The organism is Lutimaribacter marinistellae (assembly GCF_042648365.1).
Lineage (GTDB): Bacteria > Pseudomonadota > Alphaproteobacteria > Rhodobacterales > Rhodobacteraceae > Lutimaribacter_A > Lutimaribacter_A marinistellae.
Genome location: NZ_JBHRXI010000016.1, coordinates 167,215 through 224,885, shown reverse-complemented (window position 1 = coordinate 224,885; position 57,671 = coordinate 167,215). Strand labels below are relative to the sequence as shown.

Below are 57,671 nucleotides of genomic sequence, written 5' to 3'. Positions count from 1 at the left end.
AACGCCGGGTCGAGATAGTCGCAACGGTTCATGAATACGGTGCCTGTTTCCAGACGCGCGCCGATGGCATCCGCCGCCGCGACATCGCGTGTATAGATTGCTGCCGTCAGCCCAAACCGGCAATCGTTCATCAAGGTGATGGCTTCTTCGTCGTCACGTACTGGCATGATGCCGACAACCGGACCGAATGTTTCCTCGCGCATCACTTCCATGTCGTGCGTGACGTTGGTGAGGATCTGCGGTGTCAGATAGGCGCCGCCATCATCTTCGGAAAACCTTTCGATGTGGGCGGTTGCTCCTTTGGCGATTGCATCTTCGATCTGGTCGCGCGCCACCTGCGCAAACCGGACGTGGGCCATCGGGCCGATCGTCGTTTCCGGGTCGAGCGGATTACCCAGCCTGTAGCTTTTGACGAGTGCGACCGCTTTTTCGACAAACTCATTGTAAAGCGAACCGTGCACATAAATGCGCTCGATCCCGCAGCAACACTGGCCCGAGTTGAACATGGCACCGTCAAGTAGACCCGCCACCGCGTCGTCGAGGTCGGCATCTGCACGCACATAGCCTGGGTCCTTTCCCCCAAGTTCGGTGGAAACAGGGATAAACGTTCCCGCAGCTGCGCGCTCCATCGCCTGCCCACCGCGCACGGAGCCCGTGAAGTTGACGAAGTCTACGTGCCGCCCGGAGATCAGTTCGCCAGTTGTATCATGGTCAAGTACGAGATTCTGGAACACGTCATCCGGTACGCCTGCGGCGTGGAAGGCTTCCGCCAGTCTTTCGCCAACTTGCAGTGTTTGCGCGGCGTGTTTCAGCAACACCGTGTTGCCTGCTATTAAGGCGGGCGCAACGGTGTTAATCGCCGTCATGTAGGGATAATTCCAAGGCGCCACGACCAGCACCACACCATGAGGCTCGCGCGTGATCTTGCGCACAAACGCATTGCTGTCTTCGATCACCAGCGGGGCAAGCGCCTGCTCGGCAATCCCGGCCATGTAGCTGGCCCGCTCTTCAAAGCCGCCGAATTCACCGCCATAGCGGATCGGGCGGCCCATCTGATGTGCCAGCTCCTCTGCCATGCGATCCGTGGTCTTGCCCACCTCGGCTACGGCCGCCCGCACCAGTTCGACCCGCTCGGCCAAGGGGCGTGCTGCCCAGACCGCCTGAGCCTGCGCGGCGCGATTGGCGGCATCCACGGACTCATCACGAGAGAGGACAGGGCGTTCCAGGTAAACCGATCCATCGATCGGAGAGATACATTTGACTGTCTGAGCCATCGTTTTCCTTTTTTGGCGCCGTCGCGCCATTTGTCTTGCCGGCAGTCTCGAGTTGCGGCGACCGCACCCGCGAGGGGGATCGCTTATCGCGGTTTCACGCCTTTTCGAACCCGCGTGCGACCTCCCAATCGGTCACGATGCGGTCGAATTCCTCCTGCTCCCATTCTGCGCACCGGGTGTAGTGATCGATTACCCAATCGCCCATGGCATCCCGCAGCATGGCGGAGCTACGCAGCGTCTCCACGGCGTCGCGCAATGTGCGCGGGATCTCTCCGGCGTCAGCATTTTCGTAAAGATCGCCTTTGGTTGGGGGCGCAAGCTCAAGTTTCTGTTCAATCCCCTTGAGGCCCGCTGCCAACAGAGCGGCCTGCGCGAGATAAGGATTCAGGTCCGACCCGCCGATGCGGCATTCCATGCGCACGGACTTGGTGTTTTCGCCGCACAGGCGGAAGCCCGCCGTGCGATTGTCAACGGACCATACCGTTTTCGTGGGGGCGAAGGTGCCCTTCATGAAACGTTTGTAGCTGTTCACATAGGGCGCGAGAAAGGCGGTGTATTCGGGCGCGTAGGCGATCATGCCAGCGCAGAACTGACGACCCAACTGGCTCAGACCGTGCGCGGCGTCGGGATCGTGAAATGCCGCCTCGTCCCCACGCCAGAGCGACAAGTGCACATGGCTTGCAGAGCCGACTCGGTCGTGGCGCCATTTCGGCAAGAACGAAGCCGCGTGGCCCTGCATGTGAGCGATTTCCTTGACCGCGTGTTTCGCGATGGTGTGGTGATCAGCGCAGGCCAGCGCGTCGGCATAGCGGATGTTGAGCTCTTCTTGACCGGCTTCGGCCTCGCCCTTGGTGTTTTCGACGGGGATGCCGGCGGCGTAGAGGTGATTGCGCACGGGGCGCATCACGTGCTCTTCCTTGCTGGTCTGCAGGATATGGTAATCCTCGTTATAACCAGAGATCGGCGTCAGGTCGCGAAAACCGTTCGCCCGAATCTCGTCAAAGGTGCCTTGGAAGAGGAAGAACTCCAACTCGGTCGCCATCATCGGTGTCAGACCCATCGCCTCCGCCCGCTGGATCTGGTGCTTGAGCACCTCGCGCGGCGAGTGTGGCACGGGCGCGTGCGTATGATGGTCAAGCACGTCGCAAAGCACCATCACAGTCCCCTCGAGCCAAGGCAGGGGGCGCAGCGTCGAAAGATCGGGCTGCATGACGTAATCGCCATATCCCGATTCCCAGCTGGTGGCCTGGTAGCCATCGGGCGTGGCCATTTCGAGATCGGTGGCCAGCAGGTAATTGCAGCAATGGGTTTCCCGCCACGCGGTGTCGACGAAATTCTGCGCGTGGTAACGTTTGCCCATCAGCCGGCCCTGCATATCGACAAGGCAGACCAGGACGGTGTCGACTTTGCCCTCGGCCACCTGGGCCTTTAGCGTCTCGAATGTCAGCATTTAGCGACCTTTGGGTTGAGGCCGGCCCGCCCGATGCGGACCGGCTGTTGTCGGTATCAGGAGTAACGGTAGGGCCTGCCGGCCTTTTCCATGTCCTCGTTATACTGCTTGAAGATCTGCACGACCTTTGCCTTGACCTCTGACTCGGCAGCGATCTCGTCCCAGAAGACGCGGGCCGCCTTTTCGACCTCGGCCCATTCCGCGTCGGGGATCGAGGTCAGCTGCATCTTGTCGCCATTGACACGCAGCGACGCCTCGCCACCCCAATACCACCACTGACGATAGTAGTGAGACTGATCGCAGCAGACGCGGAACAGTGTCTGCAGGTCTTCCGGCAGCTCGTTCCAGCGATCCATGTTGGCAAAGAACGATCCGGCCCATGCGCCCGAGATGTTGTTGGTCAGGAAATAGTTGGTCACGTCCGCCCAGCCCACGGTGTAGTCCTCGGTGATGCCCGACCATGCGATGCCGTCCAGTTCGCCGGTCTGAACCGCAACTTCGATATCCTCCCAGGGCAGGGTGACGGGAACCACGCCAAACTGCGTCAGGAAACGACCTGCCGTCGGGAAGGTGAAGACCCTTTTGCCCTGAAGGTCGGCCAGCGACCGGATCGGATCCTTGGTGGCGAAATGGCATGGATCCCAGGCGCCGGCCGAGATGTGTTTCACGCCGACCTTCGAATACTCCGCATCCCAGATCTCGTTTAGCCCGTACTGATTGAACAACACCGGCACGTCGAGAGAGTATCGCGACGCGAAGGGGAAGTAGCCGCCAAAGACAGTAACCTCGGTCGGCGAGGCCATGGAATCGTCGTCGGACTGCACCGCGTCAATGGTGCCGCGTTGCATCGCACGGAACAACTCGCCAGTAGGCACCAGCTGATCGGCATAGAAAAGCTCGATCTGCATGCGGTCGCCGGCAATCTTGTTGAACATCTCGATCGCAGGGTCGATGACATGCGCTGCCAATGCGGGGCCTGCATAGGTCTGCATCCGCCAGCGGATGGTGGATTGCGCCAAAGCGGGTGCCGCGAGTGCGGCGGCCGGTGCGCCGAGCGCAGTGGTCTTGAGGAAATTGCGTCTGGTCGTCATGTCGTCTCTCCTTGTTGAACGGTTTTGTCTCTGCTCATTTCTTGTTTTTGTACTCTACGTGGGCAGAACTCTTTCGTGACCCGGGCAAGCCGAGCAGGTGGCGTAGCGGGTCGGTATCCTCTGTCCCGCTGGTGGTGAAACACTGACACCCGCAGAGCGCGCGAAGGCATAGGTTGCTGTCGCCCACGCCACACTTCGACAAAAGTGTCGAGCAGATTCCCGGATACGGTCGAGGATTTCCATTTCAGTTTCCATAGACGGCTCCGGGCAGCCAAAGCGCGATCTGCGGAAAGGCCATGATCGTTGCCAAGGCGACCACCATCACGATCACGAAGGGCAGGATCGATCCATAGATGTCACGCAGGGTAATCTCGGGCGGGGCCATGGCGCGCATCAGAAACAGGTTATAGCCGAAAGGCGGGGTCATGTAGGCGATCTGGGTCGTGATTGTATAGAGCACACCATACCAGATGAGATCGAACCCCAGCGCGCCCACGAGCGGCACGTAAAGCGGCGCGACGATCACCAGCATCGCCGTGTCGTCCAGAAAGGTGCCCATGAGGATAAAGCTGAGCTGCATGAGGATCAGGATCATCCAAGGATTGAGGCCCAAGCGTTCGGTGAAGAGGTCCTCGATCGCGCGCACGGCGCCCAACCCGTCGAACACTGCGCCGAACGCCAGCGCAGCCAGGATGATCCACATGAACATGCAGGTGATGCCCAGCGTCGACCGAACTGATGTCTCGAACACCGCCCGCGTCATGCGGCCCTTCAGTACCGCTGCAAGAAAAGCTGTTAGCGCACCAATCGCCGAACTTTCCACCAGCGAAGTCCAACCGTTGACGAATGGCACCATCATCGCGGCGAAAATGCCCAGCGGCAGAAGCCCCGCGCGCAAAAGGCGCAGCTTCTCTGCTCTCGGCACGTCCCGTTCCTCAGGTGGCAGCGCGCGGCCGAGGTCCGGGTTCAGCCGGCAACGGATCGCGATATAGGCAATGAACATCGCCGCCATCATCAGCCCCGGAACCACGCCTGCGAGCCAAAGCTGCCCTACCGGCTGACGCGCGATCATAGCGTAAAGGACAAGCACGACCGATGGCGGTACGAGGATGCCGAGCGACGATCCCGCCTGGATCACCCCGGTAACCATCCGCTTGTCATATCCGCGCTTGAGCAATTCGGGCAGGGCAATGGTCGCGCCGATGGCCATGCCCGCCACGGAGAGACCGTTCATTGCCGAGATCAGGACCATCAGCCCGATGGTCCCGATGGCAAGTCCGCCATTGAGCCCGCCCATCCAGACGTGGAACATCCGGTAAAGATCGTCTGCGATCTTGGACTCGGACAGCACGTAGCCCATGAAGATGAACATCGGCAGAGTGAGAAGCGGATACCATTTCATCAGTTTCATCGCGGCCGAGAAACCCAGGTCATATCCGCCGCGATCCCCCCAGAGGAGCAGGGCTGCAACGACGGCGACGAACCCGATGGCACCAAAGACGCGTTGCCCGGTCAGCAGCATCAGCATCATGGTCGAGAACATGAGGATCGCGATCAGTTCGTAGGACATCAATTCGCCTCTCGGGGGTAGTCATGACCCTTGAGCCGCAGGATGTCCTTGGCCAGTTCGCTGAGCGCCTGAAGCAGCATCAGGAAGATACCCAGCATCATGATTGACTTGATCGGCCAAAGATAAGGCCGCCACGCCGTCGGGCTGCGCTCTCCGTATTGCAGTGAGTAGCTGAGACTGTCGTAGCCACCATAGAGAAGTACGCCCAGGTAGAAGATCAGGAACAGCACGGTGACCGCGTCGGTCCGCGCCTTCTTGCGATCCGACCATTCTCCATAGAGCAGGTCCATCCGCACATTCGACCCCATCTGGATCGAATAAGGCCCGCCCAGAATGTAATAGGAGACCATGGCGAACTGCGCCATTTCCAGGGTCCAGAGTGAGGGCAGGAAGAACGTCTTGGAGATTGATGACCATAGAAGAATGGCCATCATGACAAAAATGCCATACATCACCACGCGACCGATCCATCGGTTCATCCGGTCGATGACTCGTACATAGCTTTGCAGAAAGGTCATGGTGTTGTCCTCATCTGCCGTCTGCGTCGTCGTCGGGGACAAGGTCGCGCATGATGCGCAGGAGCATCGGGGTCAGCAACCCGGCCATTCGATTGACCCCTTGGGCATCTGCCAGCAGATCGTTGCGAATCTCGACCATCACGTTCGGCAGTCCGCGTGGGATGGCATGCTCACGTAATGTATGTGTAACGCCATCTGCAGCCGAGTAAGGCTCGTTGAGCGCGCAATGGAGGCCAGAGCCTTCTGCCGCGGACAGTAGGGCCCGGGCAGCACGGTCGTCAGTATCGTGAAGGATGCCAAGTTCAACTTCGCGCGCCTGACCCAGATAGACGGGCGTGAAACTGTGAATCGTGATAACTAGCGGTGCTGCAAGGCGGGCGTTCAGTGTGTCGGACAAAAGCTCACGAAACGGCAGGTAGACGGCTGCCTCGCGAAGATCGCGGTCGGCTTCAGTCAATCGAACGTTCCCGGGTACGGCGAAGACCTCGCTTTTGACCGGTATCGCATCGGGCGCTTCTGGTGGGCGATTGCAATCATAAACCAGCCTGCTTGCGCGGGAGTACACCAACGGCGCGTCTAGTGCCCCGCATAATTCCACGGCCAGTTCAAAAGCGCCAATATCCCATGCGGCATGGGATCGTGCAGCTGTCTGTGACAGGCCAAGGCCATCAAGTTTCGCCGGGATAAACCTGCTCGCATGTTCACAGATCAGAACGGCTCTGGCCCGGCCGCCCGCGTTCAACACACGCGCGGCGGGCCCCTCGGTCGGGCCCAACAGGAATGACTCGGGTTCCATGCTCATGTGAAGCATTGGTTACAGCGGGCGCGGGGATGTCAACAAAATTTCTGTACAGAGCGTTACAAATGGTCATACCTTGTAAGAAATGCTCCAAAGCGAGGATCGCGGCGTGGTTCCGACCACCAAACTCGTCAAGCAGATGATCCATGACCGGATGGACGGGCTCACCCGGTCCGAGCGGCAATTGGCTTCGGTCCTGCTGCAGGATTACCCCATGGGGGGGCTGCAATCGATCACCAAGCTCGCAGGCGCGGCCGGCGTGTCCACGCCCACCGTGATTCGCATGGCGCGCAAGCTGGGCTTTGACGGTTTTCCCGATTTGCAGGATGCGTTGCGCGAAGAAGTTGCGGCACAGATCAAGAAGCCGATCTCGAAACGCGATGCCTGGATGGTGGACGAAGGGGCCGAGCATCCTCTCATGCGCTTTGCGCAGGTCGTATGGACCAACATGCGCCACACGTTGGAACGAATCGACACCAAGATGTTCGACAAGGTTGCGCGGCTTTTGGCCGATACGTCGCGTCCGCTCTACGTCGTGGGGGGGCGCATCACACGCTCGAATGCGGATTACCTGTTCAACCACATGCAGATTATCCGGCCCCATGTCACCATGCTCGGCAACTCCGCGAATGTTTGGCCACAATACCTGCTCGACATGGATGAACGGTCCGTATTGGTGGTGTTCGACATCCGCCGCTATGAAACGCATTTGGAGAAGCTCGCACAGATTGCCAGCGAACGCGGCGCCACGGTGGTTCTCTTCACGGATCAGTGGGGCTCTCCGATCGGGCGGTGTGCAGACTCCACGTTCAACGGGCTCGTTGAGGCACCTTCCAGCTGGGATTCGACCATTGCGCTTCAACTGATTGTCGAGGCGCTGATTGCAGAGGTTCAGGAGGCTCGATGGGAAGAAAGCAAGGAGCGGATCGAAGAACTCGAAGCCATGTTCTCCTCGACCCGCCTGTTTCGGAACCAAGGCTGAACACAAAGAGTCTCGACGCACGCAAAGCGGGTGCTATTGTCAAGGTGTCGCGACGTAAGGCGACTGATTTTCAAAGGGACTTTAACCATGAATATCAAGATCTCCGCTTGCACCTTCGCTCTTGCCGCAGGACTGGCCACGACGGGCTTCGCTCAGACCTTCGTGCAGTTCGGCTCTGCCGGCGGCTGGACCGTGTTCACGAACACCGATGACAAAACATGCGTTGCAGAGCGTTCCGATGGTGACCTTCTGGTCCAGATGGGTGCCCTGGCCTCCAAGGACGTGGGCTACATCGGTGTCTTTACCCGTGAAACGCCCGAGGGATTGCAGCAGGGCGCTGACCTGATCGTCACGTTCGACAACGGCAACAATTACACGGCCACAGAAGAGGACATTCTGGAAAACAAGCAGGGCTATTCCGGTGCCTTTATCGAGGCCAACAACCCTGCCTTCATCGCCGATGTCGCGAATGCGCAGACCATGAAGGTCGTCGACACCGACCGCTCTTTCGAGCTTGACCTGACCGGTACCAAGGCCGCGATGGAGATGGCCTTTGAATGCGCAATCGCTGCTAACAGTTAAAGCCATGCAGTTTGTCGGCGGCCGGTTCGCCAGCCGCCGACCATTGCCGCAAAGAGCGGATGCTGGGTTTCGCGAACTGCGGCGGCCCCTGTCCCAAAGGCCATCAAAAAATTCCTCCCATCATGGCCTCTTGGTCCATAGCCCGTCGTAGGACAGTAATTGAACACCTCGAGACGTGGCTGTTCGTCGAAAATCGTCGACTACTCCGCCAAACAGGTCACGGCTCAACACGAAGTTTTTTGCGAAGCCACCAAAAAATCGGAAGAGGCCGCTTGACGTGCTTCGGCACTGGCCATAATACACCGCAACGTTCTGCAGCCGACCAGCATCGGCGGGAACGGGCAGCGGGCGGTTGTAGCTCAGTTGGTTAGAGTACCGGCCTGTCACGCCGGGGGTCGCGGGTTCGAGCCCCGTCAACCGCGCCATCGCTGCCAGCCCCGAGGATCCGGGCAAATGGTTCCTAGATCGAGACAGACCCGGCACCGGGTCATGCGCGGTTGTAGCTCAGTTGGTTAGAGTACCGGCCTGTCACGCCGGGGGTCGCGGGTTCGAGCCCCGTCAACCGCGCCACAGTCTCGATGAATTCGCAGATAGACGCATCTGTGCGACAGGCGCCCGGTTACGAGTGTGGCTTGCTTGACTGATATCCTGCGTGTGGCAAAAGTCCGCGAACAGAGTGGCAAGGGCCGGGGCAACCGGTCGGGGCGGGCAACATGCAGCAGGACAAGGTCGCAATTCTGACAACCGTGCGTGACGACGATTTCTTTCTCAAGAAATGGGTCGATTACTATGGCGGGATGTTCGGGAAAGAGGCGCTCTACGTCATAAACCATGGCAACCAAGCGGCGGTTCGCAACATTGCGGCAGGGTGCAACCTGTTCCCGATTCCCGATGGGGATCGTCGCAAGTTCAACGTGCTCAACTGGCGGACCAAGAACCACCTGATGCAGGCGCTCTTGCGTTGGTATCATGTCGTGATCGTCTGCGACGTGGATGAATTCGTGGTGATTGATCCGGCAACCGGACATGATCTGCGTTCTTGGCTCGACGCGAATACCGGGCGCACCGTACGGACAGCCATGGGGCTTGAGGTTACGCATCTGCCATCAGAGGAACCGGAGCCGGTAAATGGATCCATCCTGGGTCCCCGGCGCTGGGCGCAGATGAATTGTTTCTACGCAAAACCCTGCATCATTTCGCGGAAGACGAAGCTCAGCAGGGGGGGGCACTACGCCGAACACGACACGCTGGACATGCCCGACTGCCTGTACATGTTCCACATGAAGTATTGCGACTACGATCTTTACGTCGACACACTGAACCGACGCCGCGCGATCATTGACGGGATGAATATCGAAAGCACAAAGGACACGACGACCAACATCCAGTGGTTCGCACAGAACCGGGACGATGATGGCACCTTTCGTGCCTTTGAGGAGCGTCCGCGCGACAGATCGTGGGATTTCTCGCCGTACCGCAAGCAATTTCACGACAGCTGGGGGCCGCGCGGTCACAATCTCTATCACTTCAAGCGCGCCAACCCGAAGGAGCTGTTCCAGATCCCGGAACGCTTTGGCGGCATTTGTTGAGAGGGCAGGCCGCGCTGCCCTCTGCATTTTTTCGGCTTTCCCGGTTTACATCGTTGTGAGCCGGGCAGCCTTCACCTTGTAAGAGCGTCGAGGATTCGGGCCCAAGAACGCATGCCCTTGTGAAAGCTTTCCACGTCGTATTTCTCGTTGGGTGAATGGATTGCGTCGTCTTCGTTTGCGAAGCCGACGAGCATCGAATCCAGGCCAAGCACCGAACGGAAGAAGCCAACAACCGGGATGGATCCTCCCATGCCGGTAAACACGGCTTCGCGATTCCATTCGTCCGACAAGGCGCCGCGCGCCGCCTCGAACTCGGATCGGGCGATGTTCATGACCGAAGCACGAGACCCTTCAAGGTCATTGTCCCAGCGCACACCGGCATCAGGTGACAACTGTGCCTCGACATGCGCTCGGATCGCATCGCGCAGCTTGTCGGGGTCTTGGTCGCCGACAAGCCGGCAGGTGATCTTGCAATGAGCCTCTGCCGGAATCACGGTCTTGGAACCCGCGCCACTGTAACCGCCCCAAAGGCCATTGACCTCAAGCGTCGGGCGCGCCCATTGCTGTTCCAGCGCGGAGTAACCCTTTTCTCCGTGCGGCTTGGAATACCCGACGGAGCTCAGGTAATCCTTCTCATCGAAGCCGCAGGTCTGCCATTGGCGCAGTTGATCCTCGGGGACTTCGTGAACGCCCTCGTAAAAGCCGCCCACCGCAACACGGCCAGTTTCCTCGTCATAAAACGATGTGACGATGCGGGCCAGTTCTCGCAGCGGGTTCAGGCCGGGGCCACCGTAATGCCCCGAATGCAGGTCGATCCTTGGACCGGTAATGGTGAACTCGTCCTTGAGCATGCCGCGCAGTTGCGATGCGATCGAAGGCACGCCCCTTGCGACCATCGATGTATCGCACACCAGCGCAAGATCGGCCTTCAGCTCATCTTTGTTGGCTTCAAGGAAGGGGACGAGCGATGGAGAGCCCGATTCTTCTTCGCCCTCGAAGAAGAAGGTGATGCGACAGGGCAGGGAGCCGTTGACCGCCTTCCACGCGCGGCAAGCCTCGACGAAGGTCATCAGCTGGCCCTTGTCATCCGAGGCTCCGCGCCCGCGGATCACCCGGCCTTTCTCGGTGTTTTCTATGGCCGGGTCGAAAGGGTCGCGGGTCCACAGGTTCAGGGGGTCGACGGGTTGTACGTCGTAGTGACCGTAGAAGAGAACATGAGGGGTGTCGGTATCTTCTCCCACGTGCCCGACGACCATAGGATGGCCGCTGGTCGGGCGCTTTTCGGCATCAATCCCGATGGCACGCAAGTCCTCGACAAGCCAGTCGGCGGCGCGGTCCACATCGGCCTTGTAAGCCGGGTCGGTCGAGATCGATGGAATTCGCAGGAACTCCATCAACCGGTCGGTTGCGGCGTCGAGATCGCTGTCGATGCGCGACAATACGGCGTCGAGGGACATGAGGATACTCCGTGTCATTTTGATTGTGGCGGAGCCTAACAGCCCACACGGTGAGGTCCAGTGGTGGCGCCAGGCGCCCTATAGGAAACAAGTTTGCGACAAATGCGGCATCCTGCGTCGATTCCCCGCGTATCGTCTGGTCCAGCCGCGCTTGAGGCTGCCACGCCAGACTTATATTTGATGTAAATCAATGCTACCGCCCCCTTGGGAACGGTAGGCGGTTGAACGGCACTACGAAAAGATATAGTCATTCACGAACGTGAATTTATGCGTATGTGGAGACAGGGAATGCCCCCAAGACGTCGGGTCAGGGGCTGAACGACCAAGGAGACCTCGGTGGATTACAACGCCCAGCTCGAGACTGCCATCGCCAGGCTGCATGACGAAGGACGCTACCGGACCTTCATCGACATCGAACGTCGCAACGGACACTTTCCGCATGCTGTCTGGACAAAACCCGATGGCTCGGAGCAGGACATCACCGTTTGGTGCGGCAATGACTACCTGGGAATGGGGCAGCACCCGGTCGTTCTGGAGGCAATGCACGAGGCGATCGACGCAGCAGGCGCGGGATCGGGCGGCACCCGCAACATCTCGGGCACCACGGTTTACCACAAGCGTCTTGAGAGCGAACTGGCCGATTTGCACGGTAAAGAGGCCGCGCTGCTGTTCACCTCTGCCTACATTGCGAATGACGCCACGCTTTCGACGCTGCCCAAGCTGTTTCCGGGCCTAATCATCTATTCCGACGCGCTCAACCATGCCTCAATGATCGAGGGCGTGCGCCGCAACGGGGGCGCAAAGCGTGTTTTCAGGCACAATGATGTGGATCACTTGCGCGAGCTGATGGCTGCGGATGATCCTGCCGCGCCGAAACTCATCGCGTTCGAGTCGGTCTATTCGATGGACGGCGATTTCGGTCCCATCGAGGAAATCTGCGATCTGGCGGACGAATTCGGCGCGTTGACCTATATCGACGAGGTTCACGCTGTTGGAATGTACGGTCCGCGCGGTGGCGGTGTAACAGAACGTGATCGTCTTGCTCATCGCATCGACATCATCAACGGTACCTTGGCAAAGGCCTATGGTGTGATGGGGGGCTATATCGCCGCCTCTCACAAGATGTGCGATGCGATCCGCTCCTATGCGCCGGGGTTCATTTTCACCACGTCGCTGCCACCAGCGGTGGCTGCTGGTGCCGCAGCTTCGGTCGCGCATCTAAAGCGTTCGCCCGAACTTCGCGAACAGCATCAGACACAAGCCAAGATCTTGAAAACAAGGCTGAAAGCGATGGGTTTGCCCATCATCGACCACGGCAGTCATATTGTTCCGGTGATCGTTGGCGATCCGGTCCACACAAAGCAGCTTTCAGACATGCTGCTCGATGGCTACGGCATTTACGTTCAGCCGATCAACTTCCCGACCGTCCCAAGGGGTACCGAGCGTCTGCGCTTTACCCCTTCGCCAGTGCATGGCCCGAACGAGATGAACAAGCTCATCCGGGCGATGGATGAGCTGTGGTCGCACTGTGCGCTGAATCGCGCCGAACTGGCCGGATGACTTCACGGCCCTGTGTCCAAACTCCGGCCTCCATGTTAAAGTTGCAGGAACAATAAGCGCTGACGAATCGTTAACGGATGATTCATGGCGTTGCGGTTAACTCGCGGCAGGAGCATGGGGCGGCAGGAATGATTGGGCGCAGGTCTCAGCGCATTGCAGAGGAGCACGAGGTCGAAAAACCGCGCGGTTTCGACGACTTCGAACTGCGCCTTGGCGACATCATGCGCGGCGAACGCGCAACGATGGGCAAATCCCTTCTGGACGTTCAACGTGAGTTGCGGATCAAGGCGAACTACATCGCCGCGATCGAAAATACGGACCCGGGTGCATTCGATACACCCGGCTTCATTGCTGGCTATGTCAGGTCTTACGCCCGCTATCTTGGCATGGATGCCGAAAAGGCATTCGCGGCGTTCTGCGAAGAAAGCGGATTCGAGGTTGCACATGGAATGTCTGCGCAGGCTTCCGTGGTCAAGAAACCTTCTGCCGAAATGGCCACGAAAAAGCCGGTCGTTCGTGACCCGTTTACTGCCCCTAACACACCCTTCGTGCCCGGCCGCGAGTCGGTTTTCGCCCAGATCGAGCCACGCGCAATTGGCTCCTCACTTGTGCTTCTCGCACTGATCGCTGGCATCGGGTACGGTGGCTGGTCCGTTTTGAAAGAAGTGCAGCAGGTCCAGGTCGCGCCTGTCGATCAGGCGCCGGTAGTCTTGTCGGATCTCGACCCTTTGCAAGCCGCGCAGACGGTGCCGGGCGACGACGAGCAAGGGCAGGGCGGCATGGTGTCGCCCAAGGCCGAAGCGTTGGATCGCCTTTACCGGCCGCAAGCGCTGGATGTTCCGGTGCTTGTCTCGCGCGATGCGCCCATTTCCACACTTGATCCGCGCACGATGGGAAGTTTCCGGGCGCCTGACCTGCCCGAGATACAGGTTACAAGTGATCAGTCCCGTCCGGGTCACTTCCTGGGCGAGGGCGTTGCCGATAGTGTCGCGAGGGATGTTGCTCTGGCGTTGGGCGGATCGGCAGAACCAGCGCGACCGCAGGTTCTGGAGGATGCTGCCCCCTCACTCACTATGGTCGCGGTTCGCCCCTCTTGGGTTCGAGTAACAGCCGCCGATGGCAGCAGCATTTACGAAAAGATCATGGAGCCGGGTGAAACCTATGAGGTTCCACTGACCGAGGAACCGCCGCGCCTGCGGACCGGCGACAGCGGTGCCATATACTTTGTGGTAAACGGCGAGAATTATGGCCCGGTCGGCGGTCGCGGTGAAGTGACCGGCAACGTGGCACTGTCCATTGCCGAGGTCGAAGGTGCCTATCAGGTCGCCGATCTTGAGCAGGACGGCGACCTCGCCCGTGTCGTTGCAGAGTTGCAGGCCCCGGCTTCTCCTGATCAGGCCCCTGCAGCCGACTAGCACGGTTGCCCGTACCCTGCATTGCGCCTATGTAGCTCAACATATACCGGAGCTGACACGGGACCCTTTCTGATATGTCTCTGAACCACGTGCGCCCTTGGCGGAACATCTACCGTCGAAAAAGTCGACGCATCATGGTGGGTGATGTCCCGGTCGGTGGCGAGGCTCCAATCAGTGTCCAGACCATGACTAATACGTTGACGACGGACGTTGCTGCGACAGTTGCGCAGGTGCAGGCGGCCGCCGAGGCCGGAGCGGATATCGTTCGTGTTTCGGTCCCTGACGAAGCTTCGTCACGCGCGTTGAAGGAAATCGTGCGCGAAAGCCCTGTGCCTATCGTCGCGGATATCCACTTCCATTATCGCCGCGGTATCGAAGCGGCCGAAGCGGGCGCGGCATGTCTGCGGATCAATCCAGGGAATATTGGCTCGCCGGAGCGGGTTCGAGAGGTGATCTCGGCCGCTCGCGATCACGGGTGTTCGATCCGGATCGGCGTCAACGCCGGGAGTCTTGAAAAGCACCTGCTCGAAAAATACGGTGAGCCATGCCCGGACGCGATGGTCGAATCCGGGTTGGATCATATCCGCATCTTGCAGGATCACGATTTTCACGAATTCAAGATCAGCGTGAAGGCGTCGGACGTCTTCATGGCGGCGGCAGCTTATCAACAGCTGGCCGAGCAAACTGATGCCCCCATACATCTCGGGATTACCGAGGCGGGTGGGCTGATGTCGGGGACGATCAAGTCGGCCATCGGTCTGGGCAACCTGCTGTGGATGGGTATCGGCGATACCATCCGTGTAAGCCTGTCCGCTGACCCGGTTGAAGAGGTGAAGGTCGGCTACGAGATCTTGAAATCTCTTGGCTTGCGTCACCGCGGGGTGAATATCATCTCCTGCCCGTCCTGTGCACGGCAGGGGTTCGACGTGATCAAGACGGTCGAAGCCCTCGAAAAGCGGCTGGAGCACATAAAGACGCCGATGAGCTTGTCCATCATTGGCTGCGTGGTCAACGGCCCCGGAGAGGCGCTGATGACCGATGTGGGCTTCACCGGCGGCGGTGCGGGCTCCGGGATGGTCTACCTGGCTGGCAAGGCAAGTCACAAAATGACCAACGACCAGATGATCGACCACATCGTCGAGCAGGTTGAACGGCGCGCCGAGGAACTGGAAGCAGCGCCTGACGCAGCCGAGTAAGCGCCGCGCAATAGTGCGCGGCGTGTCTTTGGTGTTTTACTGGCCGATTGTCGCGATCACTCGCGCTCCGCTCGGATCGCCTCGACAATGTCGAGCATCTGGTCGGCCGTCATGTAGCCGCGCATCAACTGATCGCCCATGACAAAGCTGGGCGTGCCCGAGATCTGCAGTCTTTGGGCCAGCGCATGGGTCTGGGCAATCTCCTCAGTGACCTCGTCGCTATCCATCCGTGCGAGGATCGGCTCGGGGTCGAGTCCCAAACCTTCGGCCAATCGGCGCAGGGCGACGTCGCCGATTTCGCCGCCGAATTCCATCAGGGCATCGTGGACCTGTTTGTATGCCGCGTCTCCCGCAACCTGTTTCGTCGCAACGGCAAAGCGCGAGGACATCATCGATGCGTCGCCAAGGATCGGGAATTCCTTGATCACGAAGCGGATATTGTCGTCCATCTCCAGCAGCTGCGCAACTTCGGGCACTGCACGGCGGCAGTATCCGCAGCGGTAATCCATGAACTCGACCACGGTCACGTCACCTTCGGGGTTTCCACCGACCCATGAGAAACCGTCATCAAAGATCTCGTCCGCGTTGGCCGCAACCAGTTGTTGATCGGCCATCGCTTCGGCTTCGGCCTGGCGCTGTTCCAGTATCTGGAACGCCTCGAGAAGGACTTCGGGGTTTTCCAGCAGGTAGCTGCGCACCTGCTCGCCGAAAGCTGCCCGTTCGGTATCGTTCAGCGCGTCAAGATCGAGCGCCGCGACGGGAGCGGCAGTCAAGGTCAGCCCTAGCAGGGCCGGGGTCGCAAATCGGAGCATCATCGTTTCCTTTTCTCTGCTCGTTCGGATGCCAGAAGAATATCCTGCGCGCGCTGCCAGCCCGGGGATCCTTCGGGCAGGCGGCCGATCGCTCGTCTGGCGTGAATACCCGCATCCGCCAGATCGCCGATAAGCGCATAGCGTTCTGCGGTCGTGACGGAGGCCATTCCAGCATCGCCGGTTTGGGCGTAGGCCAGTGCAAGGTCATGCATGAGCCGCGCGTTGCGCCAGTCGCGGGCGCGTGCCATTTCAAGAACCTCAAGTGCCGCGCGCGGTTGTTCCGCCAAAAGAAGCGCACGACCATACCCGGCACCGATCAGCGCATCGCGTGGGGCGAGCTCCTGGGCACGCGCATAGGCCTCGCGTGCGGATCCGATCCTGCGATTCTCCAGCAGGATCTGACCTTTGAGTTCATAGTAGAATGCGTCCTCGGGGCGTATCGCCAGCGCTCCATCGATGGCTGCCAGTGCGCGTCCGAGGTCTCGATTTCGGTGGTGTGCAATAGCTTCGCGCATCAGTCGGATGTCGCGATGGCTTTCTTCTGCTGCCCGCAACAGGGTCCATTTCGGAGACCGGGTGAAGGCGCTGGTCTTTCCCTTGATCCGCGCAAACCAGTATTCGGCGCTTGCGTTCGGTAGGGCCGGATCACCGTATGCATCAAGAAAATCCTGTGCCGCGCGCATCCTGTCCCGTGACAGCGGGTGGCTGCGCATGTATGGGTCTTGATTGACGGGTGACAGCAGTTCCTGCCCCGCGAATTCCTCGTGAATATCGACCAAACCCTGAACGGTAATCCCGGACCGGTGCAGGTAGCTGGCCGCAGAGCGGTCTGCCGATGCTTCCTCGGCCCGCGTGTGGCTGAGGAAACCGCGCATTGCCGAGCTTTGTGCCCCGAGCGCGATGCCGCCTGCGGCCTCACCAGCGCCTGCCGCCGCTGCAAGAAGTGCGAGCGCGGTGCCCAGCGAGGCCATGCGGCCGGCGGCCTCGAGGTTGGCCATGCGCCGCTGGATGTGACCGTTGGAGATATGTGCTGCCTCATGCGCGATCACCGCCTGCAGCATCTCGGGGCTTTTGACCTTGAGAATGAGGCCGTAGTTCAAAAAAATCGCGTTATGGTCGATCACAAACGCATTGAAGCGGTCGTTGTCCACCAGCAGGATCTGGACACGGCGTGTGTTCAGCCCAGCTGCGCGTAGGATGGGAAAGGCAAGTTCCCGCAGCCCGTTTTCGATATCGGGGTCCCGCAAAAGACCGATCGCGGCGGAAGAACCCGCCGTCACCAGCCACAGGACGAACGTCATCAACAGCGCCGGGATTGACGTCAGCCGGAGAAGGCGTGCACACACCATGCGCGCAACATGAGAGAAGGCCATGCGAAACTCAAGCCGATCCAGGGTCGATCCCTTCATTGTGATGGATGTAATGGAGGCCGCGCGACGCGCCGAGGAGGAAGGCCGCCGTGTCATTCATATGGAGGTTGGCCAGCCGGGCACCGGCGCACCCAAGGGGGCCCTGGCAGCCTTGGAAAAAGCGATGCAAGACGGGCCTTTGGGGTACACAGTTGCGTTGGGCCTGCCTGCATTGCGCGCGCGGATCGCACGAATGTATGCAGAGTGGTACGGCGTCGATCTGAACCCCGATCGCGTGATCATCACGCCCGGCTCTTCGGGCGGATTTCTGCTTGCCTTTACTTCGCTCTTCGACGGCGGTGACCGGGTGGGGATAGGGGCACCGGGGTATCCGTCCTATCGCCAGATCCTTCGAGCGCTTGGGATGGTGCCGGTTGATCTCCCGACCGCGGCGCAGAACCGCTATCAACCCGTTCCCGAAGACTTCGACCAGATGGATCTCGCCGGGTTGATGGTGGCATCGCCTGCCAATCCCACCGGTACGATGCTGGATCATGCCGCTATGCGCGCATTGATCGAAGCATCGCATGAGCAGCGGGCAAGCTTTATCAGCGACGAGATCTATCACGGGCTGGAGTATGAGAAAAAGGCGGTCACCGCACTGGAGATCACGGACCAGTGCTATGTCATCAATTCTTTCTCCAAGTATTTCTCGATGACCGGCTGGCGGGTCGGCTGGATGGTGGTACCCGAGGACCATGTGCGCACTGTCGAAAGGATCGCGCAGAACATGTTCATCTGCGCGCCGCATGCAAGCCAGATAGCGGCGCTCGCAGCGATGGATTGCGAAGACGAGTTGCAGGCCAACATGGATGTGTATCGTCGCAACCGTGACCTGATGCTCGAAGGTTTGCCGAAAGCCGGGTTCGATCGCATCGCGCCGCCCGATGGGGCGTTCTACGTCTATGCGGACGTCTCTCATCTGACCGATGACAGCCGCGCATTCGCGGCGGAAATCCTCGATCAAGCCGGGGTCGCGGTGACGCCGGGCCTCGATTTCGACCCCGAACGGGGGGGAGGCACATTGCGTTTCTCCTACGCGCGTGCGACGGCGGATCTGGAAGAGGGGCTGGAGCGGCTGTCTCGGTTCATGGCCGCGCGCGTCTAATCTTCGCAGATGGGCTTGCCTGCGCTATGCTGCGGGGCGAACGGATGACAAAAGGCCGGTGGGAATGAGCAGGATCCTTTGGGCGGTGGCGCTATTCTTGGCGCTTTGCGGTGCAGGCTGGACGCAAGGCTTCAGCGGTTTGGCGCGAATAGACCCGGAAACCAGCCGCGTGAGCGATGCTGGGCGTTCTGGCGTGACAGTTGAGCTGGGCTTGAGCCAAGGTGTGCCTTATCGCTTGTTCACCTTGGCGGAACCGCCGCGGCTGGTCCTGGATTTTCAAGAAGTCGACTGGACCGGGCTGTCGAACGACACCCTGCTGCAAACCGATAGAGTAGGTGAGGCGGCGTTCGGGGGCTATGTTCCGGGCTGGTCACGCATGGTACTGGTTCTGGCCGAACCGCTGGCTGTTGAAACCGCCGAATTGAGCATTGACGATGTTACCGGTGCTGCCCGCCTGTCACTCGCCTTGGGCCCAGTGTCAGCAACCCAATTCGCCCAAACGGCTGGCGCGCCGCGTGATGCGCGCTGGGATTTGCCCGATCCCGCCCCTATCGCGCCCTTGCCACGAAAAGCTCGGGATGCTGCACTCCGGGTGATGCTCGACCCGGGACATGGGGGCATCGACCCGGGGGCCGAGGCGGGTGCGGTCAACGAAAAGGGCCTGATGTTGACTTTCGCACGCGAGTTGCGGGACGTGCTGCTACGTTCGGGTGGGTTCGAAGTTATCATGACCCGCGATGATGATCGTTTCGTCTCGCTGGAACAACGCGTGGCCATGGCACATCGCGCCGAGGTTGACGTTTTCCTGTCCCTGCATGCCGATTCCCTTTCCGAAGGGCTTGCGCATGGCGCAACCGTTTATCTTCTGGCCGAGGAGGCCTCGGACGTGGCAAGCGCCAAGTTGGCTGAACGACATGATCGTGCCGAGTTGTTGTCGGGGCTCGATCTGACAGCGACCGACGATCAGGTGACAGACATTTTGCTTGACCTTGCACGCGCCGAAACCGCCCCCCGTGCCGAGGCCCTGGCCAATTCGCTGGTCGACGGAATGGCCCAACAAGGCGGGCCGATGAACCGCCGACCGCTTCGGCAGGCCGCGTTCTCGGTGCTCAAGGCGGCCGACATTCCGTCCGCATTGATCGAACTGGGTTTCATGTCCAGTCCTCGTGACCTGCGCAATCTGCAGGATGCGGAGTGGCGCTCGGGTATGGCGGTGGGAATACGCAACGCGCTTCGCAAGTGGCGTGAAGAGGATCAGGCGCGCAAGGCATTGGTGCGGCAATAGCCATGGCCCCGCGCGACGTTGCGCTCATACATGCCGAAAATGGTCCATGGGTTTTGACCCGTAACTGTGGCATCCTTATATAGGCGGCACCGCGGTAAAAGGGCAGTTCAGTGTTCCGGTTCATCTTCTCCTTCCTTGGGGCTATCTTCAGCCTCGCGACGCTTGGTGTTTTCATGGTGGCGCTGACGATCGGCGGCGTGTTCTGGATGTACGGTCGCGATCTGCCCAGCCACGAGTCGCTGGCTCAGTACCAACCGCCCACGATCAGCCGTATCTATTCCGGCGAAGGCAACCTGATCGACGAGTTCGCGCAGGAGCGCCGCCTGTTCACGCCGTCCGAGGACATCCCAGACCTGGTGAAGCAGGCCTTCATTTCGGCTGAAGACAAGAATTTCTATACCCATCAGGGGTATGATCTGCGCGGCATCGCGGCCGCCGGTTTCGAGGCGGTGCAGACCCGGGGTGAGACAGTACGGGGTGCGTCGACGATCACCCAGCAGGTGATGAAGAACTTCCTGCTGTCGGGCGACCGTCGCGCCGAGCGCAAGATCAAGGAGATCATTCTTGCCGCACGGCTGGAACAGACGCTGGACAAGGAACAGATCCTCGAACTCTACCTGAATGAAATCTACCTCGGCCAGAACTCTTATGGCGTGACGGCGGCTGCGCAGACGTTCTTCAACAAGACGCTAAGCGAACTGGCCCCGCACGAGGCCGCAATGCTCGCCTCGCTCCCCAAAGCGCCCTCGGATTACCATCCTGTGCGCAACAAGGAGCGCCTGTTGGCCCGACGCAATTTCGTGCTGAAGGAGATGTACGAAAACGGCTACATCACTCTCGCGACCTACGAAAGCGAAGTCGAAATGCCCTTGCGGTCCGTCCAGAACGGCGATTTCGAAAGCTTCCGCACGGCATTGCCGCCTCGGGATTATTTCACTGACGAGATCCGCCGGCAGTTGAGCGAGGATTTTGGCGAAGGCGAATTCTTTACCGGTGGGTTCACGGTGCGTGCTTCGATTGATGAGGAAATGCAGGTCGAAGCTGCTTCTGCGCTGCGCGAGGCTCTTGAGAAATACGACCGGTCGCGCGGCATCTGGCGTGGAACCAAAAAGACGGTTCCAGTTGAGATGCTCGATGATGAAGCGTCATGGCGCGACGCGCTTTCTGATGTGGACGTGGCGCGCGACATCGTGCTGCCGACGCGCTGGTATCCTGCGGTCGTGCTCAACGTGGCCGAGCAGAGCCTGACTGTCGGGATCGAAGATGGCCCCGCTGCGGGTACGGTTCCACGTTCCGACATCAAGTGGATGCGTGGAAACTTCTTCGACAACTTCAAGCGTGGCGATGTGGTTCTGGTCCGGGAGACCAGCGATGGCTGGTCGTTGCGGCAGGTGCCCGGCGTTCAGGGCGGTTTTGTTGCTATGGACGTGAATACCGGTCGCGTTCTGGCGATGCAGGGCGGGTTCAGTTACCAGCACTCGGTGTTCAACCGTGCGACACAGGCGCAGCGCCAGCCTGGGTCGTCTTTTAAACCGTTCGTATATGCAGCTGCTCTTGATAGCGGGTACAGCCCCGCGACGATCGTCGTTGATGCGCCCATCGAGGTGAACACGCCGCAGGGACTGTGGCGGCCCAAGAATGCCTCGAACAAGTATTATGGCCCAACGCCGCTTCGTACCGGGATCGAACGGTCGCGGAACCTGATGACCATTCGACTTGCGCAGGAAGTCTCGATGCAGGTTGTGGCAAGCTATGCCGAGCGCTTCGGCGTTTATGATGACATGGGCGCATATCTTGCAAATGCGCTGGGCTCGGAAGAAACGACGCTCTACCGCATGGTTGCCGCTTATGCGATGTTTGCCAACGGCGGCGAACGTGTCGATCCTACACTGGTCGACCGGATTCAGGATCGCTACGGTCGCACCATTTATCGCCATGACCGCCGGGACTGCGTCGATTGCAACAGTGATCGCGTCGGTCGGAACGCGGCACCCCGTATCGTGACCAACCGCGAACAGGTGATGGATCCCATCACGGCCTACCAGTTGACTTCGATGATGAAAGGCGTGGTTGACCGTGGCACGGCCAGCAGCACGGTGAAGCTGCCGGTGCCAACGGCCGGAAAGACCGGTACGACCAACGACGCCAAGGATGTATGGTTCATCGGATTTACGTCGAACATCGTCGCGGGATGTTACATCGGTTACGACCGGCCCCGGCCTTTGGGCCGCGGCGCCTCTGGCGGGGGTATGTGCGGTCCCGTTTTCCAAAGCTTCATGGAGAAGGCGGTGGCCAAGTATGGCGGCGGACCGTTCGATGTTCCGTCGGGCGGGCACTTCATCAAGATCGACCGTTTCAGCGGCGCGCGCCTTCCTGACGATGCGAACGGTGATTATGTCGTTGCCGAGTATTTCCGCGATGGTGAAGAGCCGATCTTTGGCCTTACCTATGACGGCGGTTTCGCCATGGGCTCGAACTTGCCGCTGGTGGAGGAAATGCAGCAAGCCGGTCGCCAGGTCACCACATCTACCGGGCAGAAAGCGACGGTCGGGCCGAAGGCAAACTTCGGCACCATCAGCTCCGGTGGTCTTTACTGACAACGAAATCCGACAGTTTGGTCGCGATCTTGGTGGGGCTCAGTTCCTGCAAGTCGAAAACGAGTTCCGCCGCTCTCTGAACGGCTCGCGTCTTGTGATGGACAACAGCTCTTGTTATCAGGCGGTTCTGATATCTCAACGTGGAAAGTGCACCCATGCGCGCCGAAATCCAGAACATCGTGGCCGACATCAGGAATTCGTTGGAGCTTTTGGCTCAACGTCTTGATTATGAAACGGCACCGCATCGGCTGGAGGAGTTCAACGCACGCGTTGAGGACCCCAACCTCTGGAACGACCCGGAAGCCGCGCAGAAGCTGATGCGCGAGCGCCAGTCGCTCGTCGATGCGATCGGAACGTATGAAGGTCTCAAGAGCGATCTCGAAGACAATGTCGAGTTGATCGAGTTGGGTGAGATGGAAGAGGATGACGAGGTCGTCACCGAAGCCGAGAATTCGATCCGGGCACTCAAGGAAACGGCTGCCCAGAAAGAACTCGAGGCGCTGCTGGACGGTGAGGCGGACTCCAATGATACGTTCCTGGAGATCAATGCCGGGGCAGGCGGGACAGAGGCTTGCGACTGGGCGCAGATGTTGCAGCGCATGTATGTCCGCTGGGCGGAAAAGCGCGGCTACAAGGTCGAACTCCAGTCCGAAGAAGCAGGCACAGAGGCCGGGATCAAGTCCTGCGCTTACAAGATCTCGGGTCACAACGCCTATGGCTGGTTGAAATCCGAATCCGGCGTGCACCGCCTGGTGCGCATTTCGCCCTTCGGCAAAGGCACGCGCGAAACGTCTTTTGCGTCGGTCTGGGTCTATCCGGTTGTCGACGACAACATCGAAATCGAGGTGAACCCGGCTGATATTCGTATTGATACATTCCGGTCTTCGGGTGCAGGTGGGCAGCACGTGAATACCACGGACTCTGCCGTGCGGATTACGCACGCACCCACTGGGATCGTGGTCACATCTTCCGAAAAGTCGCAGCATCAGAACCGCGACATCGCCATGAAAGCGCTGAAATCGCGTCTGTATCAGATGGAACTGGACCGTCGAAATGCCGAGATCAACGCGGCGCATGAGGCCAAAGGTGATGCGGGTTGGGGTAACCAGATCCGCTCCTATGTCCTTCAGCCGTACCAGATGGTCAAGGATCTGCGTACCAACCATGAAACCTCGGACACCAAGGGTGTTCTCGATGGTGATCTTGACGATTTCATGGCGGCGACCCTCGCGATGAACGTTGCTGGCAAGAGCAGGGCCGACGCCCAGGGCGAGTGACGCGGCTTCCCTCGTTTTTCCAGGTTCAAAAGCAAACCTCCGCTCGCTAGTCTTGATCTGCAAGACTGCGGGAGGGACATGGATGGAGCCGGACAAACTGGCCGGGTGTGAAGCCGTTGAACTGACGGCCGCGCTTCGAGCGGGCAAATTGAGCGCGTCGGACGTGATGCGGGCGACGCTGGACCGCATCGCAACTGTAAATCCCGAGGTAAATGCAATCGTCGCATTGCGCGATGAAGACTCGTTGATGGACGAAGCGCAGCGTGCGGATAAGGCCGAGTCCCGCGGGCCGCTTCACGGGCTGCCAATCGCCGTCAAGGATCTGGTCAATGTACGCGGTATCGCCTCGACGCAGGGATCGCCGCTGTTTGCGGATACGGTGCCGACCGAGGATGACATCCTGGCCGCGCGTTTGCGATCGGCGGGCGCCATATTGATCGGCAAAACGAATACGCCTGAGTTCGGTCTTGGGTCGCATACGTTCAACCCGCTCTACGGTGCCACGCGCAACCCCTATGGTGCTGGCCGGTCCTGCGGCGGCTCATCGGGCGGTGCGGCCGTTGCTTTGGCCACCGGTATGCTTGCGTTGGCGGACGGCTCGGACATGATGGGCAGTTTGCGCAACCCGGCCGGTTGGAACAATGTTTACGGCTTTCGTCCCAGTTGGGGACTGGTACCTACCGAGCCTCACGGAGATACGTTCCTGCATCAGCTTGCGACCCTCGGCCCAATGGCCCGAAGCCCGGCTGACCTGGGTCTGCTGCTTGACGTCATTTCGGGACCGGATCCGCGTCAGCCGCACGGCATGATCACGAAGCCGGTGAGCCCTGTTTCGCCTGCTGACCTGGAAGGGCTTCATATCGGTTGGCTTGGAGACTGGGGCGGTGCCTTTCCGATGGAGGACAACATTCTTTCGCTGTCGGAGGGCGCCTTGGCAGAGTTCGAGTCGCTTGGAGCCCGGGTCGAAACGCTTGCCCCGCCATTCGACGCCCACGCGATGTGGGACAGTTGGACAACGCTACGTTCATGGTCGGTTGCAACGGGCCTTGCACCGCTGGCCGAACACCGAGAACTGCTGAAGGACAGCGCTCAATGGGAGCTGGATCGGGGGCTTGCCTTCTCGGCGATGGATATCCACCGGGCCAGTGTCATCCGGTCGGATTGGTTCAAGACCGCGGCGAAGCTTTTTGAACGCTTCGATGCGTTGGTGCTGCCCTCAGCGCAAGTCTGGCCTTTCGATGTGGATCGTCACTGGCCCACCGAGATCGCCGGGCAAGGGATGGATACGTATCACCGCTGGATGCAGGTGGTTGTACCGGTCAGCCTGATCGGTCTGCCGTGTCTTGCCATTCCTGCCGGGTTCGGACCGCAAGGATTGCCGTTGGGCCTTCAATTGTTCGGGCGGCGCGGCAGCGACGCGCAGCTTCTAGGCATTGGGGCGGCGTACCATGCGCGCACGGGCTGGCCGCAAAAGCGGCCGGCGCTGCGCGAGATGGAGGCGACAGATGGCTAAACCTTTTGGTGTCCCCGCGCTCAGGCCAGCGCAAATGGAAATGCTTTGGATCGCCTTGCGCCGCGGGTGGAGCGATCTGCTGGCCGCGCCTTTGTACGCGATCTTGTTCTCGGCTGTTTACGTCCTCGGTGGCTGGTTGATTGCATGGGTTACCGTTGAAACCGAAACGACGTTCTGGCTGGTACTTGCAGCGATCGGCTTTCCTCTCTTGGGCCCCTTTGCCGCGGTCGGGCTGTACGAGGTGTCTAACCGGCTGGAAACGGGCGAACCGCTCAGGCCGGGAGAGATTTTTGGCGTTGTCCTTCAGCAGGGCAGCCGGCAACTCCCCTCTATCTGTGCCGTCATCGTTGTTGTCTTTCTATTTTGGTTCTTCTTGGGGCACATGATCTTTGCGCTGTTTCTGGGCCTGTCCACGATGACCAATATTTCAACCTCGTTCGAGGTGTTCCTGACCCTTGACGGCCTTGCGATGTTGGCGGTCGGAACGGTTGTCGGTGCGCTGTTCGCACTTCTGCTCTTCATGATCACGGTCTTGTCCATTCCGCTGCTTCTTGATCGGGAACTGGATTTCGTGACTGCGATGATCTCGAGCTATGCCTATGTCTCGACCAATTTCGCGGTAATGATCACTTGGGCTGTGATCCTTGCGCTGATGACCTTTGCCGCGTTGATACCTGGTTTTCTGGGTTTGTTAATCGTGTTGCCATGGCTGGGACATGCCAGCTGGCACCTCTATCGTCAGATCGCGGTGCCTGACGACGACACCGCGGTGCAGGGCGATGCCCAACCTGCCTGAGTTTCAAGGTTCCTCCCTGCCCATCCTTACGAGGCGGGCCCGCAGGGAGCCAGCCTCGGCCAGCCCTGCATCAAGCGCGTAAACATACGCGTGGGTGAGATAAAATCCAGCGGCTTCCTCGCTCAAGGCGCAATCGGCAGCCTCGGTGTACAGCCTGCTAAGACAACGCAGGTCTTTCGTACTATGTGCAGCAAGCAGCCGCTGGTCGAGGCACGTCATTCAGCAGCCATTGCCGAACGATGGTCTGCGATCTTTCCGGCCACCCATGCGTGAAACAGGTGCGTTGGACCATCCATCGCGGGCGAGAACCGTCCGCCGTCGAAGCCCGGGGCCGCCCGTCCGCGCTGCATTCCTTCGACCACAAAGATATCTTCTTCGAAGACCTGTTTCCAAAGGCGCGCATTGTTCACGCGCAAGGCAGGGTCAGTGTCGGGTGCCGTATAAAACAGGTGTACATGCTCCTGTGTCCGGTTCTGCGCCACCGGCGTCAGGATGATGGCAAAGCTATGATCCCTGTGAACACCCAGTAGAACGTTCGGGAAGACCGAGATGTATTCCGCGGCCGTGTCCCATTTGTCGCTCAATCCCTGATAATCGGGAAATGCTTCACCCGCCTCACCCTTCAACTGTCGATAGACCAGCGTCCCTTGTCCCGAGAATCTCCCGGGCTCTTCGATGTGATAGTGATCCTCCAATCGGGAGTAGCTGTTGAGGCCGGGGTGCACCCAAGGCAGGTGATAGCTTTCGCAATAGTTCTCGACAGCCAGTTTCCAGTTGCAGTTGACGTCGAGAACGAACCGGCTCTCGGTGCCGCCGTGATACTGGGGTTGATCGAATTCGGACCAGCGTTCGATCAGTTCGGCGTGAACTTCGGCAAAGTCAGGCGCAGTTCCCGAAATGTTGATCCAGACCACGTCACGCCAGATATGGCTGCGGACCTCGATCAAGCCCAGTTCACTGCGTTTGATGCCTTGGTGGGTATTCTGCCCGGGTCCACCAACATGAGGTGTAGAGACCAGCTTGCCCTGCGTAGAGTAGCACCACGAGTGATAGGGGCAGCGGATGGCGCCTTCGATCTTGCGGGGCTCTTCCACAAGGATCATGCCCCGGTGACGGCAGATGTTCTGGAAAACGCGGACTTGTCCTTCACGGTCTCGGATCAGAAGAAGGGGAATGCCCAGGAACTCCATCGGCGCGGCATCGCCCGGTTCCGGAACGTCTGCCGTAACCGCCAGACCCGACCAGCTTTCCATGAGGAGAGCATGGCTTTCTTCGGCGTGCACTGCGGGGTCGATGTAATGCGCATTGGGAAGCCCATGCGCGTTTTCGATGGGCTGGCGGACATCCTGAAGCGACGTAATGCTTGCTGACATGGCTGAGTCTCCCGTTTGCAACAGCAAAGCATCTTGACGACATCACGTCCGAACTGACTGCGACGGCAGGCGTTCTTGCAGCGACATCGTGATTTGAACTCAGCGAAACGGTTCTTCCGGTTTCAACAGACGCCGGTGGAACGGTAGAAGGCCAGCCTCATCGCTGAAGCCGGTGGTGCGGGCCGCGTCGAGGATTCTTGCCATGTCGTTTCCGAGGAATTCGTAAACCATCCGGGTGGCGCGACCTCCCATGGCGTGCTCACGGGTTGTTCTCGACACGTAACCAACCCAGAAATTGTTGTCGAACGAAGTGACCCGAGAAAGATAGTTGAAGGAACAGGTCAGGCCGTTGCGCCGGGAAACGACAAAGGCAACACCGTCATCCTGCCGTGTCACAAAGCCACGAAACTCTCGTGTTTTTGCCGAGGTGGGCAAACCCTGTTGACGCATAGCGTCCTTGACTTCGAACCCCCTGATGAACGTGGCGCCATCTTTCCGAAACACGCGGACGATCCCGATCACGTACTGATCGGAACGCAGGAAGCTTTTCCTGCTGAAACGGAACAGTCCGCTGGGGAAAGTCTTTTCGTCCAACTCCCGAAGTGCGGGTCCAAAGAACTCCTGCAGGACCGGCCCGGTGAGAAGATCGTCGTCGTTGCCGATCTCGTCTACCGGATCGAGCAGAATGCGCGCATCGACATCGAAGAACCGACAGATCTTGTCCAAGACGTCCGGTCGGGGAAAGCTCTCTCCTGACAAGTAGCGATTGTACTGGGTTCGGTTCACACCAAGTTGCCGGGACAGTTCGGATATAGAGCGATAGCGCCTCGAGAGCCGTCTCAGGTTCTCTCCGAACATGCTACGTAGCTCTGCGGGTGTACGTGTTCTGTTCCGCTGGGACGTGGCCATGTTGTTCTGGAAGGTTCTTTCAGTCAGTAAAAGCAAAAAGGGAACCCATGCCGGCAACCCTGAGGTGTATCAAAAAACAAACACTTGCCACTGAAGCGCTTCGAAACCGTCTCGAAAGCGCGTCGAGAGGCTACCTTTTGGTTCACGGATTGCAATAGCGTAGCAGCCAAAAGGGCACGTTTTCGGGACTTGCAATGTTCCCGACACGGACGGAATAGAGGCTTGGGGCAGGAATGAACGGAATTGTCTTATGGTGCGGCACCGATAACCGACATGCCGTAATCTGGTGTGAAGATCACGGTGATTTGGCATATTTTCGCGGTGACTGTGCAACCGCAATGGAAAGCTTGGAAGCGGGCGATTGGGTTCGTTTCGATGTGACGGTCGCAGGGCAAATGCGAATTGCCACTGAAGTCGAGGTCATGGACCTGGCCAAGGTTTCTGGCTTGCCGGCAACGCTCAATGACGCCGCTGACATGGCAATGCCTTGTGCGCCTTGGCCGATCGATCCTACCGGGGCCGACATTGTCCCGTTCCGTACAACGAGACACTCACAGACCCCCGAGATTAAAGGCGATCAAGCCAATTCTGCCTGAGGATACGGCTCAGGCGCGATCTCAATCCCCGCGCAGGAGAGCGGCGACGCCCGTTCTTGCGATTTCGATCAGTCCTAGCGGGCGCATGAGATCAGCGAAGGCGTCGATCTTCTCGGGCGCGCCGGTGATCTCGAACACGAAAGAGTTCAGGGTGCTGTCGACGACGTTGGCGCGAAAGATATCGGCGAGGCGCAAAGCCTCGACGCGCTTGTCTCCTTCGCCCACCACCTTGAGCATGGCCAATTCGCGTTCGACCGATGGACCTTCGACCGTCAGGTCGTGAACCTCATGCACTGGAACAATCCGCCCCAGCTGCGCCTTGATCTGCTCGATCACCTGCGGCGTACCAGTCGTGACGATGGTGATGCGCGAGAGATGGCCGGTATGATCTACCTCGGCGACGGTCAGGCTTTCGATGTTATAGCCGCGACCCGAGAACAGGCCGATAACGCGTGCCAGCACGCCCGGTTCGTTCTCAACCAGCAGGGCGATCGTGTGACGCTCCTGCACATCGGAGAATGTGGGGCGTAGGTTATAGGCGGAGTGGCTCGAGGAGCCTTTCTTGATGTGTAGGGCAGACATGCGCGTCCCTCTCAGAATGGATGTCACGGGCCGCCGCGTCGAACGGCCACGATGTTACTGAATGGCGTCAGACCAGAACCGCACCGCCAGCCTGGATGACGCCTTGGGTTTCAGCTTCTCCCAGCAGCATCTCGTTGTGCGCCTTGCCCGATGGGATCATGGGGAAGCAGTTTTCGTGCTTTTCAACCAGACAGTCAAAGATGACCGGGCCGTCATATTCGATCATTTCCATGATCGCGTCGTCGAGATCCTTGGGGTCCTTGCAAATGATCCCCTTGGCTCCGAAAGCCTCGGCGAGCTTGACGAAATCGGGCAAAGCTTCGGACCAGCTATGGCTGTAACGCTCTCCATGAAGCAATTCCTGCCACTGACGAACCATGCCGAGGCGCTCATTGTTGAGGATGAACTGCTTGACCGGCAGGCGGTACTGCACCGCTGTCCCCATTTCCTGCATGTTCATGAGCCACGACGCTTCGCCAGCGACGTTTATCACCAGTGCGTCAGGATGTGCGATCTGAACGCCGATGGAAGCGGGGGTTCCGTAGCCCATCGTGCCGAGGCCGCCGCTCGTCATCCAGCGGTTGGGGTCTTCGAAGCCAAGGAACTGCGCGGCCCACATCTGGTGCTGACCCACTTCGGTCGTGACATAGCGATTGCGACCTTTGGTAAGCGCTTCGAGGCGCTCGAGGGCGTATTGCGGTTTGATAGCGGTCTCGCTGTTCGTGTAGGCAAGGCAGTTGACCTTGCGCCATTCACCAATCTGGTCTTGCCACTTCTTGACGCTGGCCGCGTCGGTTTTTCGCCCGCGCGATTTCCAGATCTTGAGGATATCCTCCAGCACGTGGGCGACATCGCCGACGATGGGAATATCCGCCTTGATAACCTTGTTGATCGAGGAGGGATCGATGTCGACATGGGCCTTGATCGAATCCGGGCTGAACGCGTCGATACGACCGGTGATGCGGTCATCGAACCGGGCGCCGATATTGATCATCAGGTCGCAGTCATGCATCGCCATGTTGGCCTCGTAGAGACCATGCATGCCGAGCATACCAAGCCAGTTCTTGCCGCTTGCCGGATAGGCACCGAGTCCCATCAAGGTCGAGGTTATCGGGAAGCCGGTGGCATCCACCAGTTCGCGCAAAAGCTGGCTTGCCGCGGGTCCCGAGTTGATGACGCCGCCACCGGTATAGAAGATCGGCCTTTTGGCTGTCTCCATCGCGGCGACCAACTCAGTGATCTCTTCAAGATCCCCTTTGAGCCGCGGCTGGTAGTGCGACGCCGACGGTTTGGGGCCTTGATACTCACCGGTTGCAAACTGCACATCCTTGGGGATGTCGATCAGCACCGGGCCAGGGCGGCCGGAGGTTGCGACGTGGAACGCTTCATGAATCGTCGACGCCAGCTTGTCGGTTTCCTTGACCAGCCAGTTGTGCTTGGTGCAGGGGCGGGTGATGCCGACAGTGTCGGCTTCCTGAAAGGCGTCGGAACCGATCATGAAAGTTGGGACCTGCCCGGTCAGAACGATGATCGGTATCGAGTCCATCAACGCGTCTGTCAGACCTGTCACCGCGTTGGTCGCGCCGGGCCCGGAAGTCACGAGCGCGACACCAGGCTTGCCCGTCGAGCGTGCGTACCCCTCGGCGGCATGCACTGCGCCCTGTTCGTGCCGCACAAGGATGTGGCGGATGTCGTTTTGCAGAAACACCTCGTCATAGATCGGTAGAACGGCGCCGCCAGGATACCCGAATACCGTGTCCACGCCCTGATCCTTGAGGGCTTGGACAACCATCTTTGCGCCGGTCATTTCACGTGTCATCTGTCTTGCTCCATCCAGGACATCGTCTCTTCGCTTGCATCGCACGTTTGACATAAAAAAGCCCCCGGTGAGACGGGGGCGCATGGGTAGGGGTATGGTTTACCGTCACCGGCCCATGCGCATGTATCCTACAAGTACGATTAGAGTGGTCATAGGTCTTGGCCCTTCATGTCTGAAGCGGACATTATGAGTGGTGCGAGGGGGCGTCAACAGCGAAAGGTACGAGGTTTTGTGAAAATCTGTCCCTCAGGCCGTCCGTTGCGACATTTTGTTGCGCAAATGCTCCGAACTTCGCCGGTCTAGCTTGCGTAGAGCCGAGCGCGGCGTCTACGCACTCGTTCCCAGAATTACGATGTAAGCCGAGTAGGTCACGAGCGCACCGGCCCCAATAAGCCGTCCTATCGCGCCGCTTCGCCACAAGACGAACGCCAACGCGACTGCTGCCGCAAGCGCAACGGGGACGTCCGTTGCGGCGAACCGGGGGGCCGCGGGAATCGGGGCAATCAACGCGGTGATCCCAAGGATGCCGAGAATGTTGAACAGGTTCGATCCGACGACGTTGCCAAGCGCGATATCCGCGTTCCGACGCCACGCGGCAACGATCGAAGTCGCCAGTTCCGGCAAAGAGGTGCCGACGGCCACCACTGTGAGGCCGATCACCGCCTCGGACAGGCCAGCGGCCCGGGCCAGTTCCGAGGCGCCCTGAACCAGCCATTGCGCCCCGAGCGCAAGCGCGACAAGACCTGTGCCGACCATCAAGATCGCCTTCCAGGCGGATTGCGCCGGTTCCGGTTCCAGTATGGGTGCAGAAGGGGCAGGGGCCTGTCGGCTAAGGCCGTTCCAGAGGAAGCCGGCAAGAGCGGCCAGCAGGATCGCCGCATCGATGCGCGATACAGCGCCGTCCAGAAGGATCAGCCACAATCCCAGTGTTGCCAATAGTACGAGTACGAGATCAAGCCGCAGCAGTTCGAATCGCGTCCGAAGCGGTGAGATTACAGCCGCCGCGCCAAGGATGAGCAGGATGTTCGCAATGTTTGACCCTACGACGTTGCCGATCGCGATGCCGGGCGCCCCATCAAGAGCGGCCCGAAGCGAAACCAGCAATTCGGGCAGGGATGTTCCGAACCCCACGATGGTCATGCCGATCACCAGAGGGGACAATCCCGCCCGGCGGGCGAGTGCGACGGCACCACGCACAAGCAGTTCGCCCCCGAGGACGAGACCGGCAAGGCCGGCGAGGATCAGGATGTAGGGCATGGCGATTCCGCAAAGGTCAGAAACGGTAAATCGTGTCTGCCGCGTCCTATTCAAGGGGGGATGACGACGGGATCAGAACCCCACACCGGTTCCCTGCAACACCCCGTGTTCCAGCGCATAGCGGGTAAGCCCGGCGGTCGAGGAAATCCCAAGTTTTCGCTTTATGTTCTTGCGATGCGTCTCGACCGTACGCACCGATATGTCGAGCGCGATTGCGACTTCCTTGTTCGATTTACCCTGCGCGAGTTGCAGCAGGATCGTCTGCTCGCGCCCGGTCAGCGCCTCACGCGCGTTTTCGCCTTTCGGCGCCAGCGAGCCGCGCGCACCGGTACAAAGATACCTCTCGCCGGCCATAACCGAGTCAATTGCCTGCTTGATTTCGTCGGTGGGCACATCCTTGAGGACATATCCACTGGCTCCATGACTGAGGGCGGTCGAGATGTATTCCGGGCTGTCGTGCATAGTCAGGATCAGGATACGTGTCTGCGGGCGGCGCTCCAGGATCATCTCGGTCGCCGAGAGGCCGCCAAGGCCGGGCATGTTCAGGTCCATCAGGATCACGTCCGGGGCGAGCCCGTCCACCTGTTCCACGGCTTCCCGGCCAGTCCCGAGCGTACCGACAACTTCCACATCGTCATAGCTTTCCATGATCGACTGGATTCCCTCGGCCACCATGGGATGATCGTCTACGATGAGAACGCGGGTCGGTGCGGGGTTCATTGCGCGGCCTTTCGTTTCGGTGTGGCGTCTTCCTCCGGCGGAAGAAGATGGCTGAGCGGCAAGGAAACCTCGATCACCGTGCCGCTTTGCGCGCCGCGTGATGACAGGATGCGCAAGGTGCCGTCAAGCTGTTCGATGCGTTCCTGCATGTTGCGCAGGCCAAGTCCCGCTCCTGATTGTTCATTGCGTGAGGGAAGGCCGCGACCATTGTCGGCTATACGCATGGTGGCACCCTTCGTATGGCCGCGAAGGTCGATACTGACGTTGGTGGCGAACGAATGCCGCTCGATATTTGTCAAGGCCTCCTGCGCTATTCGGTAGAGCGCGATCTTGGAGTCGTGGTCGAGCCGGTTGCGGAAGGGCACGGTCGCGAACTCGGTCGCGATGCCGGTGCGCTCGCTGAAATCGTCGGTCAGTGCCTTGAGCGCGGGTCCGAGGCCAAGATCATCAAGGACACCGGGGCGCAAGTCGCGACTGATACGGCGGACTTCGGTGATCGCCGTGCCGAGATGCTCGATCCCTTTGTCTAGCGGGGCCTGCGCTGCCGCGTGATCGCCCCGGGCCAGCCTTCGACGCGCATTGTCCAGCGCATATCGGACGCCGACGAGCATCTGGCTGATCCCGTCATGCAATTCGCGCGCCACCCTGCCGCGTTCTTCTTCCTGCGCATCGAAAACCCGCTGCGTCAGATCCTTCAACTTGGCATCGGCAAGGCGGCGTTCGCGAATGTTCAAGAGCATGCCTGAAACGAAGACGATGAACAAAGCCGCCATGACGATGACGCCAATGTAAAGGAAGGTGCGCTGGACACGGCCCTCGACCTCGGCCCGCGCATTGGCAACGGTCGCAAGGATGTCATCGATAAAGACGCCGGTGCCGACGGCCCACTGCCAGTCCTGCAGGCCGACGACATAGGCTATCATCATCGCCTCTTCGCCGGTCGAGGGTTTTTGCCACATGAAACTGTGCCATCCGCCGCCACGGCGGGCGAGACGGATGAACTCGTCGACCACGGGTGTTCCGCTGCTGTCGGTCAAACCTTCCCAGTTTCGATTGATGAACTCGGTCTGCCTGGGGCTGACGAGGTTTGTGCCGTCATAGTCATAGACGAAAAAGAACCCGTCCTTGCCGTAGATCATCGCCGCAAGAATCTGCGCGACCTGCGCTTTGGCGACGTCGTCGTCATGTGGCGCGCGACCGTAGATATGCGCAAAGCCATTGCGCGCTTGGGTCACGTAGTTGCGCAGTTCCGCGCGCTTGGCCTCGATCAGGCGCGCTTCGAGCGCCGCAATCTCGCGTTCAGCCGTGGCGCGTGCCTCGTAAGTCACGAAGACAGCGATTGCCGCCACGGCAACAACCAGTGGGATGGCCGCAATCAGCGACAGCTTCTGGGCATAGCTCAGGCGTAAAGAGCGGGCGATAGGCATGATGCGAATCGTTACGCAATACGCGGCCGAAAGCAAAGAGCAGCGCGTGATTCGCTCCCGAGTGTCCTTTTGGCGGGGTCGTGCCGACCAGACCTTTCGCGCATCGAGTGGAACGAAACGCTGTAACTGCCTCGAAGATCGGCCTTCGTTCAGGGGCAAAGTCAGATTTTTGGGCATTCTACGTAGTTGTCGGTATTCACAGCCAAGTGCGGATCGTTAGTGTGTGCCCACTCGAAACGATCCGCCCGTGGCGAGAGCGCGGGCATGACCAATATGGGGAGGACCATTTATGGATCGTCGTTCTTTTCTGAAAACCTCGGCACTGGGCGGTTCGGCCGCGGCAGCCACTGCGCTTGCGGCACCGGCTTACGCGCAGGGCAACCGCACGCTGACCATGGTGACCACGTGGGGGCGTGGCCTCGCGGGCGTGCATGATTCGGCACAGCGTGTCGCCGACAACATCACCGCCATGACCGATGGCGCGCTGACCGTTGATCTGAAGGCCGCCGGTGAGCTCGTTGGCGCGTTCGAAGTTTTCGACGCCGTGACCTCGGGTCAGGCCGACATGTATCACGGTGCAGACTACTACTTCGTCGGTCAGCACCCGGCTTATGCATTTTTCACCGCCGTGCCCTTTGGCATGACGGCGCAGGAACTGACCAACTGGTACTACCACGATGGCGGTCAGGAGCTGCATGATGAACTGGGCCAGATCTTTGGCCTGAAGTCGTTCCTGGGCGGTAACACCGGTGCGCAGGCAGGCGGCTGGTTCTCGAAAGAGATCAACAGCCCTGACGATTTCAACGGCCTGAAGTTCCGTATGCCCGGCCTTGGCGGCAAGGCACTCGGCAAGCTTGGCGCATCTGTTCAGAATATCCCCGGTTCCGAAGTTTACCAGGCCCTGTCCTCGGGCGCGATCGACGGGACAGAGTGGATCGGTCCCTGGGCTGACGAAAAGGCGGGCTTCCAGGAAATCACCAAGACCTACTACACCGCAGGCTTCCACGAGCCGGGAGCAGGTCTGTCCGTGGCTACCAACCGGGAAGTGTTCGAGAGCCTGTCACCCGCGCACCAGAAGGTCATCGAGATCGCTGCAGCCGAGTGCCACCAGTGGAACCTCGCACAATTCCTCACCAACAACGGTGCCGCACTCCAGCGCCTGCAGTCCGGCGGCGTGAAGATCATGGAATTCCCCGACTCTGTCTGGGATGCGTTCGGCAAGGCCAGCCAGGAAGTGCATGAAGAGAACCTGGGCGACGACCTCTACAAGAAGGTCTACGACAGCGCGATGGCGTCGATGAAGGCGTCTTCGGCGTGGCTCGCCACCTCGTCCGGCACCTATGTCGCACAGCGCGACCGCGTTCTGGGCTAAGACCCGCAGGGTATCGACCGGATCTCCCGCTTTCGGGCGGGGGATTCTTTCCGTTTCGGGACTCGCGACCTGACAGGACCGACGACCCGTGACATGCTGCAAGTGGGGGACCCATGCAGGAAGAGAGCAGCGTCTCTGTCCTCGGAGCTTTGTGGAATGGACTGATCTGGGTCCTGTCGAACATCGCCGAGGCGTTCTATAATTTCGGCTATGCCGTCACAAATCCATCGCTCTGGCTCGACTGGTCGGACAAGGAAGCGGTCATGCGCTTCGTCTACTACGGCGGATCGGTGGAGTTCTTCTTCGTCGTGTTCACGGCGTTTCTCGTGCTGACGGCCGTCGGGCTCTGGTCGCATCGTTTCATGTGGGGTGTGGTGCGCGGTCTCGAAGGTTTCGCCAATACAACCGGTCGGTTCTTTGCCTGGGCGGGCCTTCTGATGGTGATCCAGCAGATCGTCATCGTGTTCATGCAACGTGTCTTTGCCCGGCCCGACATGTCTTTCGGCCTCGGTATCCCGTTCCAGATGGATATCAGCTGGTTCGCCGAAGAACTGAAGCTTTACAATGCCATGGTCGTTTGCCTCTGCTGTACATACACGTTCGTGCAGGGCGGGCATGTCCGGGTCGATCTGGTCTATTCCGGTATTTCACACCGTGCCAAGCGCGTGATCGACATGCTCGGGTCTCTTCTGTTCATGATGCCCGCTGCCGTCATTACCTGGATGTATGGCTGGTATTTCATGTGGCGTCACCTGATCGTACCAAAGCCTTCGGCCAGCGACACGCTTGACAGGCTGGTGATGAAATCGCGCGCGATGCGTTGGAACGTGGAAACCATCGGGTTCAGCCCGAATGGGTTCAATGCCTACTTCCTGTTCAAGATTCTGCTGGTGATCTTTGCTGGAATGGTCTTCGTCCATGCGATCGCCTTTTTCTACCGCTCCTACCTGGAATTCGTCGAGGGCGAGGGGAGCGCGGGCAAGTATCTGGACCGCGACAGCCTCGGCGAGGGTGAAGAAGCCTATGAAGGCGCACATTAAGTTTAGGGACTACGACTATGCTCTTCGGTCTTGATGGCGTCGAAATCGGCCTCATTATCGTGTTCATCTGCCTTTTCGGAGGCATTCTTTCCGGCTTTCCGGTGGCCTTCGCCATCGGCGGCGCCGGTGTCATTTCATTCGGGATCATCGCCGCACTCGACAGCGCGGGACTGCTGATTCATCAGGCGATCGACAGTTCCTCGGCCATGTATCGCGACCTCGTCAATTCGGGCGTTCGGCCGGACTCGATCTCGATATTCCGATACCCGGAACTTCCGCGCATCGGCGAGCCTGTCTTCCCGCAAGGGTGGGAGACAGCGTTGGATCGGAACATTTCGTTCATCGTTAACCGCATGAACGAGCGCGTGCTGGCGGGCCAGTCCATCGAGACGCTGCTGGCGGTCCTGATGTTCGTTCTCATGGGCATTACGCTCGAGCGCTCAAAGATCGCGAACGATCTGCTGACCACGATGGCGCGCGTATTCGGGCCGCTTCCAGGCGGTCTGGCCGTGTCCATCGTCGTCGTGGGCGCCTTCCTCGCCGCCTCGACCGGGATCGTCGGCGCGACCGTTGTGACCATGGGCTTGCTGGCTCTGCCAACGATGCTTCGCAACAACTACTCGCCGGAACTCGCTACGGGGGTCATCGCGGCCTCGGGTACACTTGGACAGATTATCCCTCCTTCGATCGTGATTGTTCTTCTGGGTACCTTGGCAGGCGATCTCTATTCGACCGCTCAGGAAACTCGTGCGGTAGAAGCGGGGTGCTCAGACGCGCTTACCTACCTTGGGGAACCGGCGGTTGTGTCCGTCGGAACGCTGTTCCAGGCTGCACTGCTGCCGGGGATCATGCTGGCTCTTCTCTACGCGCTCTACGCATTCGGTTTCGCACTGTTGAATCCCAGCAAGGCCCCCGCGGTCGAGCTTGATGGTGGATCGGGCGAGCCTGTCACACGGGGCGAAGGCCTCACATGGTTCCTGTTCGCGCCGGTCGGCCTGATCGTGGGTGCCGTTCTACTTGGACAAGTCGGGATCATCGGAAGCCAGAACATCACGGTGTCGGGCTTCTCCGAGGCAACCGAAGCCGCGAGCCTGCGCACCAATGTATCCGACGAGTGTCGGGCGTCGATGATTGAACTTCACGGGCAGGAAGCCTGGGATCGTGCCGTTGCAGAACAACAGGAGATCGACGAGGCCGGAGGTGTCGCAACCGCCGAGCGCCTGAACGAAGAAGAGATCGCCGCGGCGCAGGCGGCAAAGATCTCCAACGCGGCGCCGATCGGAACGGGCGTTACGGTTATCGTTGTTCTGCTGGGTCTGACGCTGATCCTCGGGCGGGGCATCGCACCTTCGGCGGACTCCCGTCCGCTTATCATAGGTGCGCTTGGCCTCGTGTTGGTGTTGCTTCTGGACATCCTTGCGATCGGGCCAACGACGTCGTCTGGCGCAACCTGGCTGATCCTCGCGATCCCGATCCTGATCGCTTTGTGGGGATGTAAGACGGCGGCAGCACGCTGCGCTCAGAACGACCTGATCCGCGTGGTATTCCCACCATTGGTTCTGATCATCGCTGTTCTGGGGTCGATCCTTGGTGGAATCACCAACCCGACACCGGCTGCGGCGCTCGGGGCGGGTGGGGCCATCATGCTTGCAGCCTATCGCAAGCTGCAGGAGCAGGACCGTTCCAGCCAGATCATCCTCTGGGCCACGTTCGCAATCATCATCTGCCTGCTGATCGGGGTCAACTTCGACCTGCGAGTGAATCAGGGCGACGTGTCTGTGGAAACCTGGATTGCCTTCATCGCAGCTTACGGCACCTACCTGTTTGCTTTGTTCGGACTTCTGTTTGCGTGCTGGGTTCTGTTCTCTGCGGGCGTTTTGACGCCGGTAGTTCGCGAGACGGCAAAGGTGACCTCGATGGTCTTCACCATCCTGATTGGCTCGCAGCTTCTGAACCTCGTGGTGATCTCTTTCGGGGGAGAGCACTACATCCAGCAGTTCCTGAAAAGCTTTGACAACGAGTTCACGGTTTTTCTGATCGTGATGCTGGTGTTGTTCATCCTCGGCTTCGTGCTCGATTTCCTCGAGATCATCTACATCGTGATCCCGATCGTCGGTCCGGTGATCTACGGCGGATCCTTCGACCCGAAATGGGTAACGATCATGGTTGCAGTGAACCTGCAGACCTCGTTCCTGACGCCACCTTTCGGCTTTGCGCTGTTTTACCTTCGGGGAGTCGCTCCGCCGGAAATCACAACTGCGCATATCTACCGCGGTGTCTTGCCCTTCGTGATCATCCAGGTTGTCGGCCTTGCGATCCTGTGGTTCTTCCCGGCGATCGTGACTATCGTGCCGGCACTTATCCCGAATTGACCTCAAATCAGGATACGGAACCGAAAAGGGGGCCTTGCGGCCCCCTTTGCATTATCCGCCATGTCCGCGACACCGTCGCGATCATGGTCCGTCAAACTCCACTCTGACCGCGTGTCGGTCTACGGTCGGGCAGGCTGATATTTGCGACTTGCTCGGCGATCGGATCTGTCGAGAGCGGGTGGCGGGCAACGTCGGTATAGGCCTCCGGGTTGTGCACGGACCGCCACGCGCCCTTGTAGTAGATCTCAAGACCCGAGAACCGTGCCTTGTACCCCATCTTGGAACTGCCGGGGACCCAGTAGCCCAGGTAAACGTAGGGGAGGCCGGCCTCGCGGGCGATCTCGACATGATCAAGGATCATGTATGTTCCCAGTGAATCCTGCTGCCTGTCAGGCGAGTAGAAAGAGTACACCATGCTCAGACCGTCTTCGAGGACGTCGGTGAGGCTGACCGCGGTCAACGCGCCGCTGTTGCCGTCGATGTATTCGATGACACGACTGCGGATCGGGGTCTCTTCAATCATGGCGGCGAATTCGAAAACGTCCATGTCCGCCATGCCACCATCCGCGTGGCGTTCATCGAGGTAGCGGCGGAACAGCTCATACTGCTCGTCCGTAGCCCATGGAGAGGTTGCCCGACGTTCCAAACCGGAGTTGCGGCGCAAGGTCTTGCGTTGGCTCTTGTTGGGGCGAAAGGAAGAGACGTTTACGCGGGCTGAAAGGCAAGCAGCGCAATCTGCGCAGGACGGGCGGTACAGTACGTTCTGCGACCGGCGAAAGCCCTGCCGCGACAGCGCGTCGTTCAGGCGGTCCGCCCCTTCACCTTGAAGCGCGGTGAACAGCTTTCGCTCCATCCGGTCTTCGAGGTAGGGGCAGGGTTGGGGGGCCGTCACGTAGAATTGCGGCGCTATTGGCAGCGTGTGGCGCATTGGGGGTCCCGTCATTGATCTCCGTCGAGGATAACAACGCGTCGGGGACCCGCCAAGGGGCCAAGCGGCCCGAAGTGACGCGGCGTTATTCGCCGCTGTCTTTGGTGTCAGCGACCGGCGCGACGGTTAAGGGCCACGGTTCCCAGCACGGCATCGGTCAAACCTTGGGCGCGGGATGAGGTCAGCATCATGATGACCGAGATCACCTGCAGGACGGGAATCGCCATACTGATCGTGTAACCGGCAGTGTGTGCGATGGCTTGGCCAGCATCCATCCGCTGGCCCCAGGCATTTCGCAGTTCCAGCCCGACGAAACGCATTCCCCATGTGGCCGATCCATTCGCGATGGTTGCGGTCCTGTAGATGAAGCCGACCACGAGATAGAGAACGGGCCACACGAATGCGCCAACAAATGCGGTCAGAACGACGGCAATCAGGCTGAGCAACAGGATGACCACCGTGTCGAATATCCACGCAAAGAATCGTTTGGTTGGAACCGTCGCATAGAATTCGGGCTGGTGGGCAGGGTCCGGCAGGTGTGCCATCGCGTCGCCTCCGGCGGGGTAGGGTGCGGCCCCCGCATAGGGGGACCGCTGGGAAAGGTCAGGCTGCATTGTCATCGCCGTCTCGGTCGGTCTTGGTGCGTTCGTCCATGAACTGGTCGAACTCGGCCTTGTCCTTGGCGTCGCGCAGGCGCTTCAGGAATTCCTCGAACTCGATCTGTTCGCGCTCAAGGCGAGCAAGCGTGTCGGCCTTGTAGGCGTCGAAGGCGCTGTTGCCGGTGGTGCGCATCGCGCTCATTCCGGTCCGGTTCCAGGTTTTACGGCTTTTGCAGGACGAAAACATGCGTTTGCTCCAGATCATGTAGGCGAGAAATGCCAGCCCGACGGGCCAGAAGAAGACGAAGCCGAGGACCATTGCTGCAATCCAGGCGCCCTTGCCCTTGTCATCCAGCCAGCTTTCGGCGCGGTGCAGCCAGCCCGGGTTGGAGGGGGTGGCAACGGTATGCGTCACTGTCGTCATTTGAGTCTCTCCGGTTCAGGGATGTAAATCGCTTTCACATTATGTCAAATGGGGTGGTCGGTTCGGTGCTGCAAGGGGGATGTGAAAAAGATTTACATCTTGGCGGAATCAATGAATGAGAGAAAATTCGCTCACAAAACACCTTAAGGTTGTTTCGTGTGTGATTCAGTCCTAGTTAAAGCTTATGACCCATTCTGATGAACAATTTCCCTTGAACCGGGTTATCATGCATACGGGCGCGAATAATCGCATGTGGCCTGGTGCGAGTAGGAGGATGCGCAAGGTGCGAATGACGTCAGGATGGTGGTTACTGCCAAGCGTGCTGATCGGCGCACTATTATGGTGGCAGATCATCGCCGCGCTGCTGCGCCTGTTATTCTGATGGATCGCCAGTAAACGGTGCAACGCGAGCTCCGGCCAACTCAACCAGTGACTTGGGAGAAATCGCGAAAACGTGCTGCGGTGTTCCCGCGGCGGCCCATACCTCTTCGAACTCAAGCAATTTCGGGTCGAAAAACGCGCGTATTGGCGTCAGATGTCCAATCGGCGCCACGCCGCCAATCGCAAAGCCGGTCGTCGTACGCACCCGATCCGCCTTGGCGCGGCTCAATTTCTCGTCTGCGATTTCGGCAGCACGACCAGTGTCTACCTGGTTGCCGCCTGCGGTCAGAAACAGAACCGGCGCATCACTGCGCTCACCCCAGAAGATGATCGATTTAGCAATCTGGTTCACATCGCACCCGACAGCACGGGCTGCGTCTTCGGCCGTGCGGGCATTGTCCGTCTGACGAACCTCGATGGAAAGACCGGCGTCTTCCAATGCAGCGCGTACGCGTTTCAGGCTCTTGCTCATCTCTCCCTCCTGATTTGTACCGGAACCTAGGTCGCGCGACGGAAAAGAGCAACGCGACGAGCGCTTTGTTGTATTGACCTTGGGAAGCGGGGAGGGGCACCTATTGTCCATGTCGAAGCGTCTAGAAATCCGCCGCACTCCACGCCCCTTCGATCCTGCCTTGGGAAAGGAAGCCATCGCGGCGGTCCCGGACCTCAAGCCGGACCAAGCTGACTTGATCGAAGGAGCGGCGGGGTCGAGTCCTTACCTGAAAAGCCTTGTGGACCGCGAAGCCGGCTGGCTTGCCGCCGCTCTCGATGATCCCGACGCGGCCGTTGCCGGGATCTGGAGCGAATTGCGCGCAACGTCTCCTGACCAGCTGAAATCCGCCTTGCGTGAGGCAAAGCGACGTCTTGCGCTTTTGACCGCTCTTGCCGATTTGTCCGGCGCGTGGCCGTTGGAACGGGTCACGGGGCTCTTGACGGATTTTGCAGGGCTGGCCGTAGACATGGCCGCCAAGGCAGAGATTGCCTTACTGATCCGGCGCGGCAAGCTTCCAGGCATGACCGAGGAAGACGTCGAGACCGCAGCAGGCCTGTTCGTCTTGGCAATGGGCAAGATGGGCGCGCATGAGCTAAACTACAGCTCGGACATCGACCTCATCGTACTTTTCGACGAAAGCCGTTACGACCCCGACGATTTTCATGACGCGCGGCAAGCGATGGTGCGCGCCACGCGGAACTTCTGTACGACACTGAGTGACAAGACCGGTGACGGCTACGTCTTTCGCACCGATATGCGCTTGCGTCCCGATCCTGCGGTTACGCCGGTCTGCATGTCGATGGCTGCGGCCGAAACCTATTACGAAAGCCTCGGCCGCACGTGGGAGCGCGCAGCCTATATCAAGGCGCGGCCCTGCGCCGGCGATATCGCAGCGGGTCAACGCTTTCTCGATGCGCTTCGACCGTTCGTCTGGCGGCGGCACCTGGACTTTGCAGCCATTCAGGACGCCCACGACATGCGGTTGCGCATCAGAGAGAGCAAGGGAACCGGCGGCGCGCTGAAGATCCCCGGCCACGACATGAAGCTTGGCCGCGGCGGTATCCGCGAAATCGAGTTCTTTACCCAGACACGGCAACTGATCGCGGGCGGTCGTGATCGTGATCTAAGGCTGCGCGGTACCGTCGAGGGTTTGGTTGCGCTGGCCGAGAAGGATTGGGTGCCGCGGGACGTGGCCGAAAAGCTGACAGATCACTACCGCGCGCATCGAGAGGTCGAACACAGGATCCAGATGGTCCATGACGCGCAGACACATCGTGTCCCGCAGACGCCCGATGGCATCGAGCGCGTCGCCTGCCTTATGGGGGTCGATCGCGAGACCTTGGAGAAAGACCTTGCACGGCGTCTGACCGAAGTGCACGAGCTGACCGAAGGTTTCTTTGCGCCCGATGCAGGCGCCGTGCCTAAACCTGAACAGGTCGAAGTGGAATTCGACGCCTCGATCCTTGCACGTTGGCCTACCTATCCGGCGCTGCGCTCGGTGCGCGGTGCGGGCATTTTCGAACGGCTCCGACCCGAGTTGTTGTCCCGCCTTGCGCGTACCGCCAAACCCGAAGAGGCATTGCTGGCGCTCGACGGGTTCTTGCGCGGTCTGCCCGCCGGTGTGCAGTTGTTTTCGCTTTTCGAGGCGAATCCTCAGCTCATCGACTTGCTTATCGACATCGTCGGAACCAGCCACGCGCTTGCCAGTCATCTCAGCCGGAACTCGGCCGTATTCGACGCGGTGATCGGCGGGTCGTTCTTTGCAGAATGGCCCGGTGGTGAGGCTCTCAGAACCGAACTGGACGCGTTGCTGAACGCCGAGCGGGATTACGAAAACCAGCTGGACGCCGCGCGGCGCTGGACAAAGGAATGGCATTTTCGCGTGGGCGTACACCATCTGCGCGGCCTGATAGACGGGGCGACAGCAGGAAAGCAGTATGCCGATCTGGCCGGCGCGGTCATCGCCGCTGTCTTGCCCAAGGTCGAAGCGCAATTTGCACTAAAGCACGGGGCGCCGCCGGGCAGGGGCGCGGCTGTCCTGGGTATGGGATCTCTTGGCGCGGCGCGCATCAATGCGCAGTCCGATCTCGACCTGATCGTCATCTACGATCCGGGCGACGCAGATATGTCCGACGGACCAAGGCCTTTGGCCCCGAGAACCTATTATGCAAGGTTCACCCAGGCCTTGATTACCGCGCTCACCGCGCCGATGGCCGAGGGAAGGCTTTATGAAGTGGACATGCGTCTGCGTCCCTCGGGAAACCAGGGACCGGTTGCAACAAGCTGGGCGAGCTTCACCAATTATCAGGTGAACGAGGCGTGGACGTGGGAGCATCTTGCCCTGACGCGCGCTCGTGTCGTCGCGGGGGAGCCTTCGCTGGCCCATGATATCGAGACCTTCCGCGCCGACCTGATTGCCAAGACCGCGGACCGCCAGCGGGTGTTGCACGAGGTTGCCGAAATGCGGGCGCGCATTGCGGCGGCCAAGACGCCGGCAGGTGTGTGGGACGCAAAGACCGGGCCGGGGCGCATGCTCGACATCGAACTCGTGGCCCAAGCTGGCGCACTGCTTTCGGGCCAAGCGGAGCGCGACGTCGCCTCCGGGCTCGAGGGGGCGGTCGCTGCGGGCTGGCTTGATGACGCAGACAGGACGGTCCTCGATGAAGCCTACACGCTATTTTGGGATGTACAGACGGCGGCACGGTTGCTGTCGGGCAAGGTGATCGAAGCGGACAAGATCGGCGAGGGCGGGGCGAACTTCCTGTGCCGTACGACCGGTTTCGCAGAGGTTCAGGCGCTCGAGGCCGCGCTGGAGGAACACTACGCACGTGCGGCGGCCGTAATCGCGGCGGCGTTGGCAGAGGCAGAAAATGGCCAGATCGAATGATCCGCTCGACCCGAAAGGTCTGATTCAGGAAGCCTACAAGATCGAAGGCATCACCGACGGCGAGTGCCGTTCTATTTTCCTTGACTGGGCCTTGAGCCTGCCGGTCTCGCAGGATCAGCCGCGCGCACTGGCGCAGTTGCACGAGCGTTACCGCATTGACTGTCCAGATCACCCGATGACCGAGGTTTTGCGTCAGGGGCTGGTCAGTGCCGGAACGCCGCGGCGTCGGGGGGGCTGGCGTTCGCGGACCCGCAACTGAGCCTCTTTGTCGTTTCCAAACCCGAAACGATCCTGAAAAGGCACCTAATTTGTCCAAAAGTTGCCTCATTTGGGGGACAAAACTCATCCTCAAGAAGAGAAATTCGGGTGGTTTCAACCCAGTTCGAGGAGAGAAACGATGAAAATGGTGCGAATCGTCATGGCGATGGGGCTCGCCGCTACCGTTTCGGCATGTTCTTCGGTCGATGTGCCGACACGTAACATGCCCTATGAAGCGCTGCCAGACGGTGCCGTGTCCGCACCGGCAGGCTACGCGCTGCTCGACCAGCCGCGCGGAACCTATCAAGAGGCTGCGGTGGGGCAAGTGGCTATCCCCGGCCCGTCTGTCAGCCGGCTCGAGTCCGAGACGACGTCTTCGGTATCTCTCCCGACAGCCGTAACGGCACCTGTCAGCATCAATTCCGTCACAGTCAGTGTTCCGCGTTCGCTGAAAGTGTCCGAGGCGAATTCTTACATCCCGCGCGGCGATATCGTCTGGCGTGAGGATCCGATCGGCGATCGCCACGCGCAGGTGCAAAAGATCGTTCAGGATGCAATGGCGCGCGGGGTTACTCCGCTCAACGGTCCGATCAAGGCCGATCTGCATATTCAGGTCGAGAAATTCCACGCACTGACGGAGAAGGCCCGTTACACGACCGGCGGCGTGCACGCGATCACCTTCCAGATGGCGCTCAAGGATGCTGCCACGGGCGAGTTGCTGATGCCCGCCAAGACGGTCAAGGCCGACCTCGATGCCTTTGGCGGCAAGCAGGCGCTGCAGGCCGAGGCTCGCGGGCTGACACAGAAGGTGCGAATCACCAACCACTTGGCCGAGGTCATCCGGCAGGAACTCTCCAGCCCGGACGGCTACCGGAACGCCAGCCTCGGTGTGATCCAGTTGATGAACCGGATGTAGGTCTTTCCCAGACAATCCGATCTTTGTAAGAGGGCGCCATGACAGCGCCCTCTTTCGTTGTTCATTTTGCCCTGCTTGACAGCCTGAGGAAGGGCTGAACCACCAGTAAAACAAGGCCAACAAACACTATTTCGTTGGGGATACGCCACCCACACACGCTGTGTGGTGGGTTGCTTTCTCTTCGCCGCTTTTCGTGCCTTTTTTGTGAGTTTCACTAGACAATCGTGATGCAATCGTGATGAAATCGGATTGCGGCCTACCAGCTCGGGGCACGAAAAGACCCCCGGCACGACCAAGCACCGGGGGCTGTCATCACTCCAGACGCCCGAAAGGGGGCAACTGTTTTATGGACAATCTACCACCTCGTGAGCAGGCGAGACAACTCTTGGAAACTGCTGCAGCATTGCCGGTTCGCGGCGAACTCCGGTCCGCCATCCAAAACGCTCTCGAGATAGCCAGCCGCAGCCGCAGGGGCGGGCTGACCGACCTCAACTACCGCAACGCCAAGCCCGGCGACCGCATCCTGGACCCTGACCGCCCGGGGCTGCTGATGCGCGCAACCAAGACCCGCCGGATGTGGTTCTACAGGTTCACGCCGCCCGGTTCCACGAAACAGACCGAGCACCACCTGGGGGACTACCCCGAAATGTCGGTTGAAGAAGCCCGGCTGGCATGGGCTCCGCTGCGGGCAGCCCGGCTCAAGGGCGAGGTGCCTGGCAACTCACCCGACCAGCTGACGGTCAGGGAGCTGTGCGAGCGGTTCATCCACTATTACGCGGCCCGCAAGAAATCGTCGGCACGCAAGGACCAGCTCCTGCTGGAGCGGGCTGTGGTGTCGGCCCTGGGCGACAAGGCCGTTGTCGATGTGAGCGTGGAGGATGTGCAGGCGCTGGTGAGTGCGCAGGTTGCAGCCGGGAACGCGCGGCAGGCCGAGATTCTGCGCAGCACTGTGCGCACCATGTTCCGGGTTGCGCTCGGTCAGACTCCGCTGCCTGCGGCCAGGACGGCTGCACACCGGGCTGATAAGGCACCGGACACGCCCTGGATACCTCGGGACACGCCAAACCCAGCAGTCTAGGTCGTTGTTCCGAAGTCGCGCCCGAAGAAATACCACCCCGGGCTGTCTGACCTGCGAGCCTACGCTCGTGCCTTGCCGCACATCAAGCATGGCGACGCGATGCAGCTCCAGCTGCTGACCTGCGCGCGAATTGGCGAGGTCATGGGGGCAGAGTGGTCCGAGATTGACCTGGATGCGCAAACCTGGCTCCAGCCCGCTGCCAAGACCAAGAACGGCGACGCGCACTTGGTGATGCTGCCAACGCAGGCCGTGGCACTGCTGCGGGCTGCCGAAGAGGCGCAGAAGGACAACCCCAGCCCGCTCGTTTTCCCCCAACTGCGCGACCGCAAAAAGCCTGTTTCCACGGCCCGTGTGCAGGAGGCGCTTATCAACGCCCGCGAGGAGCACGGGATCAACCCCGAGTTCACGACGCATATCATCCGCAAGGCGTGCCTGACCTGGCTTGCCGAGCAGGGGTGTAACGAGGACCTGCGCAACCGGGTGAGCAACCATCGCCCGAGCAACCCGATTGACGCGATTTACACGGCTGCCTCGCTCAACGGCCCGGCGCGCGAGTGGATTCAGAAATGGGCCGACCACCTGGACGGGCTGGCTGGTGGCAATGTTGTCGAGCTGAGCGAACGAAAGGCGGGTGAGCGAAAGGCGGGCGAGGTGGTGGGATGAACGGCTTCGAGACACCTCTGTCCCACAAGGCGCGTATGGACCACCTTCGCTGGCAGGCCGTTTTTCGAGTTGCCGAGTTGCTGCGCCAGGGCGTTGTCGGGTCCAGGCGAGAGGCTTTCGAGGTGGTCAACGAGGAGTTTGCCGAGATGGTCACGGCAAACCCGGGAGCGTTCACCGACAACCGTGGCAGGGGCAAGCTCGTGGACAAGGCCCTCACTGGTAGCCTGTGGGGAAACAAGCACCTCGAACGGGGGTGTATTGAGTTTGACCGCCGCAGGGCATTCTCTGTGGAGCTGTTCGGGCTGGACCGCAACAACGACCTGGGGGCCGGTCTCGACGACGCACGCGAGGGCGGAAACAGGAGTTCCGTTTTGGTTGCTGAATGGTCGAAACGGAGGTGCAAAAACCCGAAACGGAACCCATAGCACCCACACGCGCTGTGTGTAAAAAAGAATTTATTCAAATCAGTAACTTAGCCCTGCTGCCAAATAAGTCCCCTATGCATCCCCCTCGGCGTTGCTCGAGAATCGTCTCCATACCAAATCCCAAATGGCGGCGAAGATGAACAGGACCCCGTTCCCGACCCGCCGCGCTGATCTGAGCGTGGCAGAGGCTGCCGAGCAGCTCAATTGCGACACCCGTCGCGTCTACCAGCTTATCGGGCAGGGACACCTGCAATCCTACCGCCTGGCACCACGCATCACCCGGGTTCGCTGGGAAAGCGTCGAGGCGCTGCGCGCTGGCGAGAGGAGTGTTGCATGATGGCTTTCCAAGGCGACTACACCCCCAAGCAGGCAGCCGAGCAGCTGAATGTGGGGCTGACAACCATTTACGCACTGCTCAATTCGGGTGAGCTGACCAGCTACAAGGTCGGCACCCGCCGCCGTATCCGCTGGGAAAGCGTCGAGGCGATGCGCAAGGGTGAGCCCTGGGAGCCTGGCAGCTGCAACGCTCACAAGGGCGGGGAGGCCGCCTGACAGTCATTCGGTGTAACCCGATACGGAAAACGGGGACCGCAATGCGACCCCCGTCCCGTGTCCGGGATATCACCCCCGGTCTTAAGTGCCGCCCCACGAAAAGCAAACGCTCGACGAATACTGCGTCGGGCTTCGAGGGGCAAGAACCTAGAGGAAATACGACGCATGAATGCGCAGAACCCCAAGACTAAAACCTTCCGCTTCCTGTGGGACGCTGGATACACCAACCTCATCCCCGTGTCGCCGCCGGACGGGAAAATCCACCCCAAGAGCGCGCTGGACCCCAAGAGCATGGGCAAGTCGCCCGCACAGCTTACCAGACAGAACGCATGGGTTGGTATGGGCAACTGGCAGAAGCACGAGGCAACCGAGCAGGACATTGCCGCCTGGGACACTTGGGGAGCGAACATCGGAATGCAGATGGGCTGCACAGTGGTCGCGCTGGATGTAGACATTACCGGCAACGACCTGGCGGCTGCGGCCCTGCAAATCGTAACCGAAAAATACCCAACTGCACCGCTGCGCTACGGACGCGAGCCCAAGTTCCTTGCGCTTTTCAAGGTGGTCGGCGCGCCAATCCCATCCAGCCGGGTCGGTATCTACAACGGCGAGGATGCTCACCTTGTCGAGGTCCTGGGCACCGGGAAACAGGCTGTTGTCTGGGGTGTCCAACCGCAGACCCGCAAGCCGTATCGCTGGCCCTCCGACCTGCCTTCGCTGGATGCGCTGCCTGTTGCAACGCTGGAGGACCTGGGTACGCTGCGCGAAGCAATTCTCAAGGCCGCAGCGAAGATGGGCTACAAGCGGGGTGCACTGGATTTGGACGGTGTCGGGAACGGTGAGACAAGCAAGCTGGGGGCGAAGTCGTCAGACCCGGAGCTGACTGCCGAACTGCTGAGGGGGCTCAAGAACGACTACAGCTGGGACGGCTGGTTTCTCATGGGCCTCGCCGCTGCCGGTGCAGAGCTCGGTCCCTGGGGTGAGAGCGCGTTTGACACCTTCTCCAAGGGCAGCTCGAAATACGATGAAGCCACAACGCGCGATGTGTGGTACGTGTGCTGCAAGACTGCGCGCGGGACCCGAGGCGCTGGCACCATCCACAGCAAGGCCAAGGAGGAGGGTTTGCTTACCGGCAAACTCAGGCGCCGTCATGCCCGGTCGGTAAGCGAACGCGCTGCGGAGGTGGAGGCACAGCGCCATGCTGAGGAGATTGCCGAGATTGCCGGGCAGCTGACGGGAGACCAGCGACGGGTACTGGCCCTGTTCGACCTCAACGACGACCTGTCGGCTGGTGTGGCGGGGCGCGAGGCCGCGCGTCTGGAGGCCAATTCAAGCGCCCCTGAGTCGCAGGAGTCTCTAGAGCCACCCAAGGCACCAGAACCCCCTCAGATGCCCTCCACGGGCGGCTCTGCGCCTGTTAGCGGCTGCCCGAAGCAGACCCACCTGAAACAGCTGCCGCCGGGGCTGGTCGGGATGCTCATCCGGCAGGCTGCAATGAAGGCGTGGACCAAGACCGACACGGTGTTCCTGCCTGCGGCGTTGTCCTGCGTGGCTGCGTGCTCCGCCCACCGGTTCGTTGTCAAAACGCGTGCGCCTACTGCGCTGAACCTCCAGTCCATCCTCGTTGCTGGCACGACTGTCGGGAAGAACGATGCGATTGGGTTGGCTGTGCGTGGGGTCGGAGGGAATCCCAGGATGGGGCGTGTCGGCAATGTCGGCTCGAACCTCGGATTGCTGCGACCGCTGTTCGAGAACATCGGCGGTGGTGTGTTGTGGACCAAGGATGAAATCGGGATCGTTCTGCAGTATATCCGCGCCAGCGACAGCAACCCGCAGCGTGCTGCGTTCACCTTGTTGATGGAGTTGTATGGGCTGGCGTTCGGTTCCACCGAGCCGCACACCGTCAAGAGTGCCAAGGATAGCATCCCGTCGGTGTCGTTCCCGTTCCTGGTGTTTTTCGGTGCGACAACGCCGAGCACATTACACAAGGCCATCGAGCCTGGTGATGTTACCTCCGGGCAGCTGAGCCGGTGGGCGCTGTTTCGTGGGCCTAACATGGCCGAGTCCATCCCGCTTACCGAGGAAGCACAGAGCGACGCCCAGTTGAGCCATGCCATCAAGGCCGGGCTGGAGCGCATCCGACAGCACGCGACCTGTATTGCCAGCGGCCCTGCAACGCCTCTGCCGCCGGGGATGGTGCGCCCCAAGACAATGCTCACTGGCGACCACGGCAAGCACAGCGTGATGCTAATCACCCCGACGGGTGAGGCGATACGCGAGCTGGATGAGTTCCGGCAGCATGTTGAACGCATGAAACAGGACAGCCTGTCCGGTAAGCGCGACAATGTGGAGGGGGCCGACGGTATCTGGGGGCGGGCGCTCGAGAACGCGTTGAAGATTGCCGGGATAATCGCTTTGGGCGACTGGGCCGTTGCTCGTGAAGTTGCAGAGAGTGTGTCGCTCACGCTGGATCACGCGCGCTGGGGCATTGCCCTTGCGACGGAGAGCGTGGAGCTGTGGGAGAATGTTGTTGCCACCGAGCTTGCCGGGTCGCAGGACGCCGAGGACGAAAAATATATCCTGGGCCTTATTGAGAAGCAGGCGCCAAAGCACCGGGGATGGGCGTCGCTCACGCACATCAACCGCGCCGACCACCGCAAAATTGGCGGCGACCGGCGGACCCGTGCGATCCAGTCGCTCCTTGGTATCAACGCGATTGAGGAGAAGGTCATTCCGGCGAAAGGTGAAGGGAAGAAGGCGGGGCGATCGTATCGGCCAAGTGTTGACGACGACGAGGTGTCGATGGGTGTGGCGCTCCCCTCGGCGCAGCACTCCGACGGTGAGGAATTTGTCGGGATGGCCCCGCTATGAAGTGCGAGGTGCAAAAAGGCTCAACTAGACAAATGCAGGGGTGCATTTCGTGCTGCGCGGTGCGCGCTCCAACTTTGCTGGGGGATAAGTGATGGACGGTAAGCCTCAAACGCGGGCACAAGTGAGAGCGGCTTTCAGGCCGCTCTGGTCCAACAAAATAACGGACTTCCCTATATATAAAATAAGTGAGAGGGGGGGTATATATTGTAGAGTTCTGAGGGGGAATTCCTGCTCTGCGGTGTGTGTATACAAGCCCCCCTCTTATTCCGCTCATTTATCCCGCCGACGACGGTAGCGTCGGCACAACCCACTAGCCCGGCAACGTGGAGGAGCAGGACGATTTATGACGAACGCGGTGGGGATAGCTGCTGCGGCGTGGTAAGTGTTTGCCGGTAGTCCGCAAACCCACCTTGCCCACGCGTCCTCTGTAACCACACTTTGAGCGCCCATTTCGCTTTTTGACACCGCAGACCATTCGACTGATACTTAAAGCGTTAACGGTTTTCATCGGGGGCCCCATGCCGCTGGTTCTGGACATGCTTGTCATCGACGAGCGCGGGCGCATCGGATACATTAGCAAGTGCCCGCCCTATCGAGAAGACCAAAGCAACATCGTGCCTGGGCGCAGCTATCCAGACAACGCCTGGTCCTGGCAAAGGGTCGAGAATGTCGCCTGCCGTGTTGTCGAAGGCACCTGGTGCTGCGAGCACCGCCACGAGCCATTCGACGCGATGGGAGTGGCACATGCGCGCTAATGCTCGGACAACTGTCGCGTGAAGGCCCACTACACCAAATGGCGCAAAGAGAACGCCACGGTCGAGCAGACAGCCCGCGAGCACCTTGAGCGCACCGAGGCCCATTACGGCCCAGACCACCCTCGGACCATCCGGGCGCGTCGCGAACTGGAGGAGGCCAAGGCCAGGCGCGGCAGGCAAAAGAATCCGCGTAAAGACCGGCGCAGGCATTACTGAATCCGGTGCGGCCCGCTGAGCGCCTCTGGCGTTTCCGGCACCAATAACCAATATGCGCCCCTTCGTCCCTATGGGGCGAACCCGCGCCCCCCCCCCCGCCACGAGAAGAGGCTTCAGGACTCACCAAAAGCAGATGTGCTTGTCGAAGAGGCCGTCCTTGCTTTGATCGAGCCCTAAGACCATCAAGAACCCCGCTTCAAGGGGTGGGTGCTCGCCATGCTCGGATGCTTACGCATCCTGCGCGTGGCTCCGCTCCCGCTACGCGCCCTTGAACCAGGAACCTTGCTGTTCATTTTTCGGGCTCAAGCAAGGGACGGCTCCGAAAGCAGATCAGCTCTACTCACGCCGAGGCTCCAATGCAAAGCGCGTTGCATGCAACCATGCTTTCAAAGGACGGCGCTTCGACCCCTTGGGGTGTAAGATGAATACAGGGGAAAATGCTTAGAAAAGGTGGTCAAGGGTCGTGATGCTTGACGTAACGCATCACATTGATTATCTTGGTAGGCAACGATGATCCTGGGTTACAGAGACAAAAAGACCGAGCAGTTTGCGAACGGTGAGATGGCGAAAACCTTCCAAGGCTTTGCCGATCAGGCAGAGCGGCGGCTCGCTATTCTCAGCGCGGCAACGTCTCTCGATGATCTTCGCATGATGCGCAGCAACAGGCTTGAGGCGCTTCGTGGCGACAGGGCAGGGCAATACTCCATCCGCATCAATCAGCAATGGCGTATCTGCTTCACCTGGCCAGACAGCGACCCAGGGCCGTCAGACGTGGAAATCGTGGACTACCACTAACGGAAAGGAGGAAAGCCATGTTCAAACGTGCAGTACATCCCGGCGTGATCCTCAAGGACGAGCTCGAAGAGCTTGGCATCACGCTTACCGAGTTCGCCCGTCAGATCGACGTGCCCGCCAATCGCGTTTCGCAGATCATCGGCGGCAAGCGCGCCATCACGGGCGACACCGCCCTGCGCTTTGGCCATTGGTTCGGCACCGACGCGCAGTTCTGGATCAACCTGCAAGCGCAGTTCGATCTGGCCGTGGCCGATCAGGAAACAGGCGCGGCGATCCGCAAGCTGCCGACAAGTGCCAGCTATGCAACGCGGCCGCGCGATGATCAGCCTCGCCTGGTCTGACCAGGAGGGCTGGGCGTGCAGTAATGCGCCTTCAACGCGCATTGCATGCAAACATGCAGTTGCGCGTGTGGATAGCTCTTGTTTGAACCAAGTTTTGCGAGTGCGTAGGCGATAACCGCCTGTTACTATTCCAAAAAATAAAAACGACGACCGAGTGAGGGAATTCAGGGATGAACGCTGTTGAGATCGAGGAAGCCATATCGGCATTGGCCGAGCAGCCGTTCGATGCAGAAGAGTTCCCGTTCGCTTTTCTTGAAGCCTTCGGCAACAAGCCGGCCACGATCAAGCGCTTGCGCGCGGGTGCGTCGAACAAGTCCGACCAGGGCGGCGTTCTTCAGACTAACAACATTCATCTGAAGGTTTGCGGGGCAGGGGAGGTCACAACCACCCTGGCGCAGCTCAAGGCGAGCCCTTCCACCGCCAAGGCTAAGGCGAAATTCGTCCTGGCCACCGATGGCACCGATCTTGAGGCCGAAGACCTGACCACGGGCGAGACGATCGCCTGCGCCTATGGCGACTTCCCCGATCACTTCGGGTTTTTCCTGCCCCTTGCGGGGATAAGCACGGTCAAGCAAATCCGTGAGAGCGCCTTCGATATCAAGGCGACGGGGCGACTTAACCGCCTCTATGTCGAGCTTTTGAAGGACAACCCCGAGTGGGGCACTGCCGCGCGCCGCCATGACATGAACCACTTCATGGCGCGGCTGATCTTCTGCTTCTTCGCCGAAGACACAGACATCTTCACCGAAGCAGATCAGTTCACCGGCACGATCGAGCGCATGAGCGAGAAGGACAGCTCGAACACCCACGAGGTGATCAGCATGCTCTTCAAGGCCATGAACACCAAGACGGCCGATCGCGGCGGCGCGGGCATCCCCCGTTGGGCCAATGTCTTTCCCTACGTCAATGGCGGGCTGTTTTCTGGCGGGACGGACGTGCCGCGCTTTTCGAAGATCGCGCGTTCTTACCTGCTCCACATCGGCAATCTCGACTGGACCAAGATCAACCCCGATATCTTCGGCTCGATGATCCAGGCCGTCGCCGATGATGAGGAGCGTGGCGCTCTGGGGATGCACTACACATCCGTGCCGAACATTCTGAAGGTCCTCAATCCGCTCTTTCTGGACGATTTGCGCGAGAAACTGGATGAAGCGGGGGGCAATCCCCGCAAGCTGCTGAACCTGCGCAATCGCATGGCTAAAATTAGAGTCTTTGACCCTGCCTGCGGTTCAGGCAACTTTTTAGTTATCGCCTACAAGGAAATGCGCGCGATTGAGGCCCAGATCAACGAAAGACGAGGCGAGGCTGAGCGGCGTACCGAAATTCCTCTGACGAACTTTCGAGGGATCGAGCTTCGAGATTTTCCAGCTGAGATTGCGCGCCTAGCGCTGATAATCGCCGAGTATCAGTGCGACGTGACCTATCGCGGTCAGAAGGAAGCGCTTGCCGAGTTCTTGCCGCTTGATGCCATGAACTGGATCACTTGTGGCAACGCTTTGCGGCTCGATTGGTTGGGTATCTGCCCACCGACAGGTACGGGCGTGAAACACCATTCCGACGATCTTTTCATGTCACCTGTCGACCAAGCCGAGATCGACTTCGAGAATGAAGGCGGGGAGACCTACATCTGCGGAAATCCACCTTACATTGGCAGTCGCGGCCAAGAACTGGCGCAAAAGGCAGACCTTGAAGCGCTGTTCGGAAAGTATGGAAGCAATTGGAAGAACTTGGATTACGTAGCTGGATGGCTCTATAAGGCAGCCGAATTTAGTCGATTAGTTGACACATCCTTTGCCTTTGTGACGACGAACTCAATTTGCCAAGGACAGCAGGTTGCTTCGCTATGGCCTATAGTTTTGGGTGATAACCTGGAAATATTCTTCTCTCATAGGTCATTTAAGTGGGCCAATAATGCGGCACATAATGCTGGTGTGATTTGTATTATTGTTGGAATTCGCGCAAAAAGTGGTGGTGTTAAAAGTATCTTTGACGGCGATATCGTAAAGTCAGTCTCTAGAATAAACCCATATCTCGTTGAAGGCCCTGACCGTTATGTAGACCGGCTAAGCAAACCATGTTGTGGTCAAGCAGTGATGGGGCGCGGCAATCATCTGACAGATGGTGGACATCTAATTCTGACCCCCGCCGAAGCCGCTGGACTTAGAGAAAATTTCCCAGAGGCGAAAGAGCTGATTAGAAGATTGACCGGAGCCCAAGAGTTCATTCGCGGTGTTGATCGGTTTTGTCTTGTGATCAATGACGACAAACTGGACGCGGCCAAAAGGATACCAGAAGTTAGACGCAGAATAGATGCGGTGCGTTCTTCTCGTCTAGAAAGCACCAAGAAAAATACCAGGGAAGTACTCTCCCAAACACCCCATAGGTTTGAACATTCTACAGGTGTTGACGCGGATCGAGTCATAATGATCCCTACAGTGTCTTCCGAGCGCAGAGATTGGCTTCCGGTGAGTTTCGAGCGAGATGCTGTCGTCAATGCACCCAACTTCGCGCTCTATGATGCCGAGATTTGGAATTTTGCAATCCTCTCTTCTCGATGTCACCTGCATTGGATTGCTAGCGTATGTGGGCGTCTAAAGACGGACTTCCGATATTCCAATACAATGGGATGGAATACCTTTCCCGTTGCGAAGCTGACAGAAAAAAACAAAGAAGACCTAACTCGCTGCGCCGAGGGCATCCTTCTAGCGCGCGAGTCGCATTTCCCTGCGACCATCGCCGATCTCTACGACCCCGAAAAGATGCCCGCCGACCTGCGCGCTGCCCACGACCGCAACGACGAAACCCTTGAGCGCATCTACATCGGCCGCCGCTTCCGCAACGACACCGAACGCCTTGAGAAGCTATTCGAGCTCTACACCCGCATGACCAAGAAGGGGGCGGCATGAGCCGATCGAACATCCAACTCTTCGGAATGGAGACCGTAAGTGACTATCTCGCTCTGTGTGTAGAGGCTGTGCATGATCTGAAGGGTCAGGAAGACAGTGTCTTGAAGGGGTTTGCCGCGATACTGGCTCTCAACCATATGGCAGATTGGTTGCGATATAAACTCTCTGAATCGGAGCGGGTACAGCTTGGTCTTCCAAATAAGCCACTAGACGATCCAGTCGCATCTTTCTTCGAGAAGCAGAATGGCGATCTTGTACTCGTTCGCCAGATCGCGAACGGTTTCAAACACCTGAGACCTGTCCACTCCACTCAGCGCGTTGCGGGCTACGGCGTCGGCCCGTACGGCATTGGTCCCTTCGGTGCGCCGTATCTTTTGATTGACCTGGGCGACGACAAAGACTCGTCCGAGCGTTGGTGCGTGGGGCTCGATCTGTG

Annotated in this window: 50 protein-coding genes and 2 tRNA genes (2 of these 52 only partly in view); 31 read left to right on the top strand and 21 right to left on the bottom strand. The window is 59.7% G+C overall.

Annotated elements, in window-relative coordinates; all coding sequences use genetic code 11:
* From ACFORG_RS15185 to ACFORG_RS15160, 6 genes are all read right to left on the bottom strand, one after another.
* Positions 1-1,274, bottom strand: the 5' portion of a protein-coding gene (locus ACFORG_RS15185) for an aldehyde dehydrogenase family protein (protein WP_386736377.1). Its footprint begins 103 nt before the window's first position; 1,274 of the gene's 1,377 nt are visible here — the first part of the coding sequence; it begins with the start codon at positions 1,272-1,274; its stop codon lies off the left edge, out of view.
* Positions 1,275-1,368: 94 nt separating this feature from the next.
* A complete protein-coding gene (locus tag ACFORG_RS15180) occupies positions 1,369-2,724 on the bottom strand; it encodes a glutamine synthetase family protein (RefSeq protein ID WP_386736376.1) in 1,356 nt (451 codons plus the stop codon).
* A gap of 56 nt (positions 2,725-2,780) precedes the next feature.
* Positions 2,781-3,815: a TRAP transporter substrate-binding protein gene (locus ACFORG_RS15175; RefSeq protein WP_386736375.1), complete on the bottom strand. Its 1,035-nt coding sequence runs from the start codon at positions 3,813-3,815 to the stop codon at positions 2,781-2,783.
* 244 nt (positions 3,816-4,059) lie between these two features.
* Positions 4,060-5,385, bottom strand: coding sequence for a TRAP transporter large permease (locus tag ACFORG_RS15170; protein WP_386736374.1), 1,326 nt, complete (start codon positions 5,383-5,385; stop codon positions 4,060-4,062).
* Positions 5,385-5,903, bottom strand: coding sequence for a TRAP transporter small permease subunit (locus ACFORG_RS15165; RefSeq protein WP_386736373.1), 519 nt, complete (start codon positions 5,901-5,903; stop codon positions 5,385-5,387). The genes ACFORG_RS15170 and ACFORG_RS15165 overlap by 1 nt, the downstream gene beginning before the upstream one ends.
* A 10-nt stretch (positions 5,904-5,913) precedes the next feature.
* Positions 5,914-6,699: an N-formylglutamate amidohydrolase gene (locus tag ACFORG_RS15160; RefSeq protein ID WP_386736621.1), complete on the bottom strand. Its 786-nt coding sequence runs from the start codon at positions 6,697-6,699 to the stop codon at positions 5,914-5,916.
* An 88-nt stretch (positions 6,700-6,787) separates the two neighbouring features.
* On the opposite strand from ACFORG_RS15160, the gene ACFORG_RS15155 reads away from it, so the two are divergent.
* From ACFORG_RS15155 to ACFORG_RS15135, 5 genes are all read left to right on the top strand, one after another.
* Positions 6,788-7,684 carry a MurR/RpiR family transcriptional regulator gene (locus tag ACFORG_RS15155; RefSeq protein ID WP_386736372.1) on the top strand — a complete coding sequence of 299 codons (897 nt, stop codon included), beginning with the start codon at positions 6,788-6,790 and terminating at the stop codon, positions 7,682-7,684.
* Between the two features lie 87 nt (positions 7,685-7,771).
* A complete protein-coding gene (locus ACFORG_RS15150) occupies positions 7,772-8,266 on the top strand; it encodes a hypothetical protein (RefSeq protein WP_386736371.1) in 495 nt (164 codons plus the stop codon).
* Positions 8,267-8,614: 348 nt separating this feature from the next.
* Positions 8,615-8,691 (top strand) — tRNA-Asp (locus ACFORG_RS15145).
* 68 nt (positions 8,692-8,759) lie between these two features.
* A tRNA-Asp gene (locus tag ACFORG_RS15140) sits at positions 8,760-8,836 on the top strand.
* Between the two features lie 143 nt (positions 8,837-8,979).
* Positions 8,980-9,855: a glycosyltransferase family 2 protein gene (locus ACFORG_RS15135; protein WP_386736370.1), complete on the top strand. Its 876-nt coding sequence runs from the start codon at positions 8,980-8,982 to the stop codon at positions 9,853-9,855.
* Positions 9,856-9,926: 71 nt separating this feature from the next.
* Here ACFORG_RS15135 and ACFORG_RS15130 read toward each other — a convergent pair whose 3' ends face one another.
* Positions 9,927-11,312: a dipeptidase gene (locus ACFORG_RS15130; protein WP_386736369.1), complete on the bottom strand. Its 1,386-nt coding sequence runs from the start codon at positions 11,310-11,312 to the stop codon at positions 9,927-9,929.
* 336 nt (positions 11,313-11,648) lie between these two features.
* Here ACFORG_RS15130 and hemA point away from each other — a divergent pair, with 336 nt between their 5' ends.
* From hemA to ispG, 3 genes are all read left to right on the top strand, one after another.
* A complete protein-coding gene (hemA, locus tag ACFORG_RS15125) occupies positions 11,649-12,872 on the top strand; it encodes a 5-aminolevulinate synthase (RefSeq protein WP_386736368.1) in 1,224 nt (407 codons plus the stop codon).
* 128 nt (positions 12,873-13,000) lie between these two features.
* Complete coding sequence (locus ACFORG_RS15120; protein ID WP_386736367.1) at positions 13,001-14,287, top strand: helix-turn-helix domain-containing protein; 1,287 nt, start codon at positions 13,001-13,003, stop codon at positions 14,285-14,287.
* A gap of 74 nt (positions 14,288-14,361) precedes the next feature.
* Entirely contained in the window at positions 14,362-15,483 is a 1,122-nt protein-coding gene (gene ispG, locus ACFORG_RS15115) for a flavodoxin-dependent (E)-4-hydroxy-3-methylbut-2-enyl-diphosphate synthase (protein ID WP_386736366.1), read from the top strand.
* A gap of 56 nt (positions 15,484-15,539) precedes the next feature.
* Here ispG and ACFORG_RS15110 read toward each other — a convergent pair whose 3' ends face one another.
* Both ACFORG_RS15110 and ACFORG_RS15105 read right to left on the bottom strand, forming a co-directional pair.
* Entirely contained in the window at positions 15,540-16,298 is a 759-nt protein-coding gene (locus ACFORG_RS15110; RefSeq protein WP_386736365.1) for a DsbA family protein, read from the bottom strand.
* A complete protein-coding gene (locus tag ACFORG_RS15105; RefSeq protein ID WP_386736364.1) occupies positions 16,295-17,668 on the bottom strand; it encodes a M48 family metalloprotease in 1,374 nt (457 codons plus the stop codon). The genes ACFORG_RS15110 and ACFORG_RS15105 overlap by 4 nt, the downstream gene beginning before the upstream one ends.
* On the opposite strand from ACFORG_RS15105, the gene ACFORG_RS15100 reads away from it, so the two are divergent.
* The 6 genes from ACFORG_RS15100 to ACFORG_RS15075 all read left to right on the top strand — a co-directional run bounded on the left by ACFORG_RS15100 (position 17,667) and on the right by ACFORG_RS15075 (position 26,280).
* Positions 17,667-18,812, top strand: a complete 1,146-nt coding sequence (locus tag ACFORG_RS15100; RefSeq protein ID WP_386736363.1) for a pyridoxal phosphate-dependent aminotransferase — start codon at positions 17,667-17,669, stop codon at positions 18,810-18,812. The genes ACFORG_RS15105 and ACFORG_RS15100 overlap by 2 nt on opposite strands.
* 64 nt (positions 18,813-18,876) lie before the next feature.
* Positions 18,877-20,097: an N-acetylmuramoyl-L-alanine amidase gene (locus tag ACFORG_RS15095; RefSeq protein ID WP_386736362.1), complete on the top strand. Its 1,221-nt coding sequence runs from the start codon at positions 18,877-18,879 to the stop codon at positions 20,095-20,097.
* A gap of 110 nt (positions 20,098-20,207) precedes the next feature.
* Positions 20,208-22,694: a penicillin-binding protein 1A gene (locus tag ACFORG_RS15090; protein WP_386736361.1), complete on the top strand. Its 2,487-nt coding sequence runs from the start codon at positions 20,208-20,210 to the stop codon at positions 22,692-22,694.
* Positions 22,695-22,849: 155 nt separating this feature from the next.
* Entirely contained in the window at positions 22,850-23,971 is a 1,122-nt protein-coding gene (gene prfB, locus ACFORG_RS15085) for a peptide chain release factor 2 (RefSeq protein WP_386736360.1), read from the top strand.
* An 82-nt stretch (positions 23,972-24,053) separates the two neighbouring features.
* The gene (locus tag ACFORG_RS15080; RefSeq protein ID WP_386736359.1) at positions 24,054-25,484 is read left to right on the top strand and encodes an amidase; all 1,431 of its coding nucleotides are present in this window, start codon (positions 24,054-24,056) and stop codon (positions 25,482-25,484) included.
* Complete coding sequence (locus ACFORG_RS15075; protein ID WP_386736358.1) at positions 25,477-26,280, top strand: DUF2189 domain-containing protein; 804 nt, start codon at positions 25,477-25,479, stop codon at positions 26,278-26,280. Before ACFORG_RS15080 ends, ACFORG_RS15075 begins: the two co-directional genes overlap by 8 nt.
* A 215-nt stretch (positions 26,281-26,495) precedes the next feature.
* On the opposite strand, the gene ACFORG_RS15070 is transcribed toward ACFORG_RS15075, so the two are convergent.
* Positions 26,496-27,653, bottom strand: a complete 1,158-nt coding sequence (locus ACFORG_RS15070) for an aromatic ring-hydroxylating oxygenase subunit alpha (RefSeq protein ID WP_386736357.1) — start codon at positions 27,651-27,653, stop codon at positions 26,496-26,498.
* Positions 27,654-27,752: 99 nt separating this feature from the next.
* On the bottom strand, positions 27,753-28,511 hold the full coding sequence (locus ACFORG_RS15065; RefSeq protein WP_386736356.1) for a helix-turn-helix domain-containing protein: 759 nt from the start codon (positions 28,509-28,511) through the stop codon (positions 27,753-27,755).
* A 284-nt stretch (positions 28,512-28,795) separates the two neighbouring features.
* Here ACFORG_RS15065 and ACFORG_RS15060 point away from each other — a divergent pair, with 284 nt between their 5' ends.
* Positions 28,796-29,158, top strand: coding sequence for a hypothetical protein (locus ACFORG_RS15060; RefSeq protein WP_386736355.1), 363 nt, complete (start codon positions 28,796-28,798; stop codon positions 29,156-29,158).
* Positions 29,159-29,179: 21 nt separating this feature from the next.
* On the opposite strand, the gene ilvN is transcribed toward ACFORG_RS15060, so the two are convergent.
* From ilvN to ACFORG_RS15035, 5 genes are all read right to left on the bottom strand, one after another.
* Positions 29,180-29,740, bottom strand: coding sequence for an acetolactate synthase small subunit (gene ilvN, locus ACFORG_RS15055; RefSeq protein WP_386736354.1), 561 nt, complete (start codon positions 29,738-29,740; stop codon positions 29,180-29,182).
* Positions 29,741-29,807: 67 nt separating this feature from the next.
* Complete coding sequence (locus ACFORG_RS15050) at positions 29,808-31,559, bottom strand: acetolactate synthase 3 large subunit (RefSeq protein ID WP_386736353.1); 1,752 nt, start codon at positions 31,557-31,559, stop codon at positions 29,808-29,810.
* 327 nt (positions 31,560-31,886) lie between these two features.
* Positions 31,887-32,816 (bottom strand): calcium/sodium antiporter, encoded by a 930-nt coding sequence (locus tag ACFORG_RS15045; protein WP_386736352.1) that lies wholly within the window; start codon positions 32,814-32,816, stop codon positions 31,887-31,889.
* A gap of 72 nt (positions 32,817-32,888) precedes the next feature.
* Positions 32,889-33,536, bottom strand: coding sequence for a response regulator transcription factor (locus ACFORG_RS15040; RefSeq protein WP_386736351.1), 648 nt, complete (start codon positions 33,534-33,536; stop codon positions 32,889-32,891).
* Entirely contained in the window at positions 33,533-34,963 is a 1,431-nt protein-coding gene (locus ACFORG_RS15035) for a cache domain-containing protein (RefSeq protein WP_386736350.1), read from the bottom strand. Before ACFORG_RS15035 ends, ACFORG_RS15040 begins: the two co-directional genes overlap by 4 nt.
* A gap of 289 nt (positions 34,964-35,252) precedes the next feature.
* Between ACFORG_RS15035 and ACFORG_RS15030 the strand changes: the two genes are divergently transcribed.
* The 3 genes from ACFORG_RS15030 (at position 35,253) to ACFORG_RS15020 (ending at position 39,747) form a co-directional block, all read left to right on the top strand.
* Positions 35,253-36,335, top strand: coding sequence for a TRAP transporter substrate-binding protein (locus ACFORG_RS15030; protein ID WP_386736349.1), 1,083 nt, complete (start codon positions 35,253-35,255; stop codon positions 36,333-36,335).
* Positions 36,336-36,448: 113 nt separating this feature from the next.
* Positions 36,449-37,375, top strand: a complete 927-nt coding sequence (locus tag ACFORG_RS15025) for a TRAP transporter small permease subunit (RefSeq protein ID WP_386736348.1) — start codon at positions 36,449-36,451, stop codon at positions 37,373-37,375.
* A gap of 17 nt (positions 37,376-37,392) precedes the next feature.
* Positions 37,393-39,747 (top strand): TRAP transporter large permease, encoded by a 2,355-nt coding sequence (locus ACFORG_RS15020; protein WP_386736347.1) that lies wholly within the window; start codon positions 37,393-37,395, stop codon positions 39,745-39,747.
* A 91-nt stretch (positions 39,748-39,838) separates the two neighbouring features.
* Here the strand turns inward: ACFORG_RS15020 and ACFORG_RS15015 are convergent, their stop codons facing one another.
* From ACFORG_RS15015 to ACFORG_RS15000, 4 genes are all read right to left on the bottom strand, one after another.
* Positions 39,839-40,675, bottom strand: coding sequence for an arginyltransferase (locus ACFORG_RS15015; protein ID WP_386736620.1), 837 nt, complete (start codon positions 40,673-40,675; stop codon positions 39,839-39,841).
* 107 nt (positions 40,676-40,782) lie between these two features.
* Positions 40,783-41,220 carry an RDD family protein gene (locus ACFORG_RS15010; protein ID WP_386736619.1) on the bottom strand — a complete coding sequence of 146 codons (438 nt, stop codon included), beginning with the start codon at positions 41,218-41,220 and terminating at the stop codon, positions 40,783-40,785.
* Positions 41,221-41,278: 58 nt separating this feature from the next.
* Positions 41,279-41,698: a DUF2852 domain-containing protein gene (locus tag ACFORG_RS15005; RefSeq protein WP_386736346.1), complete on the bottom strand. Its 420-nt coding sequence runs from the start codon at positions 41,696-41,698 to the stop codon at positions 41,279-41,281.
* A gap of 373 nt (positions 41,699-42,071) precedes the next feature.
* Positions 42,072-42,551, bottom strand: coding sequence for a YbaK/EbsC family protein (locus ACFORG_RS15000; RefSeq protein ID WP_386736345.1), 480 nt, complete (start codon positions 42,549-42,551; stop codon positions 42,072-42,074).
* A 109-nt stretch (positions 42,552-42,660) separates the two neighbouring features.
* Here ACFORG_RS15000 and ACFORG_RS14995 point away from each other — a divergent pair, with 109 nt between their 5' ends.
* The 9 genes from ACFORG_RS14995 to ACFORG_RS14955 all read left to right on the top strand — a co-directional run bounded on the left by ACFORG_RS14995 (position 42,661) and on the right by ACFORG_RS14955 (position 52,222).
* Positions 42,661-45,459 carry a [protein-PII] uridylyltransferase family protein gene (locus ACFORG_RS14995; protein ID WP_386736344.1) on the top strand — a complete coding sequence of 933 codons (2,799 nt, stop codon included), beginning with the start codon at positions 42,661-42,663 and terminating at the stop codon, positions 45,457-45,459.
* The gene (locus ACFORG_RS14990) at positions 45,443-45,718 is read left to right on the top strand and encodes a hypothetical protein (RefSeq protein WP_386736343.1); all 276 of its coding nucleotides are present in this window, start codon (positions 45,443-45,445) and stop codon (positions 45,716-45,718) included. Before ACFORG_RS14995 ends, ACFORG_RS14990 begins: the two co-directional genes overlap by 17 nt.
* Before the next feature lie 138 nt (positions 45,719-45,856).
* Complete coding sequence (locus tag ACFORG_RS14985) at positions 45,857-46,633, top strand: DUF6778 family protein (RefSeq protein WP_386736342.1); 777 nt, start codon at positions 45,857-45,859, stop codon at positions 46,631-46,633.
* 346 nt (positions 46,634-46,979) lie between these two features.
* A complete protein-coding gene (locus tag ACFORG_RS14980; protein ID WP_386736341.1) occupies positions 46,980-47,711 on the top strand; it encodes an integrase arm-type DNA-binding domain-containing protein in 732 nt (243 codons plus the stop codon).
* Between the two features lie 99 nt (positions 47,712-47,810).
* Positions 47,811-48,374 carry a tyrosine-type recombinase/integrase gene (locus tag ACFORG_RS14975; protein WP_386736340.1) on the top strand — a complete coding sequence of 188 codons (564 nt, stop codon included), beginning with the start codon at positions 47,811-47,813 and terminating at the stop codon, positions 48,372-48,374.
* The gene (locus tag ACFORG_RS14970; RefSeq protein WP_386736339.1) at positions 48,371-48,799 is read left to right on the top strand and encodes a hypothetical protein; all 429 of its coding nucleotides are present in this window, start codon (positions 48,371-48,373) and stop codon (positions 48,797-48,799) included. Before ACFORG_RS14975 ends, ACFORG_RS14970 begins: the two co-directional genes overlap by 4 nt.
* Positions 48,800-48,935: 136 nt before the next feature.
* On the top strand, positions 48,936-49,136 hold the full coding sequence (locus tag ACFORG_RS14965) for an excisionase family DNA-binding protein (protein WP_386736338.1): 201 nt from the start codon (positions 48,936-48,938) through the stop codon (positions 49,134-49,136).
* The gene (locus ACFORG_RS14960) at positions 49,133-49,351 is read left to right on the top strand and encodes an excisionase family DNA-binding protein (protein WP_386736337.1); all 219 of its coding nucleotides are present in this window, start codon (positions 49,133-49,135) and stop codon (positions 49,349-49,351) included. Before ACFORG_RS14965 ends, ACFORG_RS14960 begins: the two co-directional genes overlap by 4 nt.
* Before the next feature lie 165 nt (positions 49,352-49,516).
* Entirely contained in the window at positions 49,517-52,222 is a 2,706-nt protein-coding gene (locus tag ACFORG_RS14955; protein WP_386736336.1) for a PriCT-2 domain-containing protein, read from the top strand.
* 494 nt (positions 52,223-52,716) lie between these two features.
* Here ACFORG_RS14955 and ACFORG_RS14950 read toward each other — a convergent pair whose 3' ends face one another.
* Positions 52,717-53,187 carry a hypothetical protein gene (locus ACFORG_RS14950; protein WP_386736335.1) on the bottom strand — a complete coding sequence of 157 codons (471 nt, stop codon included), beginning with the start codon at positions 53,185-53,187 and terminating at the stop codon, positions 52,717-52,719.
* Between the two features lie 516 nt (positions 53,188-53,703).
* Between ACFORG_RS14950 and ACFORG_RS14945 the strand changes: the two genes are divergently transcribed.
* The 4 genes from ACFORG_RS14945 to ACFORG_RS14930 all read left to right on the top strand — a co-directional run.
* Complete coding sequence (locus tag ACFORG_RS14945; protein ID WP_386736334.1) at positions 53,704-53,988, top strand: type II toxin-antitoxin system RelE/ParE family toxin; 285 nt, start codon at positions 53,704-53,706, stop codon at positions 53,986-53,988.
* Positions 53,989-54,005: 17 nt separating this feature from the next.
* The gene (locus ACFORG_RS14940; protein WP_386736333.1) at positions 54,006-54,329 is read left to right on the top strand and encodes a HigA family addiction module antitoxin; all 324 of its coding nucleotides are present in this window, start codon (positions 54,006-54,008) and stop codon (positions 54,327-54,329) included.
* Positions 54,330-54,499: 170 nt separating this feature from the next.
* A complete protein-coding gene (locus tag ACFORG_RS14935) occupies positions 54,500-57,235 on the top strand; it encodes a class I SAM-dependent DNA methyltransferase (RefSeq protein WP_386736332.1) in 2,736 nt (911 codons plus the stop codon).
* A protein-coding gene (locus tag ACFORG_RS14930) for a hypothetical protein (protein WP_386736331.1) crosses the window boundary here: on the top strand, positions 57,232-57,671 show its 5' portion. Its footprint extends 64 nt past the window's final position; 440 of the gene's 504 nt are visible here — the first part of the coding sequence; its start codon is at positions 57,232-57,234; the stop codon falls past the right edge of the window. The genes ACFORG_RS14935 and ACFORG_RS14930 overlap by 4 nt, the downstream gene beginning before the upstream one ends.

Bases quoted from the DNA above. Each gene is read 5' to 3' on its own strand.
- ACFORG_RS15180 (WP_386736376.1), bottom strand. From the start codon at position 2,724: ATGCTGACATTCGAGACGCTAAAGGCCCAGGTGGCCGAGGGCAAAGTC.
- ACFORG_RS15175 (WP_386736375.1), bottom strand. From the start codon at position 3,815: ATGACGACCAGACGCAATTTCCTCAAGACCACTGCGCTCGGCGCACCG.
- ACFORG_RS15170 (WP_386736374.1), bottom strand. From the start codon at position 5,385: ATGTCCTACGAACTGATCGCGATCCTCATGTTCTCGACCATGATGCTG.
- ACFORG_RS15165 (WP_386736373.1), bottom strand. From the start codon at position 5,903: ATGACCTTTCTGCAAAGCTATGTACGAGTCATCGACCGGATGAACCGA.
- ACFORG_RS15160 (WP_386736621.1), bottom strand. From the start codon at position 6,699: ATGGAACCCGAGTCATTCCTGTTGGGCCCGACCGAGGGGCCCGCCGCG.
- ACFORG_RS15155 (WP_386736372.1), top strand. From the start codon at position 6,788: ATGCTCCAAAGCGAGGATCGCGGCGTGGTTCCGACCACCAAACTCGTC.
- ACFORG_RS15150 (WP_386736371.1), top strand. From the start codon at position 7,772: ATGAATATCAAGATCTCCGCTTGCACCTTCGCTCTTGCCGCAGGACTG.
- ACFORG_RS15135 (WP_386736370.1), top strand. From the start codon at position 8,980: ATGCAGCAGGACAAGGTCGCAATTCTGACAACCGTGCGTGACGACGAT.
- ACFORG_RS15130 (WP_386736369.1), bottom strand. From the start codon at position 11,312: ATGTCCCTCGACGCCGTATTGTCGCGCATCGACAGCGATCTCGACGCC.
- ACFORG_RS15120 (WP_386736367.1), top strand. From the start codon at position 13,001: ATGATTGGGCGCAGGTCTCAGCGCATTGCAGAGGAGCACGAGGTCGAA.
- ispG (WP_386736366.1), top strand. From the start codon at position 14,362: ATGTCTCTGAACCACGTGCGCCCTTGGCGGAACATCTACCGTCGAAAA.
- ACFORG_RS15110 (WP_386736365.1), bottom strand. From the start codon at position 16,298: ATGATGCTCCGATTTGCGACCCCGGCCCTGCTAGGGCTGACCTTGACT.
- ACFORG_RS15100 (WP_386736363.1), top strand. From the start codon at position 17,667: ATGCGAAACTCAAGCCGATCCAGGGTCGATCCCTTCATTGTGATGGAT.
- ACFORG_RS15105 (WP_386736364.1), bottom strand. From the start codon at position 17,668: ATGGCCTTCTCTCATGTTGCGCGCATGGTGTGTGCACGCCTTCTCCGG.
- ACFORG_RS15095 (WP_386736362.1), top strand. From the start codon at position 18,877: ATGAGCAGGATCCTTTGGGCGGTGGCGCTATTCTTGGCGCTTTGCGGT.
- prfB (WP_386736360.1), top strand. From the start codon at position 22,850: ATGCGCGCCGAAATCCAGAACATCGTGGCCGACATCAGGAATTCGTTG.
- ACFORG_RS15080 (WP_386736359.1), top strand. From the start codon at position 24,054: ATGGAGCCGGACAAACTGGCCGGGTGTGAAGCCGTTGAACTGACGGCC.
- ACFORG_RS15075 (WP_386736358.1), top strand. From the start codon at position 25,477: ATGGCTAAACCTTTTGGTGTCCCCGCGCTCAGGCCAGCGCAAATGGAA.
- ACFORG_RS15070 (WP_386736357.1), bottom strand. From the start codon at position 27,653: ATGTCAGCAAGCATTACGTCGCTTCAGGATGTCCGCCAGCCCATCGAA.
- ACFORG_RS15065 (WP_386736356.1), bottom strand. From the start codon at position 28,511: ATGTTCGGAGAGAACCTGAGACGGCTCTCGAGGCGCTATCGCTCTATA.
- ACFORG_RS15060 (WP_386736355.1), top strand. From the start codon at position 28,796: ATGAACGGAATTGTCTTATGGTGCGGCACCGATAACCGACATGCCGTA.
- ilvN (WP_386736354.1), bottom strand. From the start codon at position 29,740: ATGTCTGCCCTACACATCAAGAAAGGCTCCTCGAGCCACTCCGCCTAT.
- ACFORG_RS15050 (WP_386736353.1), bottom strand. From the start codon at position 31,559: ATGACACGTGAAATGACCGGCGCAAAGATGGTTGTCCAAGCCCTCAAG.
- ACFORG_RS15045 (WP_386736352.1), bottom strand. From the start codon at position 32,816: ATGCCCTACATCCTGATCCTCGCCGGCCTTGCCGGTCTCGTCCTCGGG.
- ACFORG_RS15040 (WP_386736351.1), bottom strand. From the start codon at position 33,536: ATGAACCCCGCACCGACCCGCGTTCTCATCGTAGACGATCATCCCATG.
- ACFORG_RS15035 (WP_386736350.1), bottom strand. From the start codon at position 34,963: ATGCCTATCGCCCGCTCTTTACGCCTGAGCTATGCCCAGAAGCTGTCG.
- ACFORG_RS15030 (WP_386736349.1), top strand. From the start codon at position 35,253: ATGGATCGTCGTTCTTTTCTGAAAACCTCGGCACTGGGCGGTTCGGCC.
- ACFORG_RS15025 (WP_386736348.1), top strand. From the start codon at position 36,449: ATGCAGGAAGAGAGCAGCGTCTCTGTCCTCGGAGCTTTGTGGAATGGA.
- ACFORG_RS15020 (WP_386736347.1), top strand. From the start codon at position 37,393: ATGCTCTTCGGTCTTGATGGCGTCGAAATCGGCCTCATTATCGTGTTC.
- ACFORG_RS15015 (WP_386736620.1), bottom strand. From the start codon at position 40,675: ATGCGCCACACGCTGCCAATAGCGCCGCAATTCTACGTGACGGCCCCC.
- ACFORG_RS15010 (WP_386736619.1), bottom strand. From the start codon at position 41,220: ATGGCACACCTGCCGGACCCTGCCCACCAGCCCGAATTCTATGCGACG.
- ACFORG_RS15005 (WP_386736346.1), bottom strand. From the start codon at position 41,698: ATGACGACAGTGACGCATACCGTTGCCACCCCCTCCAACCCGGGCTGG.
- ACFORG_RS15000 (WP_386736345.1), bottom strand. From the start codon at position 42,551: ATGAGCAAGAGCCTGAAACGCGTACGCGCTGCATTGGAAGACGCCGGT.
- ACFORG_RS14995 (WP_386736344.1), top strand. From the start codon at position 42,661: ATGTCGAAGCGTCTAGAAATCCGCCGCACTCCACGCCCCTTCGATCCT.
- ACFORG_RS14990 (WP_386736343.1), top strand. From the start codon at position 45,443: ATGGCCAGATCGAATGATCCGCTCGACCCGAAAGGTCTGATTCAGGAA.
- ACFORG_RS14985 (WP_386736342.1), top strand. From the start codon at position 45,857: ATGAAAATGGTGCGAATCGTCATGGCGATGGGGCTCGCCGCTACCGTT.
- ACFORG_RS14980 (WP_386736341.1), top strand. From the start codon at position 46,980: ATGGACAATCTACCACCTCGTGAGCAGGCGAGACAACTCTTGGAAACT.
- ACFORG_RS14975 (WP_386736340.1), top strand. From the start codon at position 47,811: ATGCAGCTCCAGCTGCTGACCTGCGCGCGAATTGGCGAGGTCATGGGG.
- ACFORG_RS14970 (WP_386736339.1), top strand. From the start codon at position 48,371: ATGAACGGCTTCGAGACACCTCTGTCCCACAAGGCGCGTATGGACCAC.
- ACFORG_RS14965 (WP_386736338.1), top strand. From the start codon at position 48,936: ATGAACAGGACCCCGTTCCCGACCCGCCGCGCTGATCTGAGCGTGGCA.
- ACFORG_RS14960 (WP_386736337.1), top strand. From the start codon at position 49,133: ATGATGGCTTTCCAAGGCGACTACACCCCCAAGCAGGCAGCCGAGCAG.
- ACFORG_RS14955 (WP_386736336.1), top strand. From the start codon at position 49,517: ATGAATGCGCAGAACCCCAAGACTAAAACCTTCCGCTTCCTGTGGGAC.
- ACFORG_RS14950 (WP_386736335.1), bottom strand. From the start codon at position 53,187: ATGCCTGCGCCGGTCTTTACGCGGATTCTTTTGCCTGCCGCGCCTGGC.
- ACFORG_RS14945 (WP_386736334.1), top strand. From the start codon at position 53,704: ATGATCCTGGGTTACAGAGACAAAAAGACCGAGCAGTTTGCGAACGGT.
- ACFORG_RS14940 (WP_386736333.1), top strand. From the start codon at position 54,006: ATGTTCAAACGTGCAGTACATCCCGGCGTGATCCTCAAGGACGAGCTC.
- ACFORG_RS14935 (WP_386736332.1), top strand. From the start codon at position 54,500: ATGAACGCTGTTGAGATCGAGGAAGCCATATCGGCATTGGCCGAGCAG.